The 57,671-nt window shown below is 30.4% G+C and carries 55 protein-coding genes, 1 pseudogene and 2 riboswitches (2 of these 58 running past the window's edge); of the genes and pseudogenes, 52 read left to right on the plus strand and 4 right to left on the minus strand.

Going from position 1 to position 57,671, the window contains the following annotated elements:
* From deoC to B5X81_RS01660, 39 genes and pseudogenes are all read left to right on the plus strand, one after another.
* A protein-coding gene (deoC, locus tag B5X81_RS01470) for a deoxyribose-phosphate aldolase (protein ID WP_079488798.1) crosses the window boundary here: on the plus strand, positions 1-192 show its 3' end. 477 nt of this gene lie to the left of the window's left edge; only the last 192 of its 669 coding nucleotides appear in the window; the start codon falls outside the window, past its left edge; the stop codon is at positions 190-192.
* 22 nt (positions 193-214) lie between these two features.
* Positions 215-604 (plus strand): cytidine deaminase, encoded by a 390-nt coding sequence (locus B5X81_RS01475; RefSeq protein ID WP_079488800.1) that lies wholly within the window; start codon positions 215-217, stop codon positions 602-604.
* Between the two features lie 23 nt (positions 605-627).
* Positions 628-1,974 carry a pyrimidine-nucleoside phosphorylase gene (locus B5X81_RS01480; protein ID WP_079488801.1) on the plus strand — a complete coding sequence of 449 codons (1,347 nt, stop codon included), beginning with the start codon at positions 628-630 and terminating at the stop codon, positions 1,972-1,974.
* Between the two features lie 318 nt (positions 1,975-2,292).
* The gene (locus B5X81_RS01485) at positions 2,293-5,004 is read left to right on the plus strand and encodes a site-specific DNA-methyltransferase (protein WP_170917232.1); all 2,712 of its coding nucleotides are present in this window, start codon (positions 2,293-2,295) and stop codon (positions 5,002-5,004) included.
* Positions 5,005-5,006: 2 nt separating this feature from the next.
* Entirely contained in the window at positions 5,007-7,985 is a 2,979-nt protein-coding gene (locus B5X81_RS01490; protein ID WP_079488804.1) for a DEAD/DEAH box helicase family protein, read from the plus strand.
* Between the two features lie 375 nt (positions 7,986-8,360).
* The gene (locus B5X81_RS01495; RefSeq protein WP_079488806.1) at positions 8,361-9,473 is read left to right on the plus strand and encodes an AAA family ATPase; all 1,113 of its coding nucleotides are present in this window, start codon (positions 8,361-8,363) and stop codon (positions 9,471-9,473) included.
* A gap of 24 nt (positions 9,474-9,497) precedes the next feature.
* Positions 9,498-10,736 (plus strand): CpaF family protein, encoded by a 1,239-nt coding sequence (locus B5X81_RS01500; protein ID WP_079488807.1) that lies wholly within the window; start codon positions 9,498-9,500, stop codon positions 10,734-10,736.
* 1 nt (position 10,737) lies between these two features.
* Entirely contained in the window at positions 10,738-11,631 is an 894-nt protein-coding gene (locus B5X81_RS01505; protein ID WP_244281972.1) for a type II secretion system F family protein, read from the plus strand.
* Positions 11,632-11,775: 144 nt separating this feature from the next.
* Entirely contained in the window at positions 11,776-12,498 is a 723-nt protein-coding gene (locus tag B5X81_RS01510) for a type II secretion system F family protein (protein WP_244281973.1), read from the plus strand.
* Between the two features lie 25 nt (positions 12,499-12,523).
* A complete protein-coding gene (locus B5X81_RS01515) occupies positions 12,524-12,709 on the plus strand; it encodes a Flp1 family type IVb pilin (protein ID WP_079488810.1) in 186 nt (61 codons plus the stop codon).
* Positions 12,710-12,744: 35 nt separating this feature from the next.
* Positions 12,745-13,440 (plus strand): hypothetical protein, encoded by a 696-nt coding sequence (locus B5X81_RS01520; RefSeq protein ID WP_079488812.1) that lies wholly within the window; start codon positions 12,745-12,747, stop codon positions 13,438-13,440.
* 14 nt (positions 13,441-13,454) lie between these two features.
* Complete coding sequence (locus B5X81_RS01525; protein WP_079488813.1) at positions 13,455-15,809, plus strand: DUF5702 domain-containing protein; 2,355 nt, start codon at positions 13,455-13,457, stop codon at positions 15,807-15,809.
* A gap of 10 nt (positions 15,810-15,819) precedes the next feature.
* Positions 15,820-16,860 carry a TadE/TadG family type IV pilus assembly protein gene (locus B5X81_RS01530; protein ID WP_079488815.1) on the plus strand — a complete coding sequence of 347 codons (1,041 nt, stop codon included), beginning with the start codon at positions 15,820-15,822 and terminating at the stop codon, positions 16,858-16,860.
* Between the two features lie 61 nt (positions 16,861-16,921).
* The gene (locus B5X81_RS01535) at positions 16,922-17,542 is read left to right on the plus strand and encodes a prepilin peptidase (RefSeq protein ID WP_079488816.1); all 621 of its coding nucleotides are present in this window, start codon (positions 16,922-16,924) and stop codon (positions 17,540-17,542) included.
* 43 nt (positions 17,543-17,585) lie between these two features.
* On the plus strand, positions 17,586-19,037 hold the full coding sequence (locus tag B5X81_RS01540; protein ID WP_079488818.1) for a DUF6382 domain-containing protein: 1,452 nt from the start codon (positions 17,586-17,588) through the stop codon (positions 19,035-19,037).
* 188 nt (positions 19,038-19,225) lie between these two features.
* Positions 19,226-20,050 (plus strand): PP2C family protein-serine/threonine phosphatase, encoded by an 825-nt coding sequence (locus B5X81_RS01545; protein ID WP_079488819.1) that lies wholly within the window; start codon positions 19,226-19,228, stop codon positions 20,048-20,050.
* A gap of 15 nt (positions 20,051-20,065) precedes the next feature.
* On the plus strand, positions 20,066-20,974 hold the full coding sequence (locus B5X81_RS01550) for a serine/threonine-protein kinase (protein ID WP_079488821.1): 909 nt from the start codon (positions 20,066-20,068) through the stop codon (positions 20,972-20,974).
* Between the two features lie 67 nt (positions 20,975-21,041).
* On the plus strand, positions 21,042-21,347 hold the full coding sequence (locus tag B5X81_RS01555; protein ID WP_139380223.1) for a hypothetical protein: 306 nt from the start codon (positions 21,042-21,044) through the stop codon (positions 21,345-21,347).
* A 208-nt stretch (positions 21,348-21,555) separates the two neighbouring features.
* Entirely contained in the window at positions 21,556-21,906 is a 351-nt protein-coding gene (gene eutS, locus B5X81_RS01560; protein ID WP_079488824.1) for an ethanolamine utilization microcompartment protein EutS, read from the plus strand.
* 10 nt (positions 21,907-21,916) lie between these two features.
* Positions 21,917-22,339, plus strand: coding sequence for a EutP/PduV family microcompartment system protein (locus B5X81_RS01565; RefSeq protein ID WP_079488825.1), 423 nt, complete (start codon positions 21,917-21,919; stop codon positions 22,337-22,339).
* A 137-nt stretch (positions 22,340-22,476) separates the two neighbouring features.
* Complete coding sequence (locus tag B5X81_RS01570) at positions 22,477-23,046, plus strand: ANTAR domain-containing response regulator (RefSeq protein WP_079488827.1); 570 nt, start codon at positions 22,477-22,479, stop codon at positions 23,044-23,046.
* A 27-nt stretch (positions 23,047-23,073) separates the two neighbouring features.
* Positions 23,074-24,489 (plus strand): sensor histidine kinase, encoded by a 1,416-nt coding sequence (locus tag B5X81_RS01575; protein WP_079488829.1) that lies wholly within the window; start codon positions 23,074-23,076, stop codon positions 24,487-24,489.
* A 198-nt stretch (positions 24,490-24,687) separates the two neighbouring features.
* Positions 24,688-26,124: an ethanolamine ammonia-lyase reactivating factor EutA gene (gene eutA / locus B5X81_RS01580; protein ID WP_079488830.1), complete on the plus strand. Its 1,437-nt coding sequence runs from the start codon at positions 24,688-24,690 to the stop codon at positions 26,122-26,124.
* 100 nt (positions 26,125-26,224) lie between these two features.
* Positions 26,225-27,589 (plus strand): ethanolamine ammonia-lyase subunit EutB, encoded by a 1,365-nt coding sequence (locus B5X81_RS01585; RefSeq protein WP_079488832.1) that lies wholly within the window; start codon positions 26,225-26,227, stop codon positions 27,587-27,589.
* 19 nt (positions 27,590-27,608) lie between these two features.
* Positions 27,609-28,499, plus strand: a complete 891-nt coding sequence (eutC, locus tag B5X81_RS01590) for an ethanolamine ammonia-lyase subunit EutC (RefSeq protein WP_079488834.1) — start codon at positions 27,609-27,611, stop codon at positions 28,497-28,499.
* A 16-nt stretch (positions 28,500-28,515) separates the two neighbouring features.
* Complete coding sequence (gene eutL / locus B5X81_RS01595; RefSeq protein ID WP_079488835.1) at positions 28,516-29,169, plus strand: ethanolamine utilization microcompartment protein EutL; 654 nt, start codon at positions 28,516-28,518, stop codon at positions 29,167-29,169.
* 17 nt (positions 29,170-29,186) lie between these two features.
* A pseudogene (locus B5X81_RS28660) lies at positions 29,187-29,456 on the plus strand (BMC domain-containing protein); the annotation flags it as partial.
* A 373-nt stretch (positions 29,457-29,829) separates the two neighbouring features.
* The gene (locus tag B5X81_RS01605) at positions 29,830-31,290 is read left to right on the plus strand and encodes an acetaldehyde dehydrogenase (acetylating) (RefSeq protein ID WP_079488838.1); all 1,461 of its coding nucleotides are present in this window, start codon (positions 29,830-29,832) and stop codon (positions 31,288-31,290) included.
* 19 nt (positions 31,291-31,309) lie between these two features.
* Positions 31,310-31,594 (plus strand): ethanolamine utilization microcompartment protein EutM, encoded by a 285-nt coding sequence (gene eutM, locus B5X81_RS01610; protein ID WP_079488840.1) that lies wholly within the window; start codon positions 31,310-31,312, stop codon positions 31,592-31,594.
* Between the two features lie 189 nt (positions 31,595-31,783).
* A complete protein-coding gene (locus B5X81_RS01615) occupies positions 31,784-32,560 on the plus strand; it encodes a cobalamin adenosyltransferase (RefSeq protein WP_079488841.1) in 777 nt (258 codons plus the stop codon).
* A gap of 13 nt (positions 32,561-32,573) precedes the next feature.
* Positions 32,574-33,200 carry a phosphate propanoyltransferase gene (gene pduL / locus B5X81_RS01620; RefSeq protein WP_079488843.1) on the plus strand — a complete coding sequence of 209 codons (627 nt, stop codon included), beginning with the start codon at positions 32,574-32,576 and terminating at the stop codon, positions 33,198-33,200.
* 58 nt (positions 33,201-33,258) lie between these two features.
* The gene (locus B5X81_RS01625) at positions 33,259-33,987 is read left to right on the plus strand and encodes a hypothetical protein (protein ID WP_079488844.1); all 729 of its coding nucleotides are present in this window, start codon (positions 33,259-33,261) and stop codon (positions 33,985-33,987) included.
* 27 nt (positions 33,988-34,014) lie between these two features.
* On the plus strand, positions 34,015-34,290 hold the full coding sequence (locus tag B5X81_RS01630; protein WP_079488846.1) for a EutN/CcmL family microcompartment protein: 276 nt from the start codon (positions 34,015-34,017) through the stop codon (positions 34,288-34,290).
* A gap of 20 nt (positions 34,291-34,310) precedes the next feature.
* On the plus strand, positions 34,311-35,657 hold the full coding sequence (locus B5X81_RS01635; protein ID WP_079488847.1) for a 4Fe-4S dicluster domain-containing protein: 1,347 nt from the start codon (positions 34,311-34,313) through the stop codon (positions 35,655-35,657).
* Complete coding sequence (locus tag B5X81_RS01640) at positions 35,654-36,202, plus strand: BMC domain-containing protein (protein ID WP_079488849.1); 549 nt, start codon at positions 35,654-35,656, stop codon at positions 36,200-36,202. Before B5X81_RS01635 ends, B5X81_RS01640 begins: the two co-directional genes overlap by 4 nt.
* A 14-nt stretch (positions 36,203-36,216) precedes the next feature.
* On the plus strand, positions 36,217-36,528 hold the full coding sequence (locus B5X81_RS01645) for a hypothetical protein (RefSeq protein WP_079488850.1): 312 nt from the start codon (positions 36,217-36,219) through the stop codon (positions 36,526-36,528).
* A 21-nt stretch (positions 36,529-36,549) separates the two neighbouring features.
* Complete coding sequence (locus B5X81_RS01650) at positions 36,550-36,831, plus strand: BMC domain-containing protein (RefSeq protein ID WP_079488852.1); 282 nt, start codon at positions 36,550-36,552, stop codon at positions 36,829-36,831.
* A gap of 49 nt (positions 36,832-36,880) precedes the next feature.
* Positions 36,881-37,978, plus strand: coding sequence for an ethanolamine utilization protein EutH (gene eutH, locus B5X81_RS01655; RefSeq protein ID WP_079488853.1), 1,098 nt, complete (start codon positions 36,881-36,883; stop codon positions 37,976-37,978).
* Between the two features lie 232 nt (positions 37,979-38,210).
* Positions 38,211-38,297: riboswitch (cyclic di-GMP riboswitch) on the plus strand.
* A gap of 533 nt (positions 38,298-38,830) precedes the next feature.
* Positions 38,831-39,886, plus strand: coding sequence for an HD-GYP domain-containing protein (locus B5X81_RS01660; protein ID WP_208984959.1), 1,056 nt, complete (start codon positions 38,831-38,833; stop codon positions 39,884-39,886).
* Positions 39,887-39,943: 57 nt separating this feature from the next.
* Here B5X81_RS01660 and B5X81_RS01665 read toward each other — a convergent pair whose 3' ends face one another.
* Positions 39,944-40,369, minus strand: coding sequence for a DUF3842 family protein (locus B5X81_RS01665; RefSeq protein ID WP_079488856.1), 426 nt, complete (start codon positions 40,367-40,369; stop codon positions 39,944-39,946).
* 19 nt (positions 40,370-40,388) lie between these two features.
* The gene (locus B5X81_RS01670) at positions 40,389-41,234 is read right to left on the minus strand and encodes a hypothetical protein (protein ID WP_079488858.1); all 846 of its coding nucleotides are present in this window, start codon (positions 41,232-41,234) and stop codon (positions 40,389-40,391) included.
* A gap of 346 nt (positions 41,235-41,580) precedes the next feature.
* Between B5X81_RS01670 and B5X81_RS01675 the strand changes: the two genes are divergently transcribed.
* Positions 41,581-42,057 carry a hypothetical protein gene (locus B5X81_RS01675; protein WP_079488859.1) on the plus strand — a complete coding sequence of 159 codons (477 nt, stop codon included), beginning with the start codon at positions 41,581-41,583 and terminating at the stop codon, positions 42,055-42,057.
* A gap of 97 nt (positions 42,058-42,154) precedes the next feature.
* Here B5X81_RS01675 and B5X81_RS01680 read toward each other — a convergent pair whose 3' ends face one another.
* On the minus strand, positions 42,155-42,490 hold the full coding sequence (locus B5X81_RS01680) for a YlbF family regulator (protein ID WP_079488861.1): 336 nt from the start codon (positions 42,488-42,490) through the stop codon (positions 42,155-42,157).
* A gap of 299 nt (positions 42,491-42,789) precedes the next feature.
* Between B5X81_RS01680 and B5X81_RS01685 the strand changes: the two genes are divergently transcribed.
* The 11 genes from B5X81_RS01685 (at position 42,790) to B5X81_RS01735 (ending at position 55,485) form a co-directional block, all read left to right on the plus strand.
* Positions 42,790-43,893 (plus strand): ABC transporter ATP-binding protein, encoded by a 1,104-nt coding sequence (locus tag B5X81_RS01685; protein ID WP_079488862.1) that lies wholly within the window; start codon positions 42,790-42,792, stop codon positions 43,891-43,893.
* Positions 43,894-43,991: 98 nt separating this feature from the next.
* The gene (locus tag B5X81_RS01690; RefSeq protein WP_079488864.1) at positions 43,992-45,332 is read left to right on the plus strand and encodes a glucose-6-phosphate isomerase; all 1,341 of its coding nucleotides are present in this window, start codon (positions 43,992-43,994) and stop codon (positions 45,330-45,332) included.
* Between the two features lie 54 nt (positions 45,333-45,386).
* Positions 45,387-46,238 (plus strand): class II fructose-1,6-bisphosphate aldolase, encoded by an 852-nt coding sequence (locus tag B5X81_RS01695; protein ID WP_079488865.1) that lies wholly within the window; start codon positions 45,387-45,389, stop codon positions 46,236-46,238.
* Positions 46,239-46,536: 298 nt separating this feature from the next.
* Positions 46,537-47,568, plus strand: coding sequence for a PucR family transcriptional regulator (locus tag B5X81_RS01700; RefSeq protein ID WP_170917233.1), 1,032 nt, complete (start codon positions 46,537-46,539; stop codon positions 47,566-47,568).
* A gap of 60 nt (positions 47,569-47,628) precedes the next feature.
* Positions 47,629-47,885: riboswitch (cobalamin riboswitch) on the plus strand.
* A gap of 237 nt (positions 47,886-48,122) precedes the next feature.
* Positions 48,123-49,061, plus strand: a complete 939-nt coding sequence (locus B5X81_RS01705) for an ABC transporter substrate-binding protein (RefSeq protein WP_079488868.1) — start codon at positions 48,123-48,125, stop codon at positions 49,059-49,061.
* A 39-nt stretch (positions 49,062-49,100) separates the two neighbouring features.
* Positions 49,101-50,159 (plus strand): FecCD family ABC transporter permease, encoded by a 1,059-nt coding sequence (locus B5X81_RS01710; protein ID WP_079488870.1) that lies wholly within the window; start codon positions 49,101-49,103, stop codon positions 50,157-50,159.
* Positions 50,156-50,956 carry an ABC transporter ATP-binding protein gene (locus B5X81_RS01715; RefSeq protein ID WP_079488871.1) on the plus strand — a complete coding sequence of 267 codons (801 nt, stop codon included), beginning with the start codon at positions 50,156-50,158 and terminating at the stop codon, positions 50,954-50,956. The genes B5X81_RS01710 and B5X81_RS01715 overlap by 4 nt, the downstream gene beginning before the upstream one ends.
* Before the next feature lie 337 nt (positions 50,957-51,293).
* A complete protein-coding gene (locus B5X81_RS01720) occupies positions 51,294-52,436 on the plus strand; it encodes an acyl-CoA dehydrogenase family protein (RefSeq protein ID WP_079488873.1) in 1,143 nt (380 codons plus the stop codon).
* A 246-nt stretch (positions 52,437-52,682) separates the two neighbouring features.
* Positions 52,683-53,489, plus strand: coding sequence for an electron transfer flavoprotein subunit beta/FixA family protein (locus B5X81_RS01725; protein ID WP_079488874.1), 807 nt, complete (start codon positions 52,683-52,685; stop codon positions 53,487-53,489).
* Positions 53,490-53,502: 13 nt separating this feature from the next.
* Positions 53,503-54,504, plus strand: a complete 1,002-nt coding sequence (locus tag B5X81_RS01730) for an electron transfer flavoprotein subunit alpha/FixB family protein (protein WP_079488876.1) — start codon at positions 53,503-53,505, stop codon at positions 54,502-54,504.
* A 111-nt stretch (positions 54,505-54,615) separates the two neighbouring features.
* Positions 54,616-55,485 carry a radical SAM protein gene (locus tag B5X81_RS01735; protein WP_079488877.1) on the plus strand — a complete coding sequence of 290 codons (870 nt, stop codon included), beginning with the start codon at positions 54,616-54,618 and terminating at the stop codon, positions 55,483-55,485.
* 404 nt (positions 55,486-55,889) lie between these two features.
* Here B5X81_RS01735 and B5X81_RS01740 read toward each other — a convergent pair whose 3' ends face one another.
* Complete coding sequence (locus tag B5X81_RS01740; protein WP_079488879.1) at positions 55,890-56,264, minus strand: winged helix-turn-helix transcriptional regulator; 375 nt, start codon at positions 56,262-56,264, stop codon at positions 55,890-55,892.
* 327 nt (positions 56,265-56,591) lie between these two features.
* On the opposite strand from B5X81_RS01740, the gene B5X81_RS01745 reads away from it, so the two are divergent.
* Positions 56,592-57,671, plus strand: the 5' portion of a protein-coding gene (locus B5X81_RS01745; RefSeq protein WP_079488880.1) for an ATP-dependent helicase. 1,041 nt of this gene lie beyond the right edge of the window; 1,080 of the gene's 2,121 nt are visible here — the first part of the coding sequence; its start codon is at positions 56,592-56,594; the stop codon falls past the right edge of the window.

Consider the following 57,671-nt stretch of genomic DNA (forward strand, 5'->3'; position numbering starts at 1 on the left):
GGTGGAGCAACTGTAGAGGACATTAAACTAATGAGAAAAACTGTAGGACAGGATATGGGAGTTAAGGCTTCAGGTGGTGTTAGAACTATAGAAGATGCAAAGACTATGATTAATGCAGGAGCCAGTAGAATAGGTGCCAGTTCTTCTGTGGCTATTGTTAAAGGATTAAAAAATTCAGGTTCAGGATATTAAACATTAATAATAGGAGGTAATTATGGATAAAAAATTACTTATTAAAAAGGCTTTTGAGGCAAGAGAGAAAGCATATGTACCTTACTCGGGATATCATGTTGGAGCATGTGTTTTAACTGGCAGGGGAAAAACATATACAGGCTGCAATATAGAATCTGCTTCCTATACACCAACTATTTGTGCAGAAAGAACGGCAATAGCTAAGGCTGTTTCTGAAGGCGAAAGGGATATTAAGGCTATAGCTATAACAGGAGATTCTGAGTGGACTTATCCATGTGGTGTTTGTAGACAGGTAATAAGAGAGTTTGGGAAAGATATATTGGTAATTATAGCAAAATCCCAGGAGGAGTACAGAGAATATACCCTTGATGAATTGCTGCCTAATAGCTTTGGACCCGAGGATTTAGATTAAATATACTGTCATGGGGTGAGAAAATGAGGATATATGACATTATTATGAAAAAAAGAGATGGAGAAGAGCTTACCACTGAAGAGATTAATTATTTTATTGAAGGGTATACGGAGGAAAAAATTCCTGATTATCAGGTTTCAGCCCTTATGATGGCAATTTATTTTAAAAAAATGAACAAAAGGGAAACTGCTGACCTAACAAAGGCAATGGTCAATAGTGGAGAAACCGTAGATTTATCAGAAATTAAAGGAATTAAGGTTGATAAGCATAGTACTGGTGGAGTTGGTGATACAACTACTTTAATACTTGGACCTATTGTTGCAGCTGCAGGAGTACCAGTTGCAAAAATGTCGGGAAGAGGATTGGGGCATACAGGAGGAACAATAGACAAATTAGAATCCTTTAAGGGATTTTCAGTAGATATGACCATTAAAAAATTCATTGAAAATGTAAATAATATAAAAATAGCTATAGGTGGTCAAACGGCTAATTTAGCTCCAGCCGATAAAAAACTGTATTCTCTTCGGGATGTAACGGCAACCGTTGATAATATTTCATTAATAGCAGGAAGTATTATGAGTAAAAAAATTGCTTCGGGAGCAGATGCTATTGTATTAGATGTAAAAACAGGTAGTGGAGCGTTTATGAAGGAAGAAGCTAGTGCTTTTGAGCTTGCAAAGGAAATGGTTGATATAGGAAATAATGTGGGAAGAAATACTATAGCTGTAATCACAGATATGGATCAACCCTTGGGATATGCAGTTGGAAATGCTCTTGAAGTCAAGGAAGCAATAGATACTTTAAAGGGAGAAGGCCCTAAGGATTTAACTGAGCTCTGCTTGACTCTAGGATCCCATATGCTTGTTCTAGGTGGAAGAGCCAAAAACCCTGAGGAAGCTAGGGAAATTCTTGAGGATATTATTAAATTCGGTAAGGGAATTGAAAAATTAAAAGAGCTTGTTAGTGCCCAGGGTGGAGACCCGTCCTTTGTAGATGATACAGCCCTATTTGAAGGTGCAGACATAGTAAAAAGTGTTACTGCTAAAGGAGAAGGCTTTATTAAAGGAATAAAAGCAGATGATATCGGAAAAGCAGCCCTTGTTCTTGGAGCAGGAAGAGAAACAAAGGAAAGTAAAATAGATTTATCCGTAGGAATTGTTCTACATAAAAAGATAGGAGATTTTGTAAAAAGCGGTGAGGCCATAGCAACTATTCATGCAAATGATGGTGAAAAAGAAAGATTAGCTACTGAAATGGTTTTAAATGCTTATCAAATAACTTCAGAGAAAGTAAAGCCAAGAACATTAATTAAAGGGATTGTTACAAAGGAAGGTATAAAAAAGTTTTATAAAAATAATGATAGGGATTAAATAATTATGTAGAGGATGGGAAGACATTATTTTTAATGTTTTTCCATCTTTTTATATGAGGAAATTCCATAATATAGATGATATGTCTGTGAAGATTTTAAAACTATATATAGTAGATGTTTTTTTCAGAAGGTGATTATGCAATTTGCTCATATAATAAAAACCGATGAATAATTAGCTATAATAAATATATGAACAATTTGAATAATACCATAACAGAGTATATAATAAAAATAATTTATAAATTAAAAAAGTCATAGAAATATTGATATTTTGGGTATGCATAAATTGAATTTTGAGATATACAGGAGGCAGATGATGATTGAAAACAAGTCAAAGCAAAGATTTTTTAGTGCTTTATCAGATGTATTCTTAGGAGAAGTAGGACAAAAAATAGAAGGTGATTCAGGTTATACTAATTTGATGGCAATAAGAAATGAATATTTTCAATATATTGAGCCGATAATTCAGCAGAAAATAGAAGAAAAAATTCATGAATCCCAGAAGAATGAGCTCTATAATAAACTATTTACTTTTTTTGAAAGTTATCTGAATGAAACTGGATGTCCCTTTTATTACAAAACCCAACTACATAAAAATCTGTACGAAAAAATCTATAGTGATAAAGAAGATACGACTCTATTTTGGAAAACTCAAAAATTGTATTATATAAAAAGTGAGAAGCTGTATACCTCCATGAAATTCGACATAAACGGAGTGAATTTTGAATTTGATGCTAGTGAAATGCAGCTTCAACAGAATAATGAGAAGAAGAATATTATATTTATTTTATCAAAAATTGATAAAAAAAATGTTATCTTTAAAGTAAGATATAAAGATAATAATATAAAAAAATTAGAAGAAATCTTAAAACTAAAAGGCTCCAAAAAAGTAAAAGAATACTTATTCAATAATATTAATACAATAGATAATTTTGATATAGATTTACGAAAAAATTATTTGGATTTAAATTATTTTTCCAGTAAAACCAAATTTGAAAAGCTAATAAATGTATTCAATAAAAAAGAAGGATTACTTGTAAGGGTTATAATAGAGTTGGGATTGACGGATTTAAATAATATTGATGATTATATTAAAAAACAGAATATTAATATAGATATTAAAACTATAGAAAAAGCCATAAGAATTTATAAAAAGCAAAATGAAATTGATTTTTTTATCCATAGAAATGCTGAATCATTTCTTAGAGAACAATTTAATCTTTATTTGTACAATTATTTAATCAATGATAATTATAGTGAATGGACAGAAGAAAGGATAGAAGAAATACGTAATATAAAGGATATTGCTTTTGAGGTAATTGAATATATATCTAAATTTGAAGATGAACTTAAGTCTATTTGGATAAAACCTAAATTTGTAAGAAAATCTAATTACGTGTTAACTCTAGGTAAATTGGAAAATAATATTGAGTTAGTTGAAAAAATTATTAATTCAGAGGGCTTTGAAAAACAATATGAGGAATGGAAAGAACTGTATGAAAGAAAGCTTGATGAGTCTGGTAGAGAAATAAAAAAAGAATGGAAGGAATTTCAATTCGTAAATGGATTTGATAGAGACTCTATTATAGAAAATACTGAGCAAGTAAAAAAACTAAAAAATGAATTTAAACATTTACCCTTAGATACTAAATATTTTAAGAATCTAGAAGAAGAAATCCTGGATAGTTTTGATAATTTGGATAAAGAAATAGATGGTATTTTAGTAAAAAGCGACAATTTTCAAGCATTAAACACTTTACTATTCAAGTATAAAGGAAAAGTTGATTTAATTTATATAGATCCACCTTTTAATACTGGTAGTGACTTTGATTATAAAGATGGTTATCAGGATAGTACCTGGCTGACATTAATGAGTAATAAACTTGAGCTTGCAAAGGATTATTTATCAGATAAAGGGAGCTTTTATCTACATTTAGATAAAAATGCCAATCATTATGGCAAAATGCTGTTAAACCAACAATTGGACAACTGTGGATTTAAAAATGAGATAATATGGAAAAAGCTTAGTTCAACCAAGTCCCAAAGTACTTATTTTAGTGATATAATCGATACAATATATCTATATGGCAAGGAAGAATGCATTTTTAATAAGGTATATGTTAAATCAAAAAATGATTATAAAACCTATAATAAAATTGAGGAAGAAACCGGAAGAAGATATGGGAGTTTTGATTTTACTCAATCGGGACAGGGCGAGGCTAGATATTTTGGCGATAGGGGCCTTTTATCACCACCATCAGGTAAACATTGGATTTGGTCTCAGGAAAAAATTAATGAAGGATTAAAAAATAATAGAATTATTTTTACTTCAAATGGAACACCAAGGGTTAAAAGATATTTAGATGAAAAGAAGGGCAATGCTTTAGGCAATTTATGGAGCGATAATGATGTAAAGCCTTTATCTGCCAATGATTATGAGAATCTGGGGTTTAAAACACAAAAACCAGAGGCTTTATTAAAAAGAATTATAGAGGTATCTTCAAATAGAGAATCTCTAATAATGGATTTTTTTGCTGGGACAGGTACGACGATCTCAGTGGCACATAAACTAAGAAGGAAGTGGATTGGAATTGAAATGGGAGAGCATTTTTACGATATAATAATTCCCAGATTAAAAAAGGTTTTAAGAGGAGATATATCAGGAATAAGCAAAGAAACCCGTTGGAATGGCGGTGGATTTTTCAAATACTATGAGCTTGAGCAATTTGAAGATACATTAAAACATAGTAAATATAATTCGGATGAAATTAAAAATCCTTTAATATTTTATAATAGCGAAAAGCTATTAGATGTTTTAAAAATTGAAGACAATGATGCCAGTATAGATTTCAGATATTTATATGATGATGTTGATATTACTGAAACTATATCCAATTTAACCGGTAAAGAAATAAAGAAATATAGTTTCAATAAAATATTATTTGAAGATGGGAAAGATATCGATATTGATAATATTAAATGGGAAGATAACAAAAACCTAAAACCTCTATTTTGGTGGGGTGAATAATAATGAATAAAGTTTTATTACAGACATATGTAGAAGAAAAATTAAAAAATAGAATTAATGTAAATGAGCTGGGCCTTGATTTTGAAGATTTTAATAAAAACGAAGGTTTTTTTTTGTATGACTATCAGATAAATGCGTTAAAAAATGCTGTAACTTTTTTAAAAGCATATTTTGACAGTGATGCATCAGATATATATGATTTTTATAGAAAACATATTTCCCGAGAAGATAAGAATATTTTATCAATAAAATCCGGAAATACAAGCTTTGAACTATTAAGAGAATATTTTAAAGTTGATGAAGACAAAATAAAATTTTATAATTTCACAAATAGAGCATGTTTTTGGATGGCAACGGGTTCAGGTAAAACACCTATTATTGTTAAATTAATTGAATTTTTATATGAATTAATGAAAAAGTCACTAATACCAACTAAAAAAGTGTTAATTGTTGCTCCAGACGATAAATTAATCAGTCAAATAAAGGAACATGTGGAGATTTTCAATAGATCTACCTCTAGAGCCAGTAGAATATATTTAAAAAATTTAAAGGAATATGAAAAAAATGCTTTTTCAGGATTAAATCCATTAACCCCTGATTCCCTAACTGTATATTATACAAGAGCTACTTTAATATCAGAAGAAAACAAAGAAAATCTCTTTGATTTTAAGGATTATATTGAAAAAGAAGGATGGTATCTAATACTTGATGAAGCACATAAGGGTGATCAGGAAAGTAGTAAAAGGAAACATTATTTAAATATATTGGCTAAAAATGGGTTTTTATTTAACTTTTCTGCAACCTTTACTGATTTAATAGATCAGGTAACTACGGTTTTTAATTTTAATCTTTCTGAGTTTATTAAAGCCGGTTACGGAAAAAATATCAAAGTATTGGATGAAGAATTTAGAAATTTTAAAGCCAGAAATAAAATGGAAGAAAAAGATAATTTAACAGATGATGAAAAAAAGAAGATAATACTTAAATCCTTAATTGTTTTTGCTGGAATAAAAAAGCAATATGAAAAACTAGGTATTTTTTCAAAGAAAAATAAAGTTGAATTAATGTATCACAATCCACTAATGATAACTATTTCAAATGAAATTAATACTAAAAATGCAGATATGAAGCTTTATTTTGAATATTTATCTGAAATTGCAAAAAAACCCGTTAGTAGTGAAATTTTAAATTCTATAAAGGGAGATATAATAAAAAATCTTGATAATAATTATGATTATATTATAGGTGATGAAGTTTTATCTTGGAATTTCAAAAATATAATTGCAGGAATAACCTATGAAGAGATTTTAAAATATGTATTTAACTCAAGGTCTTCAGGGGATATTGAAGTAAATGAGATTGGAAATAATAATGATGAGCTTTCATTTAGATTAAAAACTTCATTAGACAGTAAGCCATTTGCATTAATCAAAGCTTCCAATGTGAAATTATGGAAAAAAAATATTCTTAAGAATTATCTTTTCAATGATGATGTAGTAATAGAGAAAAGTAGGTTTTCATCTATACATGAAAATGAGAATGGTATAAATATACTAATGGGATCAAGGCAATTTATTGAAGGGTGGAATAGTAATAGGCCAAATATAATTAATTTTATAAATATGGGTACAGATGAGCTGAATACAAAACTGATTTTACAGGCTATAGGAAGAGGAGTTAGAATAGAACCTTTTAAAAACAATAGAAGAAGAATTCATAAAACAAAGAAATTTGTAGATTTTAACTATGAAGTTAGGGAAAAGCTTTTAGAAACTACTAATATCCTTGAAACTTTATTTATTTTTTCAACTAATAAACAGGTTATTAAAAATATAATAGAAGGTATAAATAAAGAAAAAAATAATTGGAAAAATATTAAAGGAATTAGGAAAAGCAGTATCAGAAAGACATTATATGTTCCTGTATATAAAGAGTTACAATACAATCCTAAAACTTTTAAAATTAGCAATAAGGATTATGATAGAGTTTCTAATTATATCAATAGGACTTCAAAAAAGCTTTTACTTGTTAGGGATAATTTTAAACTGGGAACCGTTGATAATATACAAAGAAAGGTTAGAATAGAAGGCTATGATGGAAAATCTTTAGATAAAACAGAAAAACAATTAATAAATATTATTGAGAATCATTATAATCAAAAAGGAAGGGCACTAAAGGGATTTAGAAAGGAAGAAAAAATAGATATACAACATTATAGTAAACTAAGGTATAACTTAAATACTAATAGTGAATTGTCTAAGCAGGAGCTAATAGATTTGGAAAAAGGTATTAAAAAGGTATTAAGCGGATTAGACAATAAATACAGCAAGGAACAATTAGGCATAGTTCAAGCGTTAAAGGCTTTGGGAAAGGAAGAAGCTTTAAAAAATGAAGCCATGCTTTTAGTGGCTGAAGATAAAAATATTAATGTGGATGAAATCTTCCATGAGGTCTCTTTGCAGGATTTAGAAACAAAATATAATGTTAAATTAAAGAATATCTCTTCACATTATTATAATCCAATCATTTTATCAGATGATAATAATAAGTATCAACATATAATAAAAGATAAAAGTGAAATTATATTCTTAGATAAACTGGAAGAATATTTAGCACAAAATAGAATAGAAAATTATGAATGGTGGTATTTTTCCCGGATAGATGAAAGTACAGATAATATATATATACCCTACTATGATACAGATAGGCAATGTTATAGAAAATTTTTCCCGGATTTTATTTTCTGGCTAAAGAAAGAAAATAAATATTATATTAAATTTATTGATCCAAAGGGATTAAGTAGAGAAACCAATCCAAAGGACAAAATAGTGGGATTCAGAGAAATATTTGATTTAACAAAAATGAAAATAGTTAATGATCATGTAAAGGTAGAGTTGTTATATTTTAACGATGAACATTATGAAGATCCTTTGTTAAATAAATATACCTTTTATGAAATAGAAAGACTTTTTAAAGATTGAGGAAATTGCATAATACATGTAAAGAATTTTAAAATACAAAATGTAGTAGAGAGTTTGAGGTGAGCTGTCTACATATTGTATTTTAAAATCAACAATGTTAATTATGCAAATTTCTGGATTAAATAATTAATGAAAAACGGACTAGAAACAGTGTATATTCAGCACTTGTTAAGAGTTCGTTTTTTATTTTTCATATAAAAATTATCATAAATCGACATATATTGAAACAGAAAATACCAAATTTGAAAAATATAGAAAAAGATGTAAATTAAGATTGAAATTAACAAATAAATGTAGTAATATAAATGTATAACTGGAATAAATAGGGATTTGCCTTATTGAAACAGCAGCAATATTAAAATAAGGGGGCTTCATATGTCAAAGCTGTATTTAGTAATTGGAGATAATGATGAGGCTTACGTTAAAGGTGTTTCTGACTATATATTAAATAATTATTCCCATCGATTTCAATTGAGATCCTTTACAAAGAAGGAGTACTTATTGAATTATCTATCCAGTGATGAAAGGAATATTGACATTTTCTTATTATGTCAGGACTGGTATAATGACTCAGCTTTAAAGAATGAGGCTAATAATCCAATTTTATTGTCAGAAGGCAGGATAATAAATGATAGTGATTGTCAAAGTATTAAAAAATATCAGAGGGGAGATAAACTGGTAAGCAGTATAATAGACTGCTTTGTAGAAAGCAATCCAAATAATTATTATACTTCGTGGGGAGATAAAAAAACTAAGGTAATTGCAGTCTATTCCCCCATAGGTGGTATAGGAAAGACATCAATAGCTGTAGGGGCTAGTATGAAATCTGCTGAGGACAATAAAACTGTATTTTACCTTAACCTAGAAAATATACAATCAACACCAAATTTTTTTGAATGTCAAGGTAGTAAGAATCTTTCTAATATATTGTATTACATAAGGGATAAAAAAAAGAATATTATATTGAAGATTGAAGGAATAAGATGTATAGATTCCCAATATAATGTTCATTATTTTTCACCTCCCGACAATAGTGTTGATTTAGAAGAGACAAGGCCAGAGGATATTAGATATTTAATTGACACCCTTAAAGCATCTAATAATTATAATAGAATTTTTATCGATATGTCATCAATAATAGATGGAAAAAACATTTCTATACTTAAAGCAAGTGATGAAATTATATTAGTAATTGGTATGGATGACTTATCAATAACAAAAACAAATTACTTGATAAAGGAGCTAGAAATGATTTCTAAAAGAAGTGAAATAGATTTATTTAAAAAGGTTTCCATTGTTTTAAATAAATACTCTTTAGATAAAATTTCACAAATAGATAAATTGAAATTAAAAGATAACAGTATAAAGGTAAAAATACCAGTGATGTCTGGGACACCAATTGGTTTTCAGAAAAATAATGGTACAAAATCAATAAAGAATGAGTTTGGATATGCTATTGATAAATTATTAAAAAGTATAAACTCATAAAGTCTATAGAGAGGAGTCTTTTTCTTGGATGACAAAAGAAAAAATAAAATAATAGAAGAAATAAAAAATATTGTTAATAATAATATAGATTTAAAAAAAGACCCTACCGATGAAGATATAGAAAATATAATTACAGAAACAGTTTTTGAAAAATCCAAGGAAAATTATTTGACTTTATCAGAAAAAAAAGAAATTATAAAAACAGTATTTAACTCAATGAGGCGATTAGACATACTTCAGCCCCTTATTGAAGATAAATCTATTACAGAAATTATGATAAATGGTCCTAATAATATTTTTATAGAAAGAAATGGAAAAATTACAAAGCTGGAAATTGTCTTTCAAGATGAGAAAAAGCTTGAAAATATAATACACTCCATTGTTTCAAAGGTCAATAGATCAATAAATCAATCATCTCCTACTGTAGATGCCAGATTATCCGATGGTTCTAGGATGAATGCAGTACTGCCTCCAATAGCCCTTAATGGTCCAATATTAACCATAAGAAAATTTCCCGAAAAACCTATGACAATAGATGAACTCATTAATCTTAAATCCCTGGATAAAAAAACTGCCAAAGTCCTTGAGTCTATGGTTAAAGCAAAATATAATATTTTTATTTGTGGCGGGACGGGTTCAGGAAAAACCACTTTTTTAAATGCCTTGTCAAATTTTATACCCTGTGACGAGAGAATTATTACAATAGAAGATTCTGCAGAGCTGCAAATAGTAAATGTTCCTAATATTGTAAGGCTGGAAACAAGGGATGCTAATACAGAGGGAAAGGGAGAAATATCAATAAAACATTTAATTAGGACATCCTTAAGAATGAGACCCGATAGAATCATAGTAGGTGAAGTGCGTGGGCCTGAAGCATTGGATATGCTTCAGGCTATGAATACAGGCCATGATGGTTCCCTGTCAACAGGCCATGCCAATTCTACCAGAGATATGCTTAGTAGATTAGAAACCATGGTATTAAGTGGAGCAGCCATGCCATTAGATGCAATTAGACAACAAATAGCATCTGCCATTGATATAATTATACATTTAGGAAGACTTAGGGATAAATCAAGAAGGATTTTGAGAATTGATGAAATTTTAGGATATGAAGATGGGGAAATACAGCTTAATCCATTGTTTGAATTCATTGAAAAAAGTGAGACTTATGACAAAAGAATAATTGGCTCCCTTGAGAGAACAGAGAATGAGATGAAAAATACATCAAAATTGAAAATGGCTGGTATATTTGTGGAGTTGTGAGGTGAAAAAATTGCTCATAATCAGTATAGTATTGGGAGGCTCTTTATTAGCAATAATTGTATTTATTTTAATTGAAGTTTTAAAAAGAAATAAATTTATAAAAACAAGAAAGAAATGCAAAAAAGATAATGTTGATATAACTAATAGGGACAGCATTGACTATAATGTTTATATTATGACAAAAAAAGAGAAAATGATTTATATATTAATTGCTTCAATAGTTATTTTCTTAATTTCATTTATATTTTACAGAAGCTATATAGTTTCAGCAGTATTAATACCTCTTTCATTTTTTTACCCAAAGATTAAAACTAAGGAAATTATTAAGAAAAGAAAAAATGACCTTAATTTACAGTTTAAAGAGGCATTATATGCCTTATCTTCATCTTTATCAGCTGGGAAGTCAATTGAAATGGCATTTAAAGATTCATTAAATGATCTTTCTATATTGTACCCTGACCCTAATACATATATTACTCATGAATTTCAATATATTATCAGAAAAATAGATATGAATGAAACCATAGAAGAAGCCCTTTCAGATTTTGCTAGGAGAGCCCATTTAGAAGATATAAATAATTTTGTTGATGTTTTCATTACCTGTAAAGGAATGGGTGGAAATATAGTAGAGATTTTAAAGAACACCTCAAATGTAATTGCCGATAAAATATATATTAAAAATGATATTAATATAATGTTGGCACAAAAGAAATTAGAACAAAAACTTTTAAATATAATTCCAATAGTACTTATATTACTACTATCACTAAATGCTAAGGACTATATGGAGCTAGTATTTGAAACGGCATTGGGAAAAGTTATGATGACTATTTCCATAATCCTTTTGGCAGGAGCCTATTTTATATCAAAAAAGATAATGGATATAGAGGTGTAGCAGATGGCATTTCTTTTTATTTTTCTTCTTATTATATTCATAATTTTATATGGCCCATCGAAGAAAAAATATCATAATTATATTCAGTCCTTAAATAAAAAGGAGTATCCTTTAAAGAGGTTTATTCCCTTAGGACTTTACATTATGAAATCTATCAAATACAAATACAACACAAAATATGATAGAAATCTTTACACAAAACTTATAGAGCTTTATGGTTTTAAGAATGCAAAATATTATTTAGAAATTCATTGGGGAAATAGAATAACATATGTTTTAATTTCGTTATTGGTAATATCAATTTTAGGTATGGGTATAGGTCAGATAGGCTTAGGTTTCATATTTCTTTCAATTGCAATACTAGGAGCCGTTATATATGGTCCCGATAGAGATTTAAATGAAAGATTAAAGAGAAGATATAGGATGATACGAATAGATTTTCCTGATTTTTTGAATAAATTAACACTTTTAGTTGATGCAGGGCTTACAGTGGAAAGAAGCTGGGAAAAAATTGCCTGTGAAAATAAGAGCAGTAGACCCCTATATGAGGAAATAGAAAGAGTTTGGCTAAATATAAAGGGAGGAAAGTCCCAGTCTGAAGCATATGAAGATTTTGCTAGAAGATGTAGAGCACCAGAAATTTCTAAATTCATTTCTGCAATTTTACAAAATTTAAGAAAGGGAAATGATAAGCTAATTACTATACTTAGAGTTCAAGCAAGTGATTGTTGGGAAATACGTAAAAATGAAGCAAAAAAACTTGGGGAAGAAGCCAGCTCAAAGCTGCTTTTTCCAATGATGATTATGTTTATAGCAATATTAATAATTGTACTGACACCAGCAGTGCTGCAATTGAAGGGGATGTAACTTTATTTTAAAGGGGGAAAAATAAATGTTAAAAACAATTAAACATCATTTGAAAAAGGAGGATGGACTTGGTACAGTTGAAATAGTATTACTTGTAGCTATATTAGTTGGACTTGCACTGATTTTTAAAGAAGCCATAGTAGAGTTTCTGCAAAGCATATTAGGTAATATTGAGGGAGTTAATATTGATCCCAAGGATTTTCCGGATTAAAAATAAAACCATTGCTATTAAAGGAATGCTGCTTTATGAAAAAAACCTATAAGAGACTAAATAATGGTGGAAGTATGACAGTAGAGGCCTCTGTGATTTTTCCAATAATAATTTTAGCAATTGCAGCAGCTATATACATATGTGTTTTATTATATCATCATGCATATATCAAAGCAGTCAGCAATCATGTGGCTCAAAGAGGTGCAGCTTGTTGGAGCAATATTTCAAAAATGAAAATAGATTCTAAAGATTTCAGGCTGGAAACTGGAAAATTGAAGACTTCAGAAGAATTGCTTAAGGAGGATTTATATCTAAGCAATAAAGAAGAAAAAATTAAAATAATGAAGACATATGCTTTATATAAGTTGAAGAAAAATAATATTTTAGAAAGTGAAATTTCTAAATTAGATATTAATGGTGATGAAAATATAAAGGATAAAGTAGATATATTTATTAAAGATTATATAGTCTATAAAGAGTTGAATGTCATAATAAAGAATTCCTATAAAATACCCTTTGGAGAAAGCCTAAAGGTTTTTGGTTTGGATGACAAATATAATATAGAGGTTCATTCAAGGTCAATCATAAAAAATCCCGCTGAATTAATACGTAATATAGATTTCACAGGAGATACACTAGAGGAATATGAAGTAACATCTGATTTTATAGAAAAATTTAAAAATACCATTAGTATAGTTAAAGAAAATATAGAAAGGTTTTTTTCAGAATAAAGGAGGAAAGGGAGGTGTATATAGACAGACAAAGTGGATCAATAACTGTGTTTTTAAGTATTATAATGTTGATTATGATTACACTGGCAGGAGTAATTGTGGACGCAGCAAGAATAAATACTGCCCAGTCTCAGATCCAAAGAGCTCTAGAAACCTCAGCTTCTTCTACCCTTGCAGGATACTATACCCCTTTAAGGGAAGAATATGGTTTATTTGCCCTGACTCAAAACAATAAAGAAGAGCTTGAAGAAATCATTACTGATTATTTGAGCAAGAATTTAATGATTGATAAGGCCTATTTAGATGAAAATAAAATAGGAAATTATGTTGATTTGTACGATTATAAAATTGAAGGCATTGAAGTAGATACCATTTTTAATCTAATGGAGAATCCTGTTACAAAGCATCAAATTCTTCAATTTATGAAGTATAGAGCTCCTAAGGTATTCACACAGGATTTTCTAGAAAAGTTAGACCTTTTAAAAAAATCTGGATCAACATCGGAAGTTTATAAAAGAAAAATAGAATTTGAAAAGGAATTAAAAAAAATAGAAAATATTCAAAGGGAAATATATAAATATATTTATGGAAAATACGAGGAGCGTATGTTTTTTCTTTGGAGTAAAGAAAAAAAGATGGAACATTTTGTGAGGAAGCTCAATGAAGGGGAATGTAAAAGACTAATAGAAAATTATATACAAGCTGTGGAAAGACATATAGAACTAAAGAAAAGGCTAGATAATATGGAAGATAAAAAAGCAGAATCGGAAGAAAGCAAGGAGAAATTAAAGGACAAAATCAGAAAGGCTAAAAGGGAAAAACAAAAGAAATACAATGAATTGACTAAAGATATTCGTGAATATATTAGAATGAATAAAAATGCTTTAGACAGTATTTATAAGCTTATAGCAGAAAGCAGAAATATTCACAATAAATTAGATGAATACAAAGAATATTTGTCTAAAAATAAGGATAATATAATGGAGGCTTCTAAAAAGGAGTTTAATGAAGAAATTGAAAAATATGATAAATTAATTCCCGATAGTAAAAGAGAAGAAAATAAATTAGAGGATATTGAAAAAAAGATAGGGGCAAATATAAGATTACTTGAAGGAAATGGGAGGAGTGGTTCAAGTATACTGAGTCTGATTGAAAAAATAGAACCAGGTAAAGCCAAGGATGATATAGATTATATCAAATCAGTAGAAAAAGATATTATTGATAAAATCAGGGCTTACAATAATAAGATTGATTATGATTATGACTTAGTAAGAGATAGAAAATCAGAATATAAAGCCTATGACCAAAGAGAAAACAATCAGGAAAAGGGAAATAGGAAGATTGATATTAATTCTAAGGATAAAAGTGAAAAAAGTATTACTATAAGTGATGAGGAATATTCTATACTTCCTTCTGTTTTGAAGAAAGAAATAAGGAAAAATAAAAGTAATGATAATTTAATGGATAGCAAAGGATTAGAAGGAATTGAGTTTTATGAAGATGAAGGTTTAGGATTTAGTGAATCTGCATTTTCATATCTCAAAGATATTACTGAAAAAATAAGACTAAAGGATATAAGGGATGAAATATATATAAATGAGTATATTATGGGTACATTTAAGAGCTATGTATCAGATATTAATGGAGAATTTGATCTGAGAAATATTAATAAAAATGAAAAAAATACTTATTTTAAAAAGAGCGAAGTTGAATACATTTTAAATGGAAAAAGGAATGAAAAAATGAATCAAGTTCTGACGGATTCAAAGATATTATTAATCAGATTTGGTTTAAATTCAATTCATACATTTACTTGTGAAAACAAAAAGAATATTGCCACTGCCACTGCAACAGCCGTAGCAGGATTGTATACAGGTGGAGCTGGTATCCCTATTATAAGGACTTTAATACTCTTAGGCTGGTCCATGGGTGAATCTATTTATGATTTAGATGAGTTAAAGTCAGGAAGAAAAATAGCCTTATATAAAACTGAAGATGACTGGAAGACGGATTTAAAGGGAGATAATAAGGAATTTATAGATAAAGAAATTGATAATGAAGAGGTTCAAAATACTTCTTCCGATAAAAAGGATTTTATGAACACTTCATATCAGGATTATTTAAGATTTCTTCTTTTAATTCAGGATCAGAATAAGACAATAAATCGAATTCAAGATTTGATTCAATTAAATATACAAAAAGAGACAGATAATATTGATTACAAATTAAAGGAAAATAATACATATATAAGGGTGAAAGCAGTAGTTTCTATAAAATATTTATTTTTAACTGGAGGCTTTATACCTGAGAATCTAAAGTTATCGAAAAATAGACATAAATTTGAATTAGTTATATATAAGGGATATTAGAGGTAATATTATGGATTTCTTTGTTTTTTCTATAGTATCATTTTATGAGAAAATATCAAATAAAATTTTTAGAAATAAAAAGGGTTCTTTGACTGTTGAAGCAGCCTTGGTTTTACCTGTATTTATTTGTGGAATTCTAACTATTGGTTTTATAACTAAAGCAGTTTATGCCCACGAAATAATACAACATTCCATAGATGAGGCAGCAAATGAAATGGCTGCATATAGTTATATTTATTATATAAGTGGAGTGGCTGATATAGATAAAACAATAGAGGATGGATTAGAGGAGAAGAAAGGAAAATCCCAGGAAGATATTAAAAAGATAGTGAAATCCTATAAAGAATTGAACATTACTATTAAAGATGAATCTATAATCCAAGATATAGTAAATGATCATGGGAATGATGTGCCAAATTTAGCACTATCAATGTGGGAGACAGGAATTAGCAAAGGTAAAACAGCCGTAGGTAATGGAATAATAAGAAATCATATAAAAAATCATGGATTAACCGATAGCAGATTAAAAAGTTTGAATATAGATAAATTAGATTTTAGTAGTTCTACATATTTTGAGAATAGTGAAGATATAGATGTTATAGTTAAATATAAATTAAGGATACCCCTACCAATAAAAATTATAGATTATATACCTGTAGTTCAAAGAGCAACTGTTAGAGCATGGATGGCAGGGGATGAATATCCAAGATCAATACAGGGAAATGATGAAGATAACAAAGAAAAAGGGAAGGATAGAATAGTTTATGTTTCTGAAAAAGGATCAAGATATCACAGATTTGGATGCTATTCAATATTTAAGGAAATTGAAGCATTGGATTTACAGTTTGCAAAGAATTTGAGATTAAAGCCTTGTGAAAAATGTAATCCTCCAATTGAAAGTGATTTTGGATATACAGTATTCAAATCAAAGAGAAGCAATGATGGAAGATATCATAAAAGGGGATGTACCCATTTGTTTAAGGATATTATTAAAATTCCTCTTAAAGAAGCAGAAAAAAAGTATAACCCATGTAAAATATGTAATCCATAGGAAAACTTATAAAAATATATTTGTATAGGGTTTAAATCTCTATATTATAGGAGTTAAAAGTATGTTATATATTTTTTTGTGCATTATCACATTTATTATATCCAGTATTATTAAATTGTATTTATATACTGGTGAAAATAAAGGTTTCTTCAAACATTTTTTTAATATATTTAGTAAAGAAAAAAAATTATTTCTTATCGATATTTTTTTAGTAGCGATATATTTCTTTCTTTACAAAAAATACGATTTTTCAATCTTATTTTTTTCAAATTCAATATTAATAGGGATTTTACTGCTTATCTCACTAATTGATATTAAAAGTAAAATTATTCCCAACAAATGTATCCTTTTAGGGATTGCTCTAGGAGCAATTGTCTTGGTTTTAAATGATAATATTTCAATTGTAGATGCATTTCTTGGATTTGTAATTTGTGGAGGAATAATAGCAACAATTTCAATTATAACTAAAGGAGATATTGGAATGGGAGATGCCAAATTATTTGGATGTATAGGTATTTTTTTCGGACTTCAGACTACCCTTGAAATAATGCTGATAGCCACAATAATTAGTGGACTTACGGGTCTTATTTTATTAACTCTTAAAAAGGTCAATAGAAAGACAGCTCTTCCCTTTGCTCCTTTTATATTTGTCGGGACCATGGTTATTATCATTTTCAGCTAATTAGCTAATTTTAAGGATTTTAATAGAACTGGGGGCGACATTAATGAAGGATATCATAGATACAAGATTTAAGTTTGAATATGAAAATGATTCAACAGCAAGCTATTTAGTTTTGACTATGGCTTCAGATGAAGATATTTTAGAATATCAGATGGGGATGATAGACAATAATAATTGTTTAGGGATTCTTGATCTTGATGCAAGGTATAAAAATGATGAAGTAAAGCTCTATTATAATATTACATCCAAATTAGTATTATCCCAGTTTTTACAAAGAAAAAAACTTAGTAAGATGGAGTTTATTGACATTCTTAGGGGCATTACTTATGTTCTATTGGAAAGCAGGGAATATTTTTTGTATGATAAAAGCTTTTTAATTCATGAAGATTATATTTATATTGATCCAAGTACCCTTGAAATAGGTATGGTATATCTTCCTATAGAATTTGAAAAGGATATAAACCAAAGTTTTAAAGATTTTTTGGTTAACCTTATTATTTCTCTAGCTAAAATTGATGAAAAATCCAGTGGCAATTATATCCAGAGAATCTTAAATTATATAAAAAAAGATATTTTCAGCATTTATGATTTTCATAAAATGCTCAATGAGATAAGAAAAAATGAATTTACTGTAATGTCTAAAGAACAAAATATACAACAGTGTAATAGTCAAGACTCAAATATTAAAGATTATTTTAATAATAAAGATATCTGCTTAAAACATGATTATCAAGGGAAAAATGAAAAAGGCCATATACTGCAAAAAGAATTAAATATAATAGGTTCATTAAAGAACAATGACGATCAATTAAGCAAAAATACTGTTAAAAAAAGATATAAACCTAAGTATATATTTATAGCAGTTTTGACACAAGTCTTAATAATCGTTGCTTTGATATTTAGCTTAGATTCAATCAAATCCTTAGCTGGTGGCGGATTTAGCACCTATGGAGGCATTACTTTAATTGTAGCTGCTGTTGATGTTATGCTATTTAGATATTTATTTAAGAAAGAAAATATGGAGGAAGTTGAAATAATAAAAAACATAAATATGTCAAAAAAAGAAATTATTAATTCAAAGGAGTTAAATTATTGTGACAAAGAATATGAAGCAGCGGCGGTGGACTGTAATATGATTGAAGACAAGTCTCTAAGTATTAATGAAACGGTAGTTTTGGATGAACAAGAGGAAGAATTGCCATATTTACAAAGAATAAATAATGGAATAATAGAAAAAGTATCTATAACTAAATCAAACTTTATCATAGGACGACTTGGAAATTATGTGGACTATTTAATAGAAAATAATGTTATAGGTAGAACCCATGCTGAAATACTATGTAGAGAAAAACAATATTTCATCAGAGATTTAAATTCAAAAAATGGAACCTTTCTTAATAGAGTTAGATTAAAAAGCAATGTAGAATACAAGATTGATAATGGAGATAATATTGAATTTGCTAATATTAAGTATACCTTTATTAATGAATTATAAAGTAACTAGCTATATTAGTTATTATGTCAGGGATTTTAATATTTCCTATGTGTTATAAAAATCACTTAAATGAAATATTAAAACCTCTTAAATCCCATTTAAAATTAAATTACTAGCACAATAGGTTAAAGTATATAAAAAGAATTTTCAAGTCAACGGGAAATCAGAGAAAAACTGAGGCGATAAATATGAAAAAACGAAGATTTTCTATTGGTACATTAAGTGATATAGGATATGTAAAAAAGACAAATCAAGATAGAATTCTAATAAAAATTGGTGAAGAGTATTTAGGGGAGTTTGGTCTTTTTGTAGTGGCCGATGGAATGGGGGGGCTTAAGGCCGGTGATATGGCCAGTGAGATTGTTATTAAAGAATTTAAATACTGGTGGGATAGTAGGCTGTCTTTAGTAGTTAAAGAAATGAATAAGATAAACTTAAATACAATTGGTGGAGAACTAGATAATCTTATATTTCATATAAATAAAAGAATAATTGAATTTGGAAAATCAATAAATGGTAGGGTGGGAACAACTTTGTCAATGCTTTTAATATATAGAGATCAATATATAATTAAGCATATAGGCGATAGTAGAATATATAAAATAAATGATGACATGATTATGTTAACTAAAGATGATTCCTGGGTGGCAGAGCAGGTTAGGCTAGGAATAATGAATATAGAAAAGGCAGCTAATCATCCAAAAAAACATGTACTTCTCAAGTGTATAGGAATAAAGGAAGAATTAGATATTTTTGAAAATAAGGGAGAGGTTTTCAAAGAAGATATATTTTTATTATGTAGTGATGGGTTTTATAATCTATTAATCAAGGATGAAATATTAAGAGCTCTTAAAGAATTTAAAGAGAATGATATGCAGAAGACAGTAGAAAAGCTTATGGGTATAGTGAAGTCAAGGGGAGCTCCAGATAATGCTTCAGTAATACTAATATATCAAAACTGCAGAAAAGAAAAAATAAATTTATATGAAAAGATAGTAAATATGCTAAGGTGATGTGGAGGGTGCAAAATGGTGAAAAATGGGCTCTTCGATGGAAAGTATGAAATACTTGATGTTATTGGATCTGGAGGGATGAGTACAGTTTATCTTGCTAAAAATGTTAATTTGGATACTCTTTGGGCCATTAAACAAATTAGTAAATATTCAAATTCAAAGTTTGATTTATTGGTGGAACCCAATATTTTAAAAAAGCTAAACCACCCGGCACTTCCCAGAATATTTGATATTGTTGAAGATGAAGAGAATATATATATTATTGAAGATTATATTGAAGGTATATCCTTAGATAAAAAACTACTTAGATGTGGCAGATTACCAGAGAAGGATATTATTCAGTGGGGAAAAGAAATATGCGATGTCCTGATTTATTTACACAATACAAGGCCAAATCCAATTATATATAGAGATATGAAGCCTTCTAATATTATATTAACCAATAAAAACAGAATAAAATTAATAGATTTTGGCATTGCTAGGGAATATAAGGATGATTCAATAAATGATACAGCATATATAGGTACAAGGGGATATGCTGCACCTGAACAGTATGGAAGATCTCAAAGTGATGTTAGAACAGATATATACAGTTTTGGGGTAACACTATACCACCTTATAACGGGAAAAAGTCCAAAGGAAGCACCCTTTCAGGAAAGAACCATAAGGGAACTGGAGGAAAATATATCAATAGGTATGGAGTACATAATATTGAAATGTACAAGGTTTGATCCGCAGCAAAGATATCAGTCGGTAGATGAACTTTTAGAAGATTTAATAAATATAGACAGCTTTGATTTATTTTGGAAGAAAAAAACTGTGAATAGGAAAATTGCAATAGCTTTAATGATATTATTACTAATTTTTTTTTCATACATTACATATTTGGGAACTATTGAAATTATGGAATATTTTTATAATTAGTAATAATATAAGCTTAATTAATGGACAAAATCAGTCAAAGCATACTTTCTATAAAGGAGGAGATAATATGCTCTTAAAAGGAATTTTATTAACAAGCATAGGTTTAATAGGAGGGATTATTACTATAATATTGATTGGTAAACTCATTGAGCTGCGTCCTGCAAAAAAATCAAAAGATGATCATAAGGATTATTATAATTATGACGGTGAAATATCTATTGCAATACCAGATAATGATATTTTGTTTGAAAATAATATAAATTCCTTAGAATCCTGCATAAAAAAAGAAGATTCTACCGTATTGTTAGAAGATTCCATATATCATAAAGAAATGGAAGAAACGGTTTCCCTTGAAGAGAAAGAAATACAATAGACAGAAGAGCTATTCATGAAATATTTAGTTTATTCAGAATATTGGATTGTTTTTTTGAAACAAGTATGGTAAAATTAAATAAAATATATGATTTGCACAATGGAGTGCATATAGAGAGCAATGAAGCTTGCAAGGAAAATATATATTTTCCCTTGACAAGCTTTTTTTGATTACATTTTTAATTTAAAGACTTCGAAAGGTTGATATTATGGAGGAAGATGCAAAGCAAAGAGTTATACAGGAATATGTACCAGGTAAACAAGTTACATTGGCCCATTTAATAGCAAATCCTCAGAAAAATATATATAAAAAACTTGGAATTTCTGATGAATGCCATGAAGCAATAGGGATACTTACAATTACTCCTAGTGAAGCTGCTATAATTGCTGCCGATGTTGCTACTAAATCTGCAGCAGTAGAAATAGGTTTCTTAGATAGATTTAGTGGATCCCTTGTTATAGTCGGAGATGTATCAAGTGTTGAATCATCCTTGAAGGAAGTTTTAAATCTTTTAGCAAATGTATTATCATTTACTCCTGCAAATCTGACCAAATCCTAGGAGTGATAAAGTGAAAAAGATAATACTTATAGGACGAACTGGTAGTGGAAAGACCACACTTGTTCAGGCACTGAACAATTATTCCATAGAATACAAAAAAACTCAAGCAGTAGAGTTTTATAATAATATTATAGATACTCCAGGAGAATATATCGAAAGCAGAAGATTTTACAATGCTTTAATAGCATTATCCTTTGATTGTGATATTATAGCTCTTGTTCAAGATTGTAGCGATGATGGATGTATTTTTCCTCCTGAATTTGCAGCTATGTTTAATAAAATAGTTATAGGGATAGTGACGAAAATAGACTGTAAAAAAGGCAATATTAACTATGCTAAAGAGTGCCTATATAATGCGGGGGTTAGTAAAATATTTAAAGTTAGTTCCCTTAAAGGAAGTGGATTAGATAGCATAAAAATGTTTCTATTTTAATAATATATAAAAGATAGACAACTATAGTGAAACAATGTCAATCTTTAATTTATACATCTCAAAAATCCTCAAAAACGCCGGATATTTTGACATTTATAAATTAAGTTTTATGCCTGCAAATTTAAGGGGGGGAAAAAATGAAAAAAAGAATAGTAATAGCCGATGATGAGCCTATTACTAGAATGGATTTTTTTGAGCTGTTAAAGGAAGCTAACTACGATGTTGTAGGGGAGGCTTCAGATGGATTTGATGCCGTGGAGTTATGTCGAAAGTTAAAGCCTGATTTAGTTCTCATGGATGTAAAGATGCCTTTACTGGATGGTCTTAAGGCCTCAAAAATTATCACCCAAGAAAATTTAGTCAGCAGTGTAGTTCTCATAACAGCCTATAGTGGAAAGGAATTTATTGACCGGGCTAAGGAAGCAGGTGTTATGGGATACATTGTTAAACCAGTTGATGAGAAGTCACTTCTTCCTACAATAGAGGTTGCCATTTCTAAGGGGGAGGAATTTAAAAAAATAAAAGAAGAGGCTGTTAAAGTGGAAAAAGAATTGGAGGCTAGGAAAATTATAGAAAGGGCAAAGGGAGTATTAATGTCAAAATATGGACTGTCAGAAAAGGAAGCATATAATAAAATCAGGAAATTAAGTATGGATAAGCGCTGTGCAATGAAGGAAATAGCTAATGCAATTCTTATTAATGAATAAAATAATCATATATTAAGGAGTAATATAATGATTTATGAATTATGTAAAATCCATACTTATTTGTCCGACCGTGATATTGAAAAGCTTGAAAAAATTGCTCAAAACCTTCAATTGATAGCGGATTTATTAGAAGCTGATATATTTATAGATTGTATGACCAAAGATCCAAATGCGGCAATTGTAGTTGCTGAAGCAAAGCCCTTTGATTATCCATCAATGTATCAGCACTCAGTTGTAGGAGAATTTGCCTTTAGAAAAAATGAACCTGCAGCTTTAAGAACATTAGAAATTGGAATGCCCACCAGGGATTTAAGGGCTATTACTCAGGAAAATAAATCAGTAAAGCAAAGCGTAGTTCCAATTAAAAACGACTTTGGAGATGTTATAGGTGTTCTTATAGCAGAGATTGATATAACTAAAAGTATAAAGGAAAAAAAGAACATGGAGTTATTAACAGAAACTACTGAACAACTTACAAAGGCTCTTTTAACATTTATAGATAATCAAAATCCCATACATTATCATATAACCGATGGAATAATAATATTTAATAGTAATGGATTATCTACATATGCAAATCCAGTAGCCCAAAGTTTATATAAAAAATTAGGATACATAGACAATTTAATAGGTATAAGATTCAATAATTTGGTGTTGGATGGTAAGACATTTGAAGAAATAAAATCTAAAAGATTCATCAGCAGCTCAGAGGTAACCATAGGAGAACTAACTTTACAGGTGAAATATTCAATTATGAAACAAAGGAATATTGATATAGTAGGGATTATAGTGGTTATAAGAGATATTTCTGAAGTAAAAGCAAAGGAAAAGGAATTAATTTTAAAATCTGTGGCAATAAGGGAAATACATCACAGAGTAAAAAATAATCTTCAAACAATTGCCAGCCTATTAAGATTACAATCAAGACGAATTGATAATGAAACTGTGAAAATTGCATTTGGTGAAAGCATAAGCAGAATACTGAGTATTGCTGTAACCCATGAAATATTAGCTCAAAAAGGTTTAGATGATGTAGATATAAAAACAATTCTTTCTAGGATTAAAAACAGTGTTATAGATTACAGCCTATTAAAGAGTAAAAATATTAAAATAGAGATTAGCGGTGATAAATTGAAGATTGATTCAGATAGGGCAACTTCAATAGCCCTTGTAGTGAATGAACTCTTACAAAACTCACTGAAATATGCTTTTGTTGGAAAAGAAGAGGGGCTTATTGAAATTAAGATACAAAGGGGAAGTATGTATTCCAATATTGCAATTATTGATAACGGTGTTGGATTTGATATGAAAACTGCTAGACCTGGAAGTTTAGGCTTCAATATTGTAAAAAGTATTGTAAAGGATAAATTACAAGGTCAAATTAATATTGACTCTAGTTACAATGGCACAAAAATAATATTTGATTTTAAAAATAAAATGTAGATTGTAATAGATATATGTTTGTAAAGTTTGATTTGGGGATATCTATACATAGAGAAAGCACAAGGATGTGTTTTTAAAGGCAAAGGAGCCAAAGGGATATTAAATCTTTAATATCTTTTTGGCTCCTTGCTGTTTTTTGGAAAGCATAACCTGATAATAAAGTTACAACATTGCAGGATTGTAGGGAGGACTTTATTAATGAAGGAACATATTTTAAGTGTTGGAATTGATATAGGAACTTCAACTACACAGCTGGTCTTCAGTAGGATTACAATAGACAACACTGCCTCTATGGCTTCAGTACCTAGAATTAAGATTATTGATAAGGAAGTCATTTATAAAAGTGATATTTATTTTACTCCATTAACATCTCCAACATCTATAAATGGAAAAAAAGTTAGAAAAATAATGGAAAATGAATATAGGAAGGCAAATATTAGTCCAAAGGACGTAGGGACTGGTGCAGTAATCATAACGGGAGAGACAGCGAGGAAAGAAAATGCCGAGGAAGTTTTAAATATACTAAGTGGATTGGCAGGGGACTTTGTAGTGGCAACGGCAGGTCCTAGTTTGGAAGGAATTATAGCTGGAAAAGGAGCAAATGCTGCTAAGATTTCAAAAGAAAAATCTTGTGTTATTGCAAATCTTGATATTGGTGGAGGAACAACTAATATAGCGATATTTAAAAATGGAGAGGTAATAGATACTGCCTGTCTTGATATTGGCGGGAGATTAATTAAATTAGACAAAGAAACTTTAGAAAGCATCTATATAGCACCAAAAATAGAAAAATTGGCAGAAAGCATGAATCTTAAAATATTTGAAGGTGAAAAAATGACATTAGAAAATCTTAGAAAAATAACTTCAAGAATGTCTAAAATTTTAGAAGAAGTCATAGGTATCAGAGCTATGACCCCTCAGCTTCAGCTGATGCTTACAGGAAATGATTTGAGAAGAGATTACGATATAGATTATGTTTCTTTTTCAGGTGGTGTGGCTGACTGCATATATGAAAAGAATGTGGAGAATTTTTTCAAATATGGTGATATTGGAATTATATTAGGTCAGTCGATTAAGGATTCAAATATAGTAAAGAAAAAAAATATATTAAAGGCAGCTGAAACCATTAGAGCAACAGTTGTAGGGGCAGGATCCCATACAACAGACATTAGCGGCAGTACTATAACTATTGATGAAAATGTCCTGCCGCTTAAGAATATTCCAATACTTAAGCTTGATGAAGAAGAAGAAAAATTACCCTTAAATCAATTGAAGGAACGAATTGCAAATAAAGTAAACTGGTTTAGATTAGAAAATGACAAACAGCAGGTGGCATTGGCTATTAAGGGGGTGAAAAATATTAGCTTCGATGGGGTGCAGGAATTATCTAAATGTATTATAGATGGGATGAAAGGAATTCTTCATATAAAAGCACCATTGATTATTATTGTTGAAAAAGATATAGCTAAAGTTTTAGGCCAGACTATAAAAGCTTATCTACCACATAATAAGGATGTTGTTTGTATAGACTCAGTGACTGTAGAAAATGGAGATTATGTAGATATTGGCAAATCTATAGCAAATGGAAAGGTAGTTCCTGTAGTAGTAAAGACATTACTATTTAGCCATAAATAAGGGAATTGAGATATGTGATAAAGAAACTAACTTACTCTGGGTCTACTTCCCTTTATTTAGTTTCTCAGTCACATATCCATAATAAGAAAGGGGAGAAAAAATGAGACTTAAAACTAAGCTCTTTGGAACAGTTTATCAATTTAAGGATGTAAATGAAGTTTTAGCAAAGGCAAATGAAGAAAAATCTGGGGATAGTCTGGCAGGGATACAAGCTGAGTCGGTGACTGAAATGATAGCTGCAAAAGAAGTGTTGAGCAATCTTACATTGGGAGATTTAAGAAACAATCCAGCAGTACCCTATGAAGAGGATGAAGTAACAAGAGTTATACAGGATGGAGTAAATGAAAAAATATATAAAGAGATAAGGAATTGGACTGTTTCAGAATTAAGGGAATGGATATTGAATAATGAAACTACAGGTGTAGATATTAGAAGAATCAGCAGAGGCTTAACCAGTGAAATGGTGGCAGCAGTGGCAAAGCTAATGTCAAACTTAGATTTGATTTATGGAGCAAGTAAAATACGTATAACAGCCCATTGTAATACTACTATTGGTTTACCGGGGACCTTGTCAATAAGATTGCAGCCAAATCATACTACCGATGATTTGGATGGAATAATGATCTCTATAATGGAGGGGTTAAGCTATGGAGTAGGTGATGCAGTTATTGGCCTTAATCCCGTTAATGATACAGTTGACAATGCTTCAAATGTTTTAAAAATGTTTGAAGAATTCAAGCAGAAATGGAAAATTCCAACTCAAAACTGCGTTTTAGGCCATGTTACTACCCAAATGGAAGCAATAAAGAAAGGAGCACCTTCTGATTTAATATTTCAAAGTATTGCTGGGACTGAAAAGGGAAATGAAGCCTTTGGAGTTACGGCAAAGCTACTTAATGAGGCCCGGGAATTGGTACTTAAAGAAGGTACCTCAACAGGTCCAAATGTTATGTATTTTGAAACAGGTCAGGGTTCAGAATTATCATCGGAAGCCCATCATGGGGTGGACCAGGTAACCTTAGAAGCTAGATGCTATGGTTTTGCTAAGAAGTTCAGTCCTTTTTTAGTGAATACAGTTGTTGGTTTTATAGGACCGGAATATTTGTATGATAGTAGGCAGGTTATTAGAGCAGGCCTTGAAGATCATTTCATGGGTAAATTGACAGGCATATCTATGGGGTGTGATGTTTGTTATACAAATCATATGAAAGCCGACCAAAACGACATTGAAAATCTAGGTGTACTATTGGCAGCGGCAGGCTGTAATTATATTATAGGAGTTCCAGCAGGTGATGATATAATGCTCAATTATCAATGTGCAGGATATCATGATGCTCCAGCATTAAGGGATTTATTAAACTTAAGGCCAATTAAGGAATTTGAAGAATGGCTAGAAAAAATGGGGATTTATAAAAATGGTAAGTTAACTGAAATAGCCGGTGATGCATCAATATTTATGAAATAAATCATAAGGGGGGAAAAATGTGATTTCTGAAAAAGATATTAAAAATATAATAGAGCAAGTTTTAAATGAAATGAATATTAAGGATGAGGATAGGGAATTAAAAGAAATTTCTGGAGCAGATGATTCATATAATGATGGATGTGAAGATGAGTGGATTCCAGATATTACTGATACTGATATTAAAAATCAGCTTATGGTTCCAAATCCAAAGAACAAAGATGGATATCTAAAGTTTAAAGAAAACACTCCTGCACGTGTTGGAATATGGAGAGCAGGACCAAGATATAAAACTGAAACCTTATTAAGGTTTAGAGCAGATCATGCAATAGCACAGGATGCAGTATTTACATATGTTTCTGAAGATTTCTTGAAGAGTATGAATTTATTTTCTGTATCTACTGTGTGTAGGGATAAGGATGAATTTTTGACTAGACCAGATCTTGGGAGAAGATTTAATGAAGATACAAGAAAGCTAATATTGGAAAGATGTCAAAAAAATCCTAGGGTTCAAATATATATATCAGATGGACTGAGCTCAACAGCTGTTGAAGAAAATGCTAAAGATACTTATTTAGCAATAATTCAAGGGCTAAAGGGATATGGTATAAGCGTGGGCACACCTTTTTTTGTTAAACATGGTAGGGTACCTGCAATGGATGCTGTTTCTGAAATATTAGATGCAGAAGTAACAGTAGTTTTAATAGGAGAAAGACCCGGACTTGCAACCGGTGAAAGTATGAGCTGCTATATGGCATATAAATCTACAGTAGGAATGCCGGAATCAAATAGAACAGTAGTTTCAAATATTCATCAAGGAGGCACAGCAGCTGTTGAGGCAGGTGCACATATTGCTGATGTAATTAAGAAGATGCTTGATCAAAGGGCAAGCGGATTAAATCTTAAGTTATAGAAGAGGAGGTAAGACCATGAGAAATGATCCATTGCGTACTACATTACTTAGTGTAAAATTAATTCCTAATATAGATGTAGACATGGGCAAAGAATTTGATCTTCCCCAGGGACATAGGAGCATAGGAATGATTACTACAGATTGCGATGATGTAGGATATACAGCTATAGATGAAGCAACAAAAAAAGCTGATGTAAAGGTTGTATATGCAAAATCCTTTTACGGTGGAGCTGCCAATGCCAATACTAAATTAGCAGGTGAATTCATAGGAATTCTTTCAGGACCTAATCCAGCAGAGGTTAGAAGTGGAATAAATGCAGCCATAGATTTCATTGAAAATGATGGATGTTTTTATAGTGCCAATGATGATGATACGATAGCATATTATGCCCATTGTATTTCAAGAACAGGCTCCTATTTATCTGAAACTGCAGGAATAAAAGAGGGAGAACCATTAGCCTATCTTATTGCACCTCCAATAGAAGCAATGTATGCCTTAGATGCTGCTTTAAAGTCAGCTGATGTAAAGATGGCTCAGTTTTTTGGTCCACCTTCAGAAACAAACTTTGGCGGAGGACTATTGACGGGAAGTCAGTCAGCATGTAAAGCAGCCTGTGATGCCTTTGCAGAAGCCGTTAAATTTGTTGCGGATAATCCAACTAAGTATTGAAGCTAGATGGTGAAAAAATGAATAAAAAGGCATTGGGTTTAATCGAAACCTATGGATATATAGGAGCAATTGAAGCGGCAGATTCATGTTTAAAGGCAGCTGATGTAGAAATAATAGGTTTAGAGTTTATAAGGGGAGGGCTTGTAACTATCAAAATCAAAGGCAATGTCAGTGCAGTTGAAGCATCTATAGATGTTGGAAAAGCAGCAGCTAATAAGGTTGGAAAGGTTATATCAGTAGATGTTATAGCTAGACCGGCTATGGGTTTAGAAAAAATATTTGAAGAAGATATATATCAAACTGCTTTCAATAAGGATAATGGGACTGATAAATTAGAGGACACTGACAATGACATCCTTGGAGAATTTAAAAAAGAGAAAAATGAAAATCTAAGCAAGGCTAATTACAATGTAGAAAAAAGAAAAATAGATTCATACGAATTAATTATAGATACATCCGAGAAGCTTATAAAGTACAAGGATAAGTTAGTAAAAATGGATGATAAAGAGGGATTAGCAAGTTTTAAGGTTGTAGAGCTTAGAAAAATAGCAAGAAAAATACAGAGGATAAGCATGGAAAGAAGTCAAATAAAAATGGCAAAAAAAATAGAACTAATTGATGCCATAACAAATTGTTTTAGTGAAGGTGGTGAAACTGAGGATGATTAAGTATAAAGATTTACAGTCTATTGAGGAAGTCAGAGATTTAGTTAAAAAGGCAAAGGAAGCTCAAAAAGAGTTTGCTAATTTTACTAATAACTATATAAATAAAATACTAAAGGAGCTTTCAAAGGAGGCTTTAAAAGAGTCTGAACATTTGGCTAAACTGGCAGTAGAAGAAACTGGATTTGGGAAATGGCAAGATAAGCTTATAAAAAACAGATTTGCCAGTGAAAATGTGTATGAACATATTAAGGATTTAAATACCCTTGGAATTATCAATGAGGATAAAGAGAAAAAAATAGTAGAAATAGGGACACCTATTGGAGTTATAGGAGCATTAATACCTTCAACAAATCCTACTTCAACAGTAATATATAAAACTCTCATAGCCTTAAAATCCGGAAATGCCATTGTTTTTAGTCCCCATCCCAGCGCTATTAATTGTATTTTAAAAACAGTTGAAATATTAAGGGAATCATCAATAAGTATGGGAGCTCCAGAAGGACTTATAAGCTGTATAAGTATTCCAACTATCCAAGGAACAAATGCATTAATGGAACATGAAGATGTTTCATTAATATTGGCCACAGGAGGTTCTGGTATGGTAAAAGCAGCTTATAGTTCTGGAACTCCAGCTTTAGGTGTTGGTCCAGGAAATGTACCGGTATTTATTGAAAGAAGCGCAGATATAGAACTTGCCATAAAAAAAATACTAGCCAGTAAAACCTTTGATAATGGAACAGTATGTGCCTCGGAACAGGCTATTGTTACAGAAGCATGTATAGCCCAGGAGGTTAAAAAAGAACTGAGAAGACAAGGTGGATATTTTTTAACAGGTGAAAAGCTAGAGAAGGTTGTTAAAATCATGGAAAGACCCGGAGGAGGGATGAATCCCAAAATTGTTGGAAAGTCTGCACAAAGCATAGCTGGTATGGCAGATATTGACATACCCTCAGGTACAAAGGTACTGCTGTGTGAAGAGGAGGGGGTTGGAAAGCATTATCCATTTTCTAAAGAAAAGTTAACACAATTATTAGCCTTTTATACTGTCCAAGACTGGATTGAGGCCTGTGAGCTTTGTTTTGAACTTCTTGAGAACGGAGGAATGGGCCATACACTAACTATATATTCAAGTAATGAAGATGTTATAAGGGAATTTGCTTTTAAAAAGCCTGTTTCAAGATTATTAGTCAATACACCATCTACTCAAGGGGCAATAGGTCTTAGTACAGGGCTTGATCCATCATTAACCCTTGGCTGTGGAGCTGTTGGTGGAAGTGCTACATCCGATAATGTTGGTCCAATACACTTAATAAATATAAGAAGAATGGCATATGAATTGGATGATTTAGGTATAAGACCTAATGAAAATAAGGAGGAAAATAGTAAAGTCATAAATAGTAAGGACATAGAAGCAATATGTAAACTGGTAATACAGGAGTTAAAAAAATATCAATAAATTTAAGGAGGAATTATAAATGGCTAGTATGAATGCATTGGGAATGATTGAAACAAAAGGATTGGTGGGTTCCGTGGAAGCAGCCGATGCTATGGTAAAGGCAGCAAATGTTACACTAATCGGAAAGGTACATGTAGGTGGAGGATTGGTAACGGTTATGGTTAGAGGTGATGTGGGAGCAGTTAAAGCAGCCACAGATGCGGGAGCTGCAGCGGCTGATAGAGTTGGTGAGCTTGTTTCTGTTCATGTAATTCCAAGACCCCATGGTGAGGTTGAATCAATACTTCCAAAGACAGAAGTATAAATTTGACATAATTACAGGTGAAAGTTCTAAGTTCAAAGTTCTAAGTAAAAAGCTTAAGGAGATTTTAAAAGTTTGAACAAGTTTTTACACAGCAGAATGATTTAAGACTTAGAACTTGTTACCTAGAATTTAGAAGTACACAAGTACCTTGTCAAAGGTATTTGTTAAATAGCTATGAGGAGTGAGGTAATGAAGGTTCTAACAGAATCTATACTTCGTAGAGAGTTTAAAAATAAATTACCTGAAGAATACATAGTAAAATCTAATACTCTAGTTACTCCTTCTGCAAGCCAGTATTTAAGAGAAAAAAGAGTTAAGCTGGTTACTGAAAAGAAACAACAAAAGGAAGATAATGAAGACATTAAAATAAATGAAAATCTCTATAAATCACCTAATATTTCAGACAAAAAAATAGCTCCTAAATATATATCATATTATTCCCAAGGAGCATTTGAGGAAAAACCAGAGCATATGACCCAAATTTATGGAAATAAACTGGTTGATAAGGACGACCCACGGATTGTGTTTAGAGGAAAGTTAGATAGCCTTCAATCTCAGGTTTTAAAACTACAGGTATTAGTGGATTCTAAAAATATTTCTAAATTAAACCAAGAGCTTGAGGAGGTTTTAAATTATATTAGGGAAATTTTAAGGGCTGAGGTTTTAAATGAAAATTTTAAAAGAAGTGATTTGATTGGTTTAAATGAACAGAAGCTAAGGGAGATATCCCATAAGCCAAAAAAATTTCTTGGAGTAGACCATATATTACCTAATTATAAAATGGGTGTAATAATTATAGAGCTAAATTCACTAAGAAGTTCTGTTAGAGAAGTGGAGATAGCAGCCATTAATGCATTTAAAAAGGGATTTCAAATTAGAAGGCTAGACATAATAAAAGCTCTTAACAGATTGAGTAGTTGTATTTATATTATGATGTGTAAGCACAAAGCGGGCTTATATAAATAGAAGAGGTGGTACCATGGAGGAAGACATAATAAAAGAAATAGTAAAAAGGGTAATGGATACCATTGATCATAGAAAGACAATCCCTTTAGAAGTATCAGCTAGGCATGTTCATTTAAGCCAGAAGCACATGGAAAAGCTCTTTGGAGCCAATTATATTATGTCAAAGAAAAAGGAGCTATCTCAACCGGGGCAGTTTCAGTATAAGGAGAGAGTTAGTCTTATAGGACCGAAAGGAGTATTGAGGGGAGTAGCTATATTAGGCCCTCCTAGAGAAAGAACTCAAGTGGAGATATCAAAAACGGATTCAATAAGCTTAGGAATTAAGCCTCCAATAAGACAATCAGGTGATTTAGATGGCAGTGAATCCCTGTATATTTCAACAGATAATGCAGTGATAAAGGTTGTAGAATCGGTAATCATTGCAAAGAGACATATTCATATGACTCCAGAAGATGCAGAAAAATTTAATGTTAGAGATAATCAAAGAGTAAGTGTACGAGTAAATAGTGAAAGACCTGTTGTTTTTGAAGACGTTGTTATAAGGGTGAGCAGTAAATATAAATTAAATATGCATATAGACTTTGATGAAGGAAATGCTGCCGGATATCAGGAGGACGTTGTATGTGAAATTGTTATTTGAATGAGAGAGGGTAAAACTGTGAATTGTTTGAATTGTAGGATATAAGGAAGTGAAACTAATGGATATGGATAGCTTGGTTAAAATCATAACTAAAGAAGTCTTAAAAAAAATAGATATTATAAATTTACAAAAAGCTAAAGTTAAGTCAGGAAATATTTTAATACTGGATTCAATATCCAAGGAAAAGAAAGATAAATATGAATACATTATAGGGATAAATAAAAATATAAAATTTTTAGATGATTTTTTCGTTGATGATGATATAGATTCATTAGATTATATTATAGTTCCCAATTTATCCATTAAAGATTTGAGCAGTATTGCAATTGGTTTAGAGCAAAGTCAAATATCTAAGGTGGTAATTGATTCTATTCTTCACGGGAAGAAGGTAGTAGTTATTGAAGAGGGGATAGACTATAGGAAATTCAGAAATATTTCCAGTGAGAATTTCTTTCAATTGTTCAAATCCTATGAAGACAGGCTAGTCTCTTTTGGTATAGATATTGTGAAAAAAGAAGAATTACTATTCTATTTATCTGAAAATACATGTGTAAAGGATATAAAAAAAGAATTAGTTCAGGAATCATTTAAAAATATAAATCAGGGAAAAAAAGTTCATGTGATTGAGGCAACAATAAGTAAAAAGGCCGTTTCAGAAGGAGATATAAAGAGAATATGGGATTTAGGGTATAAAACTATATATTTAAATAAAAAATCAATAATTACTCCCTTGGCAAAGGATTATATAAGAACCAATGAAATAGAAATCAAGAGAATTAATTTGTAGAAGCATATACAAGAAAGGAAGGTACCTATGATCATTGGTAGAGTTGTGGGTAATGTCTGGGCCACAAGGAAAGAAGAGAGTCTAAATGGACTTAAGCTTCTGGTTGTAAAGCCTATAGACTATTATAGAGATATAGAATTACAAACCTTTGTGGCAGCTGATAGTATTGGTGCTGGAGTTGGTGAAAATGTTTTAGTCGTTAGAGGAAGCTCTGCTAGAAAGGCCGTTGATAAGTCGGAGATTCCAATAGATGCAACAGTTGTTGGGATTATTGATGAAGTGGAAGTGAATAAAGAAATTTGAAATAGTATAGGGGTGAGGAAGTGGACTTGATTGAGAAAATATTTAATGCAGGAATTGTAGGAGCAGGGGGAGCAGGATTTCCTACCCATATAAAACTTAATTGTAATGTCAAGTATTTGATTGTTAATGGAGCAGAATGCGAACCACTTTTAGAAACTGATAAATTTTTAATGAGAACAAAAAGTACTGAAATAATTAGGGCAATGGATGAAGTTGGAAGAATGATAGAAGCTGAAAAATTAATTATTAGCCTCAAATCAAAATACAAAAATGAAATTAAGCATTTGGAAAATGCCATTAAAGAATTGAATTCAAATGTTGAACTTTTTCTATTAGAAAATTTTTACCCGGCAGGAGATGAACAGATACTGGTATATGAAATCACAGGAAAATCTGTGCCTGAAGGAGGGATACCATTAGATGTTAATTTAGTTGTATCTAATGTAGGAACCTTAGTTAATATTTTTGAAGCTATAAATGGAAATCCTGTAATAGAAAAATATATTACCTTAATTGGAGAAATAAATAACCCTGGAATATTAAAGGTACCTATAGGAATAAGTATAAAGGAATGTATAGAAGCTGCAGGAGGGTCAAGTTTGAATGATTTTTCTGTAATAATTGGAGGCCCTATGATGGGGAGGATCGTACATAAAGCAGAGATAGAAAATGAATTCATAACTAAGATAATGGGATCCCTTATTTTAGTACCCAGCGATCACTATATTGTGAAAAGGGCACAGACACCAATTAAACATATAATAAATCAGGCTAAAACAGCTTGTATTCAATGTTCCATGTGTACTGAACTATGTCCAAGGTATCTTATTGGCCACAAGCTTAGGCCCCATAGGCTAATGAGAAGCCTAGGAATGTCAGAAAATGAAGAAGAAATATTGAAGGAAGCATTAATATGCTGCGAATGTGGAATTTGTGAATTATATGTTTGTCCAATGGGGCTCTCACCTAGAATTGTAAATAAATATATAAAGGAGCAACTTAGAAATAAAAAGTTAAGATATCAAAGAGATGGAAATGATATAACAGCTAAAGAAATAAGGGAATATCGGAAAATACCAGTATCAAGATTGATTTCAAGGCTAAATTTGAAAAAATATCAGCATAAAAATATGGAAAAGGCCTTAGAAGTAAAAGCTTCAAGGGTTGTTATTAACTTAAGGCAGCATATTGGCGTTTCGGCAAATCCTATTGTGGCAATTGGGGATAGGGTTTTAAGGGGACAGATGATTGCAAAGGTAAGTATGGAAGAATTAGGTGCCAATATACATTCCAGTATAGATGGAGTGGTATGTAAAATATCCGATAGTGTAGTTATTCAAAGGATAGATAATGAGGTGATTTTATGATAAGAACAATAGGACTAATAGAACTAAATAGCATTGCAAAGGGAATTGAAGTGGCAGATTTTATGATAAAAGCTGCTGAGGTGAATCTTCTTAAGGCCAATTCAATATGTCCTGGGAAATATATTGTTCTTATCTCTGGAGATGTGGCAGCAGTTAAAGCCTCTATTGAAGTGGGGAATGTGGTTGGTAGAGAATTTGTTGTGGATAAGCTAATTCTTTCCAATGTTCATCCACAGTTAATAAAGGCAATTAATGGAACAGTTGATATTAATGAATTTAAGTCTTTAGGAGTATTAGAATTTTTCAGCATAGCCACCTCTATTGTGGCAGCTGATACTGCAGCCAAATCGGCATTAATTGACTTGATAGATGTAAGATTAGGTCTTGGAATAGGTGGAAAGTCATACATCACATTAACGGGAGATGTAAGTTCAGTAACAGAAGCTGTTGAAGCTGGTGCAATATCAGCTAAAAACACTGGTATGTTAGTTAGTAAGGTTGTAATTCCTTCTCCAAGAAAGGAATTATTTAATGAATTGTTGTAAACGGGAGGTGTAAAGTGAAGAAGCTAATAACAAAAAGTAATATTGATGATTTTTTGGTAGAAGAAAATAAGTTTTACGTTGATAAATCCATGATCATAACACCTGGAATAAAAGATATACTTAGAAATAAAGGAATTACTATTATTTATGGTGAAAGGCAAAAAAACTTAGATGAAGAAACGAGAGAATCTACTGAAGAGAATAATAGGAAAGATGTAAAAACAGAAAAAAAAATTGGAGATTTACTTATTAATGAATTTGGTATTTCAAAGCCAGAAATTATTGAAGAAATAACCTTGAAAATTTTAGCAAAAATAAATGAATAATTCATAAAGGAGGATATGAAAATGGCAATTATGAAAGCTTTGGGAATGGTAGAAACAAAGGGTTTAGTAGGTTCTATTGAAGCAGCAGACGCCATGGTTAAGGCTGCAAATGTTACACTTATAGGAAAAGAGCGTATAGGTGGAGGACTGGTAACAGTAATGGTAAGGGGAGATGTGGGAGCTGTAAAAGCCGCTACTGATGCAGGAGCTGCAGCTGCCGATAGAGTAGGAGAACTAATATCTGTTCATGTTATTCCAAGACCTCATATGGAGGTTGAAGGGATTTTGCCAAAGGAAGAATAGTAATTTGCTTTTATAATAATTCAAAGTAATGATTAAAGGGGGAGAACCGATGAGTATTAATGAAATTATTGTTTATATAATGGTATTCTTTATGGCATTAGGTGCAATAGATAAAATTATTGGAAATAAATATGGGTTGGGTGAAAAATTTGATGAAGGAATTATGGCAATGGGATCCCTTGCAGTGGCCATGGTAGGAGTTGTTTCCTTGGCTCCAGTATTGGCAAAAATATTAAAGCCCATTGTTGTTCCAGTTTATACGGCTTTAGGGGCAGATCCTGCAATGTTTGCAACAACTCTTTTGGCAAATGACATGGGGGGATATCCATTAGCTGTAGAATTGGCACAAAGTCCTGAAGCAGGCCTTTTTGCAGGTTTAATTTTAGGTGCCATGATGGGGCCTACTATTGTATTTACTATTCCTGTGGCCCTTGGAATAATAAGAAAAGAGGATCATAGATTCTTAGCCACTGGGATATTAGCAGGACTTATAACAATACCTATTGGATGTTTAGCAGGGGGACTGGTGGCTGGATTTGAAATTTCAATGATATTTAGCAATCTGGTACCTATTATTATTGTCTCATTATTACTGGCATTTGGACTGTGGAAAATACCTGAAAAAATGATAAAGGGTTTTACAGTATTTGGTAAAGGTGTTGTGGCTGTAATAACTATTGGTTTAGCTGCAATAATTATTGAAACCTTAACGGGAATAGTTGTAATACCTGGTATGGCCCCTGTTTCAGATGGTATTGAAATTGTTGGATCTATTGCATTAATGCTGGCGGGTGCATTTCCAATGGTACATTTTATAACAAAGATATTTAAAAAGCCACTTCTAAAACTAGGTAAATTATTGGGGATGGGGGATGTTGCAGCAGCTGGGATGGTTGCTTCCTTAGCAAATAACATACCTATGTTTGGTTTAATGAAGGATATGGATGATAGAGGTAAGATAATAAATGTTGCTTTTGCAGTTAGTGCATCCTTTGTATTTGGGGACCATCTTGGTTTTACAGCAGGAGTTGCAAAGGAAATGATATTCCCTATGGTTGTTGGAAAGTTAGTGGCAGGAGTTACTGCTGTGGCTCTGGCCTTACTAATAGTAAGTAAGTCTTTAAGTCAAGAACCTAAGAGTATATAGAAGGAGAATAAATAGGTATATATTTATTCTTTATGTATAATTTTTCATTCTAGGTTAAAAGATTTTGAATTTTTACAAGTATTTTATTGAACCTTTGAGCTATAATTGATTTTAAAAATGTCGAAAATCAGAGAAATATGTATATAAATCTATTGAATATTAAATAAATGTGTAGTAAGATAAGTCTAAGGTTTATAAACAATGATTCAATTATACGGTTTTTAATAATATAATCACGATAAGGCAAACTTATTGAAAGATAAGGACGCAAAGTCATGTGTCTAAGGAATAATTGTTCTATGATCGACAGACTGCCGAATGAATGAAAAATACTGTAGCGAAGTTTTTTTGTTGATCTTGTGAGTTATAAGTATTTAATCACAAAAGGCATCTGTGGAAATCATAGATGTCTTTTTATAATGAAACGATGCTATATTCTAATTCGTATATCGTAAAATATCTATGCTTTTATTTTTTAAAGATATATGAATCAACTTTTCAATTTGCTTCCTTGTAAGTATAAAATTATTAGTAATCTAAGTTCTAAATAATTAGATGAGGAAATTGCATAATACATGTAAAGAATTTTAAAATACAAAATATAGTAGAGAAAGTCAGGCCAGTTATCTACATATTGCATTTTAAAATTAATAATGTAAATTATGCAAGTTTCTCAGATGATTGTATAATTGAAATTTGTAACAATTGCATAATATATATGGTAATGCTCTGGAGATTTTAAATATAATAGTATTTAGTTTTTTATAAGAGGCAATTATGCAATTTCCTTAAAATAACATAAATAAAGGTGATATTATGAGAATTGTGTATTCAAAATCTTTAAAACCTGGAATGGAATTAGCGAAACCTGTTTATGGAAAAGATGGTGAAAAACTATTGCATGGAGGAGTAATATTAACTAGTAGTTATATAAAAAATTTACAAAAGAAAAATATCCCTGCTGTCTATATAGATGATGAAATATCCGATGGAATAGAAGTTGAAGATGCTATTGATCTTGAAGTTAAGGTTCAGGCTGTTGAAACAATAAGAAAAGTCTTTGATAATATGAGTACAAAAAAAAATAAAAGTAGAAATTTTTGTAATAGATCAAATAAAGATATTAAAAATACTATATATGGAATAATGAATAATTTGAAAGAAAATAATGGAAGCTTATTTAATATGGTGGAGATAATGAGTAAAGATCTTGCAACTTATAATCATTGTGTTAATGTTGCAGTATTGACTATAATGACAGCGAGAACTTTAGGATTAAATGAAAAACAAATAGTAGATATTGGAATGGGAGCGTTAATGCATGATATAGGATATTCTAATGTCACCTCTGAAATTATTAATAAGCCTGGTCAGCTATCTGATGAAGAATTTGAAGTTATAAAAAGACATACTATATATGGTTATGAAATGGTTAAAGAGGATTCAGATGTTTCTGCTATAATAAAAACCATTATATTAATGCATCATGAAAGGTTAGATGGTAGTGGATATCCTCTTAGAATAAAGGGAGATAAATTAAACAAGTATGTAAGAATTGTATCAATATGCGACATGTTTGAGGCATTGACATCTGATAGAGTCTATAGAGAACGAATGCCGGTATATAAGGCTTTAGAGCTTTTATCGTCTAAAACAATATCGGAATTAGATTTAGAAATATACAAACATTTTATCAAAAATATTGCAATATACCCTCAAGGGACAGGAGTTCTTTTAAACACAGGAGAAAAAGGTTTAGTAGTTGAAAATAATAGAAATAATCCAACCAGACCAAAGGTAAGAATCATTTTTAATAGTGAAGGAAGTTTTCATGTAGGGTTTAAAGTTATTGACTTAATGGAGGAGCTCACTATCTTTATTGAAGATAATTGTGAACTTAGATACTAATTTATAAATAATAAATAATCTTGAAAGCTTAATATACTCTCAAGATTATTGCTGTATTTAAGAGAGTTTTTCAATATTTTTTTTAATGTCAGAAACAATTTCTTCTATTATATTTTTAATTTTTAAATTTATAGTTCCAGGGATATAAATTCCATGCTTTTGCATGGGAATAATATATTTTGTACAGTTTAAATTGAATACTGACTGTGAAATTGATGAAGTAATTTCTCCTTTGATTCCACCGCTGCAAATTATTCCAATAGGTCCTATTATAGAGTCTAAACTATTTGTGTTACAAAAATTACAAATGGAATTTTCACCGGTTAAGCCATGATTTGCCCCAGCCTTTAACATATTAGATGTAGCTGTTGGGTTGGTACCTAATGCTGTTATATGAATATTCAAACCAATTTCTTTTCTAATTTTTTTAATGACAGTTTTTCCTAATCCTGCTCCTTGAGCATCTATTACTGCAATTTTCATAAGTTTCCTCCTCAATATTTTATCTTTTAGTATCTAATATTGTTTTCGATAAAAACTCTTCATCCCATTCTTCAATTAAATTGGCAGTAGGAGCTAAAATGTACAAAAATATTGATATATCATAGTTTTCTAGATACTTTACATAAGTCCTTCCCTTTAAATTTATAATAGGAAAGTCTTCATTATTATAGTATTTATCTATAGGTCTTCCATATTGAATATAGGAAATATATTTCTTCTTGAATTTATGTATAGGACTGTTGGTTCTAATTGTAGAGTCTACCTTAATCCAATTTTGATGATTAATATAATTGACATTATATTGAATACTATCTACTAAAACATCAAATACCATTTTTTTCTCTAGACAGCCAAAGCTACTTAGTACTAATTTCTCCTGATCATATTTAGGTACCAAAGCAATTTCATCTAAGTTAATCTTTCCGTTACCGGAAAAACCAAAGGGAGGGGCTGCAGACTCATTTTTTTTAACTAGATAACCTCCATAAAAACTACTAAAATACTTAGAATTTGGATTAAAATATGAGGAAGCACCATCCTTTAGATTAAAGCCTCCAAAATTATATAGAATAGTTAATGAAAGACTTTCATCTGCATATTTTGAAAAACCTATATCATCATTAAAAGTCATGACAAAGGGATACCAATCCCTATCTTTTGTGGTTAATCCTCCAGGGATATGAAGCTTTATATTATTTTTATTCATTAAACTTTCTTTTTCATGGAGCTTACTATAAAAGAACATAGTTATATAACTCCTTATTGGAAACCATAAGGGTGTATTTAAAATAATAGTAGTTCCTAATATAAAAATAATTAGTAATCTAAAAATTTTTTTCCTCATAAGCATCTCCCAATATTAATCTTATCTTTATTCAATAATAATACTTATATATATAATTTTCAAATATTTAATGGAATTGCATAATTGAGCAAATTGCATAATTACCTTCCAAAAAGATTATCTACTACATATAGTTTTAAAATCTTCAAAGCCATACCATATATATTATGCAACCCAGCCAAATTAGAGTTATGCAATTTCCTCAATTGTCGTATAATTGTCCCCAATTTAATTTATACAATTATCTTTTCTGCAAATTATTTTCACATTAATGTATTTTATACATATTATGGTATTGAACGTGAAATCCATTAAAAATTAGAATATATCAAGAGGTGATTTGTAAATGGAGAAATGTTGTAATCACAACAATGACTATGGTGAAATGATGCCTATGGAAAATATTAGACCTGCGGAAAATATTAGACCTACAGAAAATATTAGACCTATGGAGAATATTAGACCTATGGAGAATATTATGCCCATGGAAAATATTATGCCAATGCCACCAATGCCACCAATGCATGGTATGTATCCAATGGATCCGATGTCAGTAATGGCTTCAATGTGTGCAATGGCTTCAATGTGTGCCATGGCTTGTATGCAGCAAATGGGGTTAATGCAGCCAATGAATGATATGTTTACGATGGGAGCAATGTATCCCATGAATGAAATGTATCCTATGGAAGATGATCAATCTATGCAGCAAATGAATAATATGTATGACATGGGACTAATGAATCCTGCAATGGGTCCAATGGGGAATATGAATCCTGCAATGGGCTCAATGGGTAATATGAATCCAATGTTTCCCATGAGATAAAAATGGATTAATAAAAATATTTGAAAGGTTCCTGTTTAAGTAGAAAGACAGGAACCTTTTTTATATATGATATTCTCATATGCAATTTGCCCAAATATTACTTCTCGAATTGTGAGTTTAATAAATCGTTTATTGTTTTATATAGCTTAAACATCATGTCATTGAATTCTTTTCCTGAACTAAGTAGTTTATGTATCTCAGGAAATTTAGAAAGTTTTTTAAAGCTTCTATTTAAATCTGATGTAAGCCAATCGTTTTTTTCACCTCTCATATTCATATTATATAGGTCTATTTGTTTTTTTTGAAAATCTTCTAACTCTTCTTTTAAGTCTGGATATTTATTGATATTGGCTTTAGCTTTTTTAAATTCTTTAAATTCATTTGTTTTACTAATTGAGTTAACTAATTCATTAATTTCCTTTTCAAAAAACATACATTCAACTCCTTAATTTTACAAAAATTGTATAATTGCTTCTTAAACATTATATTCTTTTGAGGTTGTATCTATTACGTAATATATATGATTTAAACATTAAAACTTAAGTTTTAATTTAGTTGTGTAAATTGTACAATCCTTACCAATATCTTTGTAAGCTTTGTCAATATATTAGATTTAGTTTATATAGTAAAATTAAAGTAAGTTGTTGTGTTAGTTCCTATAGGGGGAGTTTTAATATTTCCCTAAAGTTTATTTAAAATAAATTATAAAAGATAAAAGGGGAGAAAAACAATATGTCAGGACTAACTTTGAATAAAATTAACAAAATATATCCTAATGGATTTCATGCAGTAAAGGATTTTGATTTAGAAATAGAAGATAAGGAGTTTATTATATTTGTGGGGCCATCGGGGTGTGGAAAATCTACTACTTTGAGAATGATAGCTGGACTAGAAGAAATATCATCGGGAGAGCTATATATTGGAGAAAATTTGGTGAATAACGTTGCTCCAAAGGATAGGGATATTGCCATGGTATTTCAAAACTATGCACTGTATCCTCATATGACGGTTTATGATAATATGGCATTTGGGCTAAAAATGAGAAAAGTTCCAAAGGCTGATATAAAGGAAAAAGTAGAAGCTGCTGCGAAAATATTAGGAATAGAAGATCTATTAAAAAGAAAACCCAAGCAGTTATCAGGTGGACAAAGGCAAAGGGTAGCATTGGGAAGGGCTATAGTTAGGGAGCCTAAGGTGTTTCTAATGGATGAACCTTTATCAAACCTTGATGCAAAACTTAGAGTACAGATGAGGGCAGAGCTTAGCAAACTTCATCAAAAACTTAAAACGACAATTATATATGTAACCCATGATCAGACAGAAGCCATGACAATGGGAACAAGAATTGTTGTTATGAATGATGGAATAGTACAACAGGTAGCAGATCCCCAAACTATATACAATTATCCGTCAAATATATTTGTAGCAGGATTTATTGGCAGTCCTCAAATGAATTTTCTAGATGGAGAAATTTATGAAGAAGATGGAGAAGTAGTTTTTAAGTTTAAAAATAATTTAGTAAAATTACCAAAGGATAAAGCTGATATATTACGTCAAAATAAACAAATAAATAAAGAAGTGATATTAGGTGTAAGACCGGAAAATATAAAAAACAAATCTGACTGCGATCAACAAAGTACATTTATAAGCACTAAGGTTGAGGTTAAAGAACAATTGGGATCAGAGACATATTTATATCTTGATCTTGATGTAAAAAAATTTATTGCCAGAGTTAAACCAACATTTAATCCCGAGATTGATGAAACCATTGATATATGCTTTGATATGGATAAAATTCATATATTTGACAAAGAGACTGAAAATGCGATATTCTAATATAATGGAAAAGTAGAAAAATTAGTTAATATTTTTCTACTTTTCCATTATAATAATTACATGAGATAATTTTATAAAATAATATTAGGAGGTGTATCATGTCAAATATTTCATTTGATTATTCTAATTCATTTTTAGAAAAACATGAAATTGAAAATGCAAGAGAAATAGTTTTAGCAGCCCACAAGAAGCTCCATGAAAAAACAGGTGCAGGAAAGGACTTTTTAGGTTGGATTGACTATCCTGTGAATTATGACAAGTATGAATTTGAAAGAATAAAAAAAGCTGCTCAAAAAATAAGGAATGACACAGATGTATTCTTAGTAGTAGGTATAGGTGGCTCATATCTAGGGGCTCGGGCAGCAATAGAAGCTTTATGCCATTCCTTTTACAATATGCTTTCTAAAGACAGAAAAAATGGACCGGATATTATTTTTGTAGGGAATAATATTAGTGGTACATATCTAAAGCATTTAATGGAAGTTATAGAAGGAAAAGATATTAGTATCAATATAATATCAAAATCTGGAACAACAACAGAACCAGCAATAGCATTTAGAATATTAAAGGCATATATGGAAGATAAATATGGCAAGAATGAAGCAAGGAAAAGAATATATGCTACCACAGATAAAAGTAAGGGAGCACTAAGGGAATTATCAAACAAGGAAGGATATGAAACCTTTATCATTCCCGATGATGTAGGAGGAAGATTTTCAGTATTTACTCCTGTGGGTATGTTACCTATAGCTGTTGCAGGTTTAGATATAGAAAGTATGATTGAAGGAGCCAAAGATGGAAGGCAAGAATACATGGAAGAAGATATCCACAAGAATTGCTGCTATCAATATGCAGCCATAAGGAATATTCTTTACAATAGGGGAAAGTCGATTGAAGTATTGGTGAATTACGAACCATCCCTTCACTATATATCAGAATGGTGGAAGCAACTTTATGGAGAAAGTGAAGGAAAGGATGGAAAGGGAATATTCCCAGCAGCAGTTGATTTTTCAACGGATTTGCATTCTATGGGACAATATTTACAGGATGGTACAAGACATTTGTTTGAAACCGTATTAAATATAGAAAGAGCGAAGGAAGATATAGAAATTATAGAGGATAAAGCTAATCTTGATGATTTGAATTACTTAAGTGGAAGAACTATGGACTATGTAAATAAAAAGGCTTTTATTGGGACACTTTTTGCCCACGTGGACGGAAGCGTACCAAATTTAATAATAAATATACCAAAGATGGATGAATACTACTTTGGGAAATTAATATATTTCTTTGAAAAGGCATGTGGTATAAGTGGATACATCTTGGGTGTAAATCCATTTAATCAGCCTGGAGTTGAAAGCTATAAGAGAAATATGTTTGCACTTCTTGGAAAGCCAGGATATGAAGAATTACAAGAAGAATTAAAAAAAAGAATCTAAATTTTTTAGTTGAACATCTATATAATGTAAATTTAAAATAAAGGGTGGGATAATATGTTAGTTACAGGAAAAGAAATACTTAATGATGCACATGAAAAAGGATATGCAGTAGGAGCTTTTAATGTAAATAATATGGAGCAGGTACATGCAATAATTGAAGCGGCAGAGGAAACAAAATCTCCAGTAATAATTCAGGCCAGTCAAGGGGGATTAAAATATGCTGGAGTAGAGTATATAGCGGCTATGGCAAAGGTTGCAGCAAAAAATTCATCAGTTCCAGTAGCAATTCATCTTGACCATGGAACAGATTTTAAACAGATAATGATGTGTCTTAGAAATGGATTTACATCAGTAATGATAGATGCATCCCACTATGAGCTTGATGAAAACATAAGAAAAACAAAACAGATAGCTGATATGGCCCATGCTGTAGGAGTTTCTGTTGAAGCAGAGCTTGGAAAAATTGGTGGAGTTGAAGACGATATAGCAGTAGATGAAAGAGAAGCTACTTTTACTGACCCAGATGAAGCTGAAAGATTTGTCAGAGAAACGGGAGTGGATTATTTGGCAATAGCAGTTGGTACTGCCCATGGGCCATATAAAGGAGAGCCAAAGCTTGACTTTGATAGGATAAAGCTTATAAAGGAAAGGCTTAATATGCCATTGGTTTTACATGGTTCATCAGGAGTTCCAGAGGAAAGTATAAAGAAAGCAGTTAAACTTGGAATTAACAAAATAAATATAGATACCGATATTAGAATGGCCTTCCACAAAGCAGTAAAGGAGTTTATAAAAGAAAATCCAGATGTATATGATCCAAGGAAAATAGTAGGTCCAGCTAAAAAGGCAATGAAGGAAGTTATCGCTGAGAAAATGAGGATGTTTGGATCAGAGAGTAGAGCATAGAGATAGATTGTTTTTTAAAAAGAAGAAGATATTTAAATATCTTCTTCTTTTTATGATTTTAAGTTATTTTTTATTATATAATTAAAATATAATGAATTAGAATGCAAAGTTAAACATCATAAAAACTCCTAGGACTATAGAAATTTTTATGATGCTTAAAATAAAGTGTGAAATTATTTAACTATAAGCAAAGATATTTATTTGATTTTGCTTAAAGCATGCATCAAGTTTTATAATAATATAAAACTATATATAAAAGAACCACAGACATTTTGGGTAACGAATGGGTGGATTAATTATGGATATAAAAAAAATACGATTTTTATTTAATAAAATTCTAAATATTGTTGATGATGAAATAAATCTTTTGGATGATAAAGGATATATTATAGAAAGTTCAAATTTTGAAAAAATAGGGGAATATGATAATAAATTTAATTTTAAAAAGATTAATAATAATATATTATCAGCACAAAACACCCTATATTATCCAATTATTATTGAGTATGGTAAGACTTTAATAATATCTATTAAAGGAAATGAATATAAAAATAAGAAATTATTACAAGTTATAGGTCTTTTTTTAACAGAAAATTTCAAAAAATTAACCAAGGATGATTTTATTAAAGGAATTATATTTGAAGAATTTAGTAAAGACGAGATAAAGGAGTTTTCTGGTAAGTTCGGTATACAATATAATTCTAAAGCAAAGGTTTTTCTTATAAAAATTTCAGAGGATAATATAGATGATGTTGAAAATATAATTTCCAATATATATCCAGAAGAAATAGTTATAAGATTAGATGGTAATACTTTAGCATTTATAAAAATAATTGGAAATGATGAATATAATGATGAAATTCCACGGAATATTTATGATACTATTTTTTCAGAGCTTCTCTACGAGCCTATAATTGGTGTAGGAACTACAGTGCAAAATATAATTGAGCTTAATGAATCCTATAAAAGAGCAAATATATTAATAAAACTAGGGAAGAAGTTTATTAATAATAATAAAATATATGATTATGATGATTTACTTTTGCCTATAGTTATTGATAAATTGGATATTAACTCATTAAAAGATTTAATTAAGTCATCTGATTATAATTTAGAGGAAATATTAGCAGATAATGAACTCTTACTGACTGCAGATAAGTTTTTGGAAAATAGTTTGAATATAAGTGATACAGCTAGAAAATTATATATACATAGAAATACGTTAATTTATAGATTAAATAAGATAGAAAATATTACAGGACTAGATTTAAGGATTTTTAAAGATGCAGTGAACTTTAGTATATTAATGACTGGAATGAAGTATTTATAAAAACCTTGACATAAAACCTTTATAAGTCTATAATTCATGGTGAAGAGACATATTAAAAATGAATATTTATATTGCTTAGATTCCTAAATTTAAGGATTAAAAGGGAATCTGGTGAAAGTCCAGAGCGGTCCGGCCACTGTGAATGGGGAGTACCTTCAATGTGCCACTGTCTAATATTCAACTCTAAGCTTATTTAATTGGGACATTAATTACTATTTTTATTTGCTATATTATTGATAGAGTTGAGTTTTTGATGGGAAGGCGAAGAAATGCTATGATCCATAAGTCAGGAGACCTGTCTAAGCATTTACGCACCAACCTTCCGATGAAAGGGAATATGCATATATTGGAATAGACTTATAGTAGTATGCTATGGAATTTGAATTAAAAGCTCTTACCTTCATTGGAGGAAAGGGCTTTTGTATTTTGAAATTCTTCACATGTAGTATGCAATTTCCTCAAATATTTATAACACAAAAAGAAGGATTTAAATATTTATAGCTTACAATTACAAATGCGTTATTGAAAGCATTTATCCATGGAGGTAGATTAAAATGTTTAATAAGAAGAATAGAATAATTTTATTATCCATAATAATTGTTTTAATATTATCATTTTCAGCCTGTAGTGGGCAAATTAAGGAAGATAAAAAACCCATAGTTTCAGGAACAGAAAATGATACATATCCAATTAAAGTTATAGATTCATATAATAGGGAAGTTACAATAGAAAGTGAGCCCATGAGGGTGATATCTGTAGCGCCTAGCATAACCGAAACTATTTTTGTACTAGAGGTAGAGGATAGATTAGTAGGTAGAACGGATTATTGCAATTATCCACAGGAAGTTGAAAATATTGAATCAATTGGAGGACTTCAAAACCCTAATATTGAAAAAATTATTGACTTAAAGCCAGATTTAGTTATAGCTTCAACACATTTTGAAAAGGCTGTTTTGGAAAAATTAGAAGAAGCGGGTATAAAGGTAGTTGTATTTTATGGAGAAGAAAGCTTTGATGGTGTGTATGAAGTAATGGAGAAGGTTGGTCAAGTATTTAATGAAAAGGACAAAGCTAATCTTATTATATCAGATATGAAAAACAGAGTTGAAAATGTAATAAAAAGAGTCAAAGATTTAGATGAAAAGGATATCTATTATGTAGTAGGATTTGGTGATGGGGGAGATTTTACAGCTGGAGGAGATACTTTTATAGGAAGCATGATTGAAATGGCAGGAGGTAGAAATGCTGCAGATGATATAGAGGGATGGAAATATAGTCTTGAAGGACTCATAGAAAAGGATCCTGACATTTTAATATGTTCAAATGAAGATGGGACTAAAGAAAGTCTTATGAAGGCAAATGGCTACAAGGAGCTTACTGCTGTTAAAGAAGGAAGGGTTTATGAAATAGATAAGGACTTACTTCAGTTACAGGGGCCAAGGCTTGTAGAAGGTCTTGAAAAATTATCCCAAATAATACATCCCTCAAAATAAAGATGAATAAATTTAAAATTAAAATAAAGAGGAATTAATATGTCATATATGAAAAAAAGAAATTATTTTAGGCTATTGTTTATTGTAATGCTCATTATATTATGTTTTTTTATAATATTTGTTAGTACTCTAGGGGTTGCTAGAATTCCCCTTAAGGAATCAATGAAAATAATTTTAAATAATATTCCTTTTATAAAAAATAAGATTTCTCTAGAGGGTATAAGCTCATCTCATGTTGTAATAATAAATAAAATTAGATTCCCAAGAATTATATTATCTGCACTTATAGGTATGGCTTTAGCTGGTTCGGGAGTAATTTTCCAAGGAATTTTCAAAAATCCAATGGCTGAACCCTATGTACTAGGTATTTCATCTGGAGCAGCCTTTGGAGCAACTTTAGCAATCGTTCTGGGTATTCAATCTACAATTTTAGGTATGGGAGCAATATCGATAATGGCTTTCCTTGGAGCTGTTACTACTACTTTTATAGTTTATAATGTGGCTAGAATAGGCAATAAGACCCCAGTAGTAACTTTGCTTTTGGCAGGTATAGCTTTGAGTTTTTTATTATCGTCTTTAATATCCTTATTTATGACATTTAATAGGGAACAGGTTGAAAAAATAGTTTTTTGGACAATGGGAAGTGTTTCTTCTGCCAGTTGGAAGCATGTAATCATATCATCACCAATAATATTATTAGGTTCAATAGTTTTTATAATATTTTCTAGAGATTTGAATGTCATGCTTTTAGGGGAAGATTCAGCTAAAAATTTGGGTGTAGAAGTTGAAAAGTTGAAAAAAATTCTTTTGATTATAGCTTCTATAGTTACGGCTTCGGCAGTAGCAGTAAGTGGTATTATTGGTTTTGTGGGGTTAGTAATTCCCCATATAGTAAGATTAATCGTAGGACCGGATCATAGAGTCCTAATTCCATTTACGCTAATATCGGGAGCACTTTTCATGATTATAACCGATACCTTAGCAAGAGTTCTTATACCTCCTGTTGAAATACCAGTGGGGGTTATAACATCACTTTTTGGAGCACCTTTTTTTATTTATTTACTATGTAAAAATAAAAAGAAAAATTATATGGGGTGAAAAGATTGAATTATCCAATTAGTATAAATAATTTGGATTGGAGCTTTGGGTATAATGAAATATTGAAAAACATAACTGTTAATATAGAAAGAAATAAGTTCACTTGTATTATAGGGCCAAATGGAAGTGGAAAATCAACATTTCTAAAAAATATATTAAAAATATTAGAGCCCGAGAAAAATAAGGTTTTTGTTTTTGATAAAGATATTATTTCTTATAAATACAAGGATTTATCGAAAAAAATTGCTTCTGTTCCTCAAAATACAGTAGTGGATTTTAATTTTTCCGTAATGGATATAGTTATGATGGGTAGATCACCATATTTAAATAGATTTGAGGCTGAAGGCGAAAAAGACCTAAAAATATCAAAGAAAGCCATGGAAATGACAGATACATGGAATTTACGAGATAGAACTATTAACACATTAAGTGGAGGAGAAAGACAAAGAGTAATAATTGCCAGGGCCCTTGCCCAACAGTCAGACATCTTAGTGTTAGATGAACCCATTTCAAATCTTGATATACATCACCAAATTAATTTACTTAATATAACAAAGGAATTGTCTGAAAAGGAGAATATCACAGTAATAGCAGTACTCCATGATTTAAACTTTGCTATACAGTATAGCGATTATTTAATACTTATGAACGAAGGTAGAATAGTTGACGAGGGTTTACCTAAAGAGGTTATAACCCACGATAATATAAAAAATGTATACGATATAGATATTCATATTATGAATAATCCTATAACGGGAAAACCCCATATAATACCTATTACTGATACTACCGCTTAAAATAAATTGATATTTATTATATTAATGATAGAAAATAGATATTTAAATCAAATGAGAAACTTACATAATAAAGATTATTAATTTTAAAATTCTTTACATGTATTATGCAATTTCCTCAAATAATAAAAGCTTTTATGAAAGCCTTATCAAAGCATATTATTTTACAGCACCTACTTTTTATGAAGTAGGTGTTTTTTTATAATTCATAGTATCTTTTTAGGTACTATATTACAAAAAAGTGCATAATTGCAAAAAAGAATTTTACATTCTATAATGCAATTAGATGGAAAAATTATTTATTTAAAAAAGGAGTCAATAATTAAAAGGGGGATTTAGCATGTTTGAATTTTTTAATGAAGATCAAAAAATGATTAGAAAAGTTGCCAAGGAATTTGTGGAAAAGGAAATTGCTCCTTATGCAGCTAAATGGGATGAAGAAGATTCTTGCCCTGTTGAACTATGGCCTAAATTTGGGGAAATGGGTTTTTTGGGTATATTTGTCCCTGAGCAATATGGTGGACCAGGACTAGGAATAACAGAAAGAGCTATTGTATTAGAAGAAATTGCATGTCACTCAGCGGGATTAGCAATTGCAATAATGACTCATGATCTAGCAACTGCTGCTATTTTGAATTTTGGTACAGAGGAACAAAAAAAGGAATATCTTCCTTTGCTAGTTTCTGGTTCTAAAGTTGGTGGTTTATCAGTTACTGAACCTACTGGAGGTTCAGATTTAGTAAATCAAGCTACTACTATTGAAAAGACTGAAAACGGATATGTTTTAAATGGTAGAAAAGTATTCATCACAAATTCTCACATTGCTGATATTAATATATGGACTGGTACATCAGGAGTTAATGAAAAAGGACGTAAAAAGCTTAGTGCAGTACTTATCCCTCCTGGAACACCTGGACTTTCAGCTGGAAGAAAAGAAAATAAATTAGGTTTAAGAGGTTCAATAACAGGCGATTCAATTGCCAATGAAGTAAAAGTTTCACATGACTGTTTAATAGGCGAAGAAGGAAAAGGATCAGTTGTGGCTTTACATACTATAGGTCACTTTGGTAGATCAGGTATGTCAGCAATAGCAGTTGGAATATTACGTGGATGTGTAGAAGAAGGAATTAAGTTTGCTAAAGAAAGAGTTACTTATGGTAAGCCTTTGGCTAAACTTCCAGCAATACAAGAAATGATTGCAGAAAATGAAATTGATTACGAAGCTGCCAGTTCAATGCTTTATAATGCTACAGCTATTTATGATAGAGGAGAAAATGCTGTTCCAAGGCTTGCAGCGGCAAAATATTTTTGTACAGAAGCTGCTGTTCGCTCTTCAAGACGTACAATAGACTTGATGGGGGGATATGGTGTAATTAATGAATATCCAGTAGGAAGATTCTTAAGGGATGCACTAGCAAATATTCCATCCGGTGGGACTTCTCAAATTATGAAAATTATTGTGGCGGGTAATTTATTGAGGTAGGGTATCTGTGGTCTAGTAGGAGATGTGAATTTTCTACTAGATTACAGAATGTTTCATACTTTAAAATTATTATTATATATATTTCTTCTTAGAAAAAATATATGGTAATAGCATATTACAAAAGTTCAAATTTGAGCTTTTGAATTGAATTTTTGTAATATGTTAATGAAACGCAAAAGAAGTCATACAGTTTATTATCGGTTGTTAAATTAATGATTAGTTGATAAATTAAGAAAGGAGAATATCATGGCATTAAATATTGCAGTATGCATTAAGCCAGTACCTGATTCACAATACTATGACAAAATAACTATAGACCCAGTAACAAAACGAGTGAATAGAGAAGGGATTCCAACTGTTATTAATGATTTAGATAAACATGCAGTTGAAGCGGGATTGACATTAAGGGATAAGTTTGGTGGTAAGGTAATAGTGTTTACAATGGCTCCTGATTTTGCAAAGGAAAATTTAAGAGAAGTTCTAGCAATGGGAGCCGATGAAGCCTATCTAATTAGTGATAGAGAATTTGCCGGTGCAGATACATGGGCTACCTCTTATACATTGGCTAGTGCTATTAAAAAGATTCGAGATTTTGATGTGATTTTATTAGGTAATCAAAGTGAAGATGGGGGAACTGTTCAAGTCCCAAGTCAATTAGGAGAATGGCTAGATATTCCACACTTGATTAATGTAAAAAGCTTAGAATATGATGGTGAAATTGTATCTGTAGAAACTAAGATGGATAATGGTTCAATAAATTATGAAGTTAAGCTGCCAGCTTTATTTGGAGTAACTCGTGATGGGAATAATCCAAGAATGGCAAATGTTATGGGAATGCTCAAGGCAAAGAAAAAGCCTTTGACTATATTTAGAGTGGATGATTTAGATGTAGATAAAAATAAGATTGGTTTAATAGGTTCTCCAACAAAGCCAGGAGATATATTTTCACCTGATCTTAAACGTCAAGGAAAGCTTCTTGACGGTACACCAGAAGAAATAGTAGATAAAATTATAGTAGAAATAAGAAAGAGTGGAATACGAATTGAGGAGTAATGGAGGTGAAATAATGAATTTAGAAGCTTATAAAGGTATTATGGTATATTCAGAGATAAACGGAGAAAAGATAATAGACAATTCCCTAGAATTAATTGGTGAAGCTAAAAGATTAGCAGCTAAGCTTGGAAATGATACTAAAGTATTAGCAGTTTTAATTGGAAAGAATGTAAAGGATTTTTCTAAAGAATTAATAAACTATGGTGCAGACAAGGTTATTATTTTTGAAGATAATAAGCTGGAGTATTATAGACCAGATTTATATTCAGAAGCACTTGAAAAAATAGTCAATAAATACAAGCCAGAGATAGTATTAATAGGTGCTACTTATCAAGGGGAAGAAATAGGACCAACTACAGCTAAAAAATTAGATACGGGTATGGCAGCTCACTGTGTAGAGCTTAGAATTAATGATAAAAGAGAGCTTGTGCAGGTAGTTCCTGCCTTTGGGGGAAAAGTACTGGGTGATATTTTATGTCACGACTTTCGTCCACAAATGGCAAGTGTAAAGGCTGGCCTTATGAAAAAATTACCATATGAAGAAAGAGAGGGAATAGTTGAAGAATTTAACTGTGCTATTAGAGGATTTGGAGATAATATAAAAGTTAAATCTGTAAATGTGGAAACTAAAACACTTAAATCATTAAATGAGGCAGATGTAATTATTGGTGGAGGATTTGGAATAGGAAGTAAAGATGGATGGCAAGAGCTAGAGAAGCTTGCTAAACTTTTAAATGGAGCCACGGGATGTACACGTCCTGCTCTTGATGAATCTTGGACAGAAGATGAACATACTATGATAGGTACCAGTGGAGTAGCCGTAAAACCTAAGCTTTATATTAATGCTGGTATTTCAGGTGCTGCCCACCATACATGCGGTATTAAAGATGCTGATGTGATTATAAGCATTAATAAGGATGATAGTGCTTCAATATTTGATGTATCGGATTTCAAAGTGGTAGCAGATTGGAAAAAAATTATTCCTTTATTGAATGAAAAGCTAGAAACTCTTTAATTATCATAAAATTTTATATATAATTGCTTATAAGAGAAAGAAGTGGCATAAGTCATTAGTCACTTCTTTTTGTTTATCATAATAAATTATAATGGAGAAGGAGCTTAAGCTATGAGATATGAAGGTTCAGTATATAGGCCACCTAGTGAGGCAAGAAGCCTTATTATACAAGTAACCATAGGTTGTGCCCATAATGAGTGTACTTTTTGTAATATGTACAAGGATAAAAAATTTAGAATAAGAAAACTGGAAGAAATAGTAGAAGATTTAAAAGAAGCGAGGGAATATTATAAAAGCATTAAAAGAATATTTTTAGCCGATGGAGATGCTCTTGTATTAAAAACTGAAGACTTAAAAAAAATATTGACTGCAATAAACGAGTTGTTTCCAGAATGTGAAAGGGTTGGCATATATGCTGCTCCTAGAGATATTCTTAATAAATCAATAGAAGAGCTTAAAGAATTAAATCAGGCAGGTATTACAATTGCTTATTTGGGAATTGAATCCGGTAGTGATGAGGTATTAAGAGAGATAAAAAAAGGAGTAACTTCTAAAGAAATGATTGAGGCAGGGAAGAAGGTTGTTTCTTCTGGTATAAAATTGTCGGTAATGATCATATCAGGTTTAGGAGGTAAAGAAAAATGGAAAACCCATGCTTTAGAATCAGCTAAAGTATTGAATGAAATAAATCCTGATTATTTAGCACTGCTTACACTATTATTACATCCTGAGACTGAAATGCATGAAAAGGTACAATCAGGTGAATTGGAATTGTTAACACCCAATGAAATTATGCTAGAAACAAAGGAATTGATTAGTAATTTAAATCTTTCTAATTGCGTTTTTAGGTGCAATCATGCCTCAAATTATTTAGTTTTAAGTGGAACATTGCCTCAAGATAAAGAAATTCTCCTTGAACAATTGAACGAAGCAATGGATGAAAAATATGACTATAGAGATGAATTTTTAAGAAGATTGTAATAAAGCTTAGATATTAAAGTTTATTGTTGAATGTCATAATTACCTTTTCAAAAAACTAACTATCACATATTGTTTTGAAATCTTCGAAGCTATACCATCGAAATATATTTAATTCTAAATAATTAAATTAAGGATAATATTCGCATATGCAATTTTGCCAAATTGGAGTTATGCAATTTCTTCAATTAATATGCAAAGTGCTAGTTCATTTAAAATGTATAAAGTTTTACGTAAATATTAAATAAATCCGACAAAGATATAATAAAGAGGATAATATTTATATATAAAATTTTAATAATGCAATAATAGAAAAACTAGCACTTTGTATTTAAATAATTGAAGTTGTTTATCTTAAGATTTATTTAATAATTGTCCTATTTAATAAATCTTAATGGGTAAGGACACTATAATTTGACAGTTTTATTTTCATAAACACTTAAATCAACTTCCACATCAAAAACATTTGAATATTTTATGCCCCATTTAAACATTAAGCGTAAAATAGGAAGAACGGTTTTCCCGTATTCGGTTAAGGAATATTCAACTTTTGGAGGAACTTGTGGATATACTTTTCTATTTATTAAGCCGTCAGCTTCTAGTTCTCTTAATTGTTGAGTTAACATTTTTTGAGTTATTCCAGGAAGTCTTCTTTTTAATTGACTAAATCTAAGAATCTTTTCTCTTAATTGCCATAAAATTATACTTTTCCATTTGCCGCCAATTAGGTCTATTGACAATTCAAGAGGGCATTGGTAAGTTTTATCTTGTATTTTGGACAATTTTGAAACCTCCTTCAATTAATATAAAGAAATTTAAATGGTATATATATTGATACTACTATATAGGTAAGATACAACAAAAAAAATATAGCTTTATATAATAATACTGTCTACACTTAAATTATATCATGCAATAAAGTAGAATTCAAAAACCTAAGTCAATATATAAAGTTTTCTATAAATAGTCAATTATTCCAACTTACAGCGATATTCATAGATTTAATTTTTTGTCTACTAAAACTATACTTTAAGAAAATTAATTCCATTTTCAAATTATAAAATTCCTATATGTTATAATAGAATTCGTAACGTAGGGAGGAAATCTAAATGAGTATAAAATTTTTTGATTTTTTAAAAACAGAATTTAATATAGATTTCAATGAAAAACAAAGAACCGCTATTTTGCAAAAGTATGGTCCAGTATTAGTTTTAGCAACTCCAGGGAGTGGAAAAACCACTGTTTTAAATGCCCATATAGCCTATTTAATATTTAATTACAATGTAAATCCAGAAAATATACTTGCCCTTACATTTAGTAAAGCGTCAGCAAAGGATATGAATGACAGATTTTATGAAACCTACGGTGGTTTAATACCAGATGGAATTAAATTTTCTACTATACATAGTTTTTCTTATAAAATTATTAGATACTATTACTATATTAATAGAATAAATTATCAGCTCATAGAGGGAAATAGAAGCCGTTATAATAAAAGATCTATACTTCAAAAAATATATAGAAGGGTAAATAGAAGTAATATCAATGATGATAAATTAGACGAGCTGTCCAATTCAATAAGCTTTGTCAAAAATCTCATGATTAATTTTAAAGATATTAACGATTATAAATTTCAAGCTAAAAATTTTGATAAAATTTACAAGACTTATGAGGATTACAAGAAAAATAATGAATATAATATGATCCTATTAGATTTTGACGATATGCTTATTGAAGCAAATAATATTTTAGAGAAAAATCAATATATACTAAAGAAATATCAGGATCAGTATAAATATGTCATGATGGATGAGGGACAAGATACCTCTCTTATTCAAAACAAAATAATTGAAAAAATTGCTTTGCCTAAAAACAATTTATTCATAGTCTGTGATGATGATCAATCGATTTATGGTTTTAGAGGAGCTCAGCCTAAATACTTATTAGATTTTAAGGAAAGATATAATGATGCAAAAATTATATTTATGGAGCAAAATTATCGTTCAAGTAAAAATATTGTAGATATTAGCAATAAAGTTATAAATAATAATTCCATTAGATATCCTAAAATGATGTTTACAGTAAATCCTGAAAGTGGCCCTATTAAAATAGTAAAGCTAAAGACAGAGAAAGAGCAGCTAGACTATGTTGTAAATTCAATAAAATCTGATGAATATTTAGATGATATT

It is taken from the genome of Maledivibacter halophilus (genome assembly GCF_900167445.1).
Lineage (GTDB): Bacteria > Bacillota > Clostridia > Peptostreptococcales > Caminicellaceae > Maledivibacter > Maledivibacter halophilus.

Bases quoted from the DNA above. Each gene is read 5' to 3' on its own strand.
- B5X81_RS01660 (WP_208984959.1), top strand. From the start codon at position 38,831: ATGGAATTAGCGAAACCTGTTTATGGAAAAGATGGTGAAAAACTATTG.
- eutS (WP_079488824.1), top strand. From the start codon at position 21,556: ATGGAGGAAGATGCAAAGCAAAGAGTTATACAGGAATATGTACCAGGT.
- B5X81_RS01665 (WP_079488856.1), bottom strand. From the start codon at position 40,369: ATGAAAATTGCAGTAATAGATGCTCAAGGAGCAGGATTAGGAAAAACT.
- B5X81_RS01725 (WP_079488874.1), top strand. From the start codon at position 52,683: ATGGCATTAAATATTGCAGTATGCATTAAGCCAGTACCTGATTCACAA.
- B5X81_RS01475 (WP_079488800.1), top strand. From the start codon at position 215: ATGGATAAAAAATTACTTATTAAAAAGGCTTTTGAGGCAAGAGAGAAA.
- B5X81_RS01585 (WP_079488832.1), top strand. From the start codon at position 26,225: ATGAGACTTAAAACTAAGCTCTTTGGAACAGTTTATCAATTTAAGGAT.
- eutA (WP_079488830.1), top strand. From the start codon at position 24,688: ATGAAGGAACATATTTTAAGTGTTGGAATTGATATAGGAACTTCAACT.
- B5X81_RS01555 (WP_139380223.1), top strand. From the start codon at position 21,042: ATGCTCTTAAAAGGAATTTTATTAACAAGCATAGGTTTAATAGGAGGG.
- B5X81_RS01680 (WP_079488861.1), bottom strand. From the start codon at position 42,490: ATGTTTTTTGAAAAGGAAATTAATGAATTAGTTAACTCAATTAGTAAA.
- B5X81_RS01485 (WP_170917232.1), top strand. From the start codon at position 2,293: ATGATTGAAAACAAGTCAAAGCAAAGATTTTTTAGTGCTTTATCAGAT.
- B5X81_RS01685 (WP_079488862.1), top strand. From the start codon at position 42,790: ATGTCAGGACTAACTTTGAATAAAATTAACAAAATATATCCTAATGGA.
- eutL (WP_079488835.1), top strand. From the start codon at position 28,516: ATGAGAAATGATCCATTGCGTACTACATTACTTAGTGTAAAATTAATT.
- B5X81_RS01540 (WP_079488818.1), top strand. From the start codon at position 17,586: ATGAAGGATATCATAGATACAAGATTTAAGTTTGAATATGAAAATGAT.
- B5X81_RS01545 (WP_079488819.1), top strand. From the start codon at position 19,226: ATGAAAAAACGAAGATTTTCTATTGGTACATTAAGTGATATAGGATAT.
- B5X81_RS01710 (WP_079488870.1), top strand. From the start codon at position 49,101: ATGTCATATATGAAAAAAAGAAATTATTTTAGGCTATTGTTTATTGTA.
- B5X81_RS01690 (WP_079488864.1), top strand. From the start codon at position 43,992: ATGTCAAATATTTCATTTGATTATTCTAATTCATTTTTAGAAAAACAT.
- B5X81_RS01490 (WP_079488804.1), top strand. From the start codon at position 5,007: ATGAATAAAGTTTTATTACAGACATATGTAGAAGAAAAATTAAAAAAT.
- eutM (WP_079488840.1), top strand. From the start codon at position 31,310: ATGGCTAGTATGAATGCATTGGGAATGATTGAAACAAAAGGATTGGTG.
- B5X81_RS01650 (WP_079488852.1), top strand. From the start codon at position 36,550: ATGGCAATTATGAAAGCTTTGGGAATGGTAGAAACAAAGGGTTTAGTA.
- B5X81_RS01630 (WP_079488846.1), top strand. From the start codon at position 34,015: ATGATCATTGGTAGAGTTGTGGGTAATGTCTGGGCCACAAGGAAAGAA.
- B5X81_RS01550 (WP_079488821.1), top strand. From the start codon at position 20,066: ATGGTGAAAAATGGGCTCTTCGATGGAAAGTATGAAATACTTGATGTT.
- B5X81_RS01735 (WP_079488877.1), top strand. From the start codon at position 54,616: ATGAGATATGAAGGTTCAGTATATAGGCCACCTAGTGAGGCAAGAAGC.
- B5X81_RS01605 (WP_079488838.1), top strand. From the start codon at position 29,830: ATGATTAAGTATAAAGATTTACAGTCTATTGAGGAAGTCAGAGATTTA.
- B5X81_RS01695 (WP_079488865.1), top strand. From the start codon at position 45,387: ATGTTAGTTACAGGAAAAGAAATACTTAATGATGCACATGAAAAAGGA.
- pduL (WP_079488843.1), top strand. From the start codon at position 32,574: ATGGAGGAAGACATAATAAAAGAAATAGTAAAAAGGGTAATGGATACC.
- B5X81_RS01640 (WP_079488849.1), top strand. From the start codon at position 35,654: ATGATAAGAACAATAGGACTAATAGAACTAAATAGCATTGCAAAGGGA.
- B5X81_RS01705 (WP_079488868.1), top strand. From the start codon at position 48,123: ATGTTTAATAAGAAGAATAGAATAATTTTATTATCCATAATAATTGTT.
- B5X81_RS01670 (WP_079488858.1), bottom strand. From the start codon at position 41,234: ATGAGGAAAAAAATTTTTAGATTACTAATTATTTTTATATTAGGAACT.
- B5X81_RS01625 (WP_079488844.1), top strand. From the start codon at position 33,259: ATGGATATGGATAGCTTGGTTAAAATCATAACTAAAGAAGTCTTAAAA.
- B5X81_RS01730 (WP_079488876.1), top strand. From the start codon at position 53,503: ATGAATTTAGAAGCTTATAAAGGTATTATGGTATATTCAGAGATAAAC.
- B5X81_RS01515 (WP_079488810.1), top strand. From the start codon at position 12,524: ATGTTAAAAACAATTAAACATCATTTGAAAAAGGAGGATGGACTTGGT.
- B5X81_RS01510 (WP_244281973.1), top strand. From the start codon at position 11,776: ATGAAATCTATCAAATACAAATACAACACAAAATATGATAGAAATCTT.
- B5X81_RS01520 (WP_079488812.1), top strand. From the start codon at position 12,745: ATGAAAAAAACCTATAAGAGACTAAATAATGGTGGAAGTATGACAGTA.
- B5X81_RS01570 (WP_079488827.1), top strand. From the start codon at position 22,477: ATGAAAAAAAGAATAGTAATAGCCGATGATGAGCCTATTACTAGAATG.
- B5X81_RS01700 (WP_170917233.1), top strand. From the start codon at position 46,537: ATGGATATAAAAAAAATACGATTTTTATTTAATAAAATTCTAAATATT.
- B5X81_RS01615 (WP_079488841.1), top strand. From the start codon at position 31,784: ATGAAGGTTCTAACAGAATCTATACTTCGTAGAGAGTTTAAAAATAAA.
- B5X81_RS01535 (WP_079488816.1), top strand. From the start codon at position 16,922: ATGTTATATATTTTTTTGTGCATTATCACATTTATTATATCCAGTATT.
- B5X81_RS01495 (WP_079488806.1), top strand. From the start codon at position 8,361: ATGTCAAAGCTGTATTTAGTAATTGGAGATAATGATGAGGCTTACGTT.
- eutH (WP_079488853.1), top strand. From the start codon at position 36,881: ATGAGTATTAATGAAATTATTGTTTATATAATGGTATTCTTTATGGCA.
- B5X81_RS01530 (WP_079488815.1), top strand. From the start codon at position 15,820: ATGGATTTCTTTGTTTTTTCTATAGTATCATTTTATGAGAAAATATCA.
- B5X81_RS01480 (WP_079488801.1), top strand. From the start codon at position 628: ATGAGGATATATGACATTATTATGAAAAAAAGAGATGGAGAAGAGCTT.
- B5X81_RS01675 (WP_079488859.1), top strand. From the start codon at position 41,581: ATGGAGAAATGTTGTAATCACAACAATGACTATGGTGAAATGATGCCT.
- B5X81_RS01720 (WP_079488873.1), top strand. From the start codon at position 51,294: ATGTTTGAATTTTTTAATGAAGATCAAAAAATGATTAGAAAAGTTGCC.
- B5X81_RS01575 (WP_079488829.1), top strand. From the start codon at position 23,074: ATGATTTATGAATTATGTAAAATCCATACTTATTTGTCCGACCGTGAT.